This window comes from Bradyrhizobium sp. Cp5.3 (assembly GCF_000426265.1).
In the GTDB taxonomy this organism is placed as follows: domain Bacteria; phylum Pseudomonadota; class Alphaproteobacteria; order Rhizobiales; family Xanthobacteraceae; genus Bradyrhizobium; species Bradyrhizobium neotropicale.
On the sequence record NZ_AUFA01000023.1, the window covers coordinates 55,251 to 107,927 of the forward strand.

General features: G+C 63.3%; 52 protein-coding genes and 1 pseudogene (1 of these 53 cut by a window edge). 29 read left to right on the forward strand and 24 right to left on the reverse strand.

What is annotated here, in order from left to right; genetic code table 11:
• Positions 1 to 12, reverse strand: partial view of a hypothetical protein gene (locus K289_RS51720; protein ID WP_198024772.1) — the beginning only. It extends 156 nt beyond the left edge of the window; 12 of the gene's 168 nt are visible here — the first part of the coding sequence; the start codon lies at positions 10 to 12; the stop codon falls past the left edge of the window.
• A complete protein-coding gene (locus K289_RS0126630) occupies positions 9 to 212 on the reverse strand; it encodes a hypothetical protein (RefSeq protein WP_027554328.1) in 204 nt (67 codons plus the stop codon). Before K289_RS0126630 ends, K289_RS51720 begins: the two co-directional genes overlap by 4 nt.
• Positions 213 to 377: 165 nt before the next feature.
• On the opposite strand from K289_RS0126630, the gene K289_RS0126635 reads away from it, so the two are divergent.
• From K289_RS0126635 to K289_RS45155, 3 genes are read left to right on the forward strand one after another with little or no spacing between them, the layout of a single operon-like run.
• Entirely contained in the window at positions 378 to 632 is a 255-nt protein-coding gene (locus K289_RS0126635) for a hypothetical protein (RefSeq protein WP_027554329.1), read from the forward strand.
• Positions 633 to 650: 18 nt separating this feature from the next.
• Positions 651 to 1,088: a hypothetical protein gene (locus K289_RS0126640; protein WP_027554330.1), complete on the forward strand. Its 438-nt coding sequence runs from the start codon at positions 651 to 653 to the stop codon at positions 1,086 to 1,088.
• An 11-nt stretch (positions 1,089 to 1,099) separates the two neighbouring features.
• Positions 1,100 to 1,750, forward strand: a complete 651-nt coding sequence (locus tag K289_RS45155) for a TetR/AcrR family transcriptional regulator (RefSeq protein WP_035685853.1) — start codon at positions 1,100 to 1,102, stop codon at positions 1,748 to 1,750.
• Positions 1,751 to 1,791: 41 nt separating this feature from the next.
• Here K289_RS45155 and K289_RS0126650 read toward each other — a convergent pair whose 3' ends face one another.
• The gene (locus K289_RS0126650; RefSeq protein WP_027554331.1) at positions 1,792 to 2,454 is read right to left on the reverse strand and encodes a TetR/AcrR family transcriptional regulator; all 663 of its coding nucleotides are present in this window, start codon (positions 2,452 to 2,454) and stop codon (positions 1,792 to 1,794) included.
• Positions 2,455 to 2,498: 44 nt separating this feature from the next.
• Between K289_RS0126650 and K289_RS45160 the strand changes: the two genes are divergently transcribed.
• From K289_RS45160 to K289_RS0126675, 5 genes are all read left to right on the forward strand, one after another.
• The gene (locus K289_RS45160; protein ID WP_245284004.1) at positions 2,499 to 3,503 is read left to right on the forward strand and encodes a sensor histidine kinase; all 1,005 of its coding nucleotides are present in this window, start codon (positions 2,499 to 2,501) and stop codon (positions 3,501 to 3,503) included.
• Positions 3,500 to 4,618, forward strand: coding sequence for an efflux RND transporter periplasmic adaptor subunit (locus K289_RS0126660; protein ID WP_051310830.1), 1,119 nt, complete (start codon positions 3,500 to 3,502; stop codon positions 4,616 to 4,618). The genes K289_RS45160 and K289_RS0126660 overlap by 4 nt, the downstream gene beginning before the upstream one ends.
• Complete coding sequence (locus tag K289_RS0126665; protein WP_027554333.1) at positions 4,615 to 5,691, forward strand: efflux RND transporter periplasmic adaptor subunit; 1,077 nt, start codon at positions 4,615 to 4,617, stop codon at positions 5,689 to 5,691. Before K289_RS0126660 ends, K289_RS0126665 begins: the two co-directional genes overlap by 4 nt.
• A complete protein-coding gene (locus tag K289_RS45165; RefSeq protein WP_035685856.1) occupies positions 5,688 to 8,837 on the forward strand; it encodes an efflux RND transporter permease subunit in 3,150 nt (1,049 codons plus the stop codon). Before K289_RS0126665 ends, K289_RS45165 begins: the two co-directional genes overlap by 4 nt.
• Before the next feature lie 382 nt (positions 8,838 to 9,219).
• Entirely contained in the window at positions 9,220 to 9,504 is a 285-nt protein-coding gene (locus K289_RS0126675; protein ID WP_027554334.1) for a hypothetical protein, read from the forward strand.
• On the opposite strand, the gene K289_RS53115 is transcribed toward K289_RS0126675, so the two are convergent.
• Entirely contained in the window at positions 9,488 to 11,035 is a 1,548-nt protein-coding gene (locus tag K289_RS53115) for a DNA-3-methyladenine glycosylase 2 family protein (protein WP_084788722.1), read from the reverse strand. The two genes, K289_RS0126675 and K289_RS53115, sit on opposite strands and share 17 nt — an antisense overlap.
• 307 nt (positions 11,036 to 11,342) lie before the next feature.
• On the opposite strand from K289_RS53115, the gene K289_RS45175 reads away from it, so the two are divergent.
• The 7 genes from K289_RS45175 to K289_RS0126710 all read left to right on the forward strand — a co-directional run bounded on the left by K289_RS45175 (position 11,343) and on the right by K289_RS0126710 (position 16,663).
• Positions 11,343 to 11,831, forward strand: a complete 489-nt coding sequence (locus K289_RS45175) for a methylated-DNA--[protein]-cysteine S-methyltransferase (protein WP_051310847.1) — start codon at positions 11,343 to 11,345, stop codon at positions 11,829 to 11,831.
• 149 nt (positions 11,832 to 11,980) lie between these two features.
• A complete protein-coding gene (locus tag K289_RS45180) occupies positions 11,981 to 12,817 on the forward strand; it encodes an alpha/beta fold hydrolase (RefSeq protein WP_051310832.1) in 837 nt (278 codons plus the stop codon).
• Positions 12,817 to 13,128 carry an Ada metal-binding domain-containing protein gene (locus K289_RS48935; protein WP_084788718.1) on the forward strand — a complete coding sequence of 104 codons (312 nt, stop codon included), beginning with the start codon at positions 12,817 to 12,819 and terminating at the stop codon, positions 13,126 to 13,128. The genes K289_RS45180 and K289_RS48935 overlap by 1 nt, the downstream gene beginning before the upstream one ends.
• A 30-nt stretch (positions 13,129 to 13,158) precedes the next feature.
• Complete coding sequence (locus K289_RS0126695) at positions 13,159 to 14,073, forward strand: alpha/beta fold hydrolase (RefSeq protein ID WP_027554336.1); 915 nt, start codon at positions 13,159 to 13,161, stop codon at positions 14,071 to 14,073.
• 670 nt (positions 14,074 to 14,743) lie between these two features.
• Positions 14,744 to 15,397: a hypothetical protein gene (locus tag K289_RS52095; protein ID WP_210164549.1), complete on the forward strand. Its 654-nt coding sequence runs from the start codon at positions 14,744 to 14,746 to the stop codon at positions 15,395 to 15,397.
• Positions 15,334 to 15,636, forward strand: coding sequence for a RidA family protein (locus K289_RS48945; RefSeq protein WP_198024774.1), 303 nt, complete (start codon positions 15,334 to 15,336; stop codon positions 15,634 to 15,636). The genes K289_RS52095 and K289_RS48945 overlap by 64 nt, the downstream gene beginning before the upstream one ends.
• A 97-nt stretch (positions 15,637 to 15,733) precedes the next feature.
• On the forward strand, positions 15,734 to 16,663 hold the full coding sequence (locus K289_RS0126710) for a tripartite tricarboxylate transporter substrate binding protein (RefSeq protein WP_156918195.1): 930 nt from the start codon (positions 15,734 to 15,736) through the stop codon (positions 16,661 to 16,663).
• Positions 16,664 to 16,862: 199 nt separating this feature from the next.
• Here K289_RS0126710 and K289_RS0126715 read toward each other — a convergent pair whose 3' ends face one another.
• The 7 genes from K289_RS0126715 to mdcA are packed head-to-tail and all read right to left on the reverse strand — an operon-like array spanning position 16,863 to position 22,874.
• Positions 16,863 to 17,783 carry an acyltransferase domain-containing protein gene (locus tag K289_RS0126715; RefSeq protein ID WP_051310838.1) on the reverse strand — a complete coding sequence of 307 codons (921 nt, stop codon included), beginning with the start codon at positions 17,781 to 17,783 and terminating at the stop codon, positions 16,863 to 16,865.
• Complete coding sequence (mdcB, locus tag K289_RS0126720; RefSeq protein ID WP_027554340.1) at positions 17,783 to 18,631, reverse strand: triphosphoribosyl-dephospho-CoA synthase MdcB; 849 nt, start codon at positions 18,629 to 18,631, stop codon at positions 17,783 to 17,785. Before mdcB ends, K289_RS0126715 begins: the two co-directional genes overlap by 1 nt.
• On the reverse strand, positions 18,628 to 19,275 hold the full coding sequence (gene mdcG / locus K289_RS0126725; RefSeq protein ID WP_027554341.1) for a malonate decarboxylase holo-[acyl-carrier-protein] synthase: 648 nt from the start codon (positions 19,273 to 19,275) through the stop codon (positions 18,628 to 18,630). Before mdcG ends, mdcB begins: the two co-directional genes overlap by 4 nt.
• Complete coding sequence (mdcE, locus tag K289_RS0126730; RefSeq protein ID WP_027554342.1) at positions 19,268 to 20,005, reverse strand: biotin-independent malonate decarboxylase subunit gamma; 738 nt, start codon at positions 20,003 to 20,005, stop codon at positions 19,268 to 19,270. The genes mdcG and mdcE overlap by 8 nt, the downstream gene beginning before the upstream one ends.
• Positions 19,992 to 20,906, reverse strand: a complete 915-nt coding sequence (locus tag K289_RS0126735) for a biotin-independent malonate decarboxylase subunit beta (protein WP_027554343.1) — start codon at positions 20,904 to 20,906, stop codon at positions 19,992 to 19,994. The genes mdcE and K289_RS0126735 overlap by 14 nt, the downstream gene beginning before the upstream one ends.
• The gene (mdcC, locus tag K289_RS0126740) at positions 20,903 to 21,220 is read right to left on the reverse strand and encodes a malonate decarboxylase acyl carrier protein (RefSeq protein ID WP_027554344.1); all 318 of its coding nucleotides are present in this window, start codon (positions 21,218 to 21,220) and stop codon (positions 20,903 to 20,905) included. The genes K289_RS0126735 and mdcC overlap by 4 nt, the downstream gene beginning before the upstream one ends.
• Before the next feature lie 7 nt (positions 21,221 to 21,227).
• Positions 21,228 to 22,874, reverse strand: a complete 1,647-nt coding sequence (mdcA, locus tag K289_RS0126745) for a malonate decarboxylase subunit alpha (protein WP_027554345.1) — start codon at positions 22,872 to 22,874, stop codon at positions 21,228 to 21,230.
• Between the two features lie 193 nt (positions 22,875 to 23,067).
• Here mdcA and madL point away from each other — a divergent pair, with 193 nt between their 5' ends.
• From madL to K289_RS0126775, 6 genes and pseudogenes are all read left to right on the forward strand, one after another.
• The gene (madL, locus tag K289_RS0126750) at positions 23,068 to 23,502 is read left to right on the forward strand and encodes a malonate transporter subunit MadL (protein WP_027554346.1); all 435 of its coding nucleotides are present in this window, start codon (positions 23,068 to 23,070) and stop codon (positions 23,500 to 23,502) included.
• Positions 23,499 to 24,263 carry a malonate transporter subunit MadM gene (gene madM, locus K289_RS0126755; RefSeq protein ID WP_027554347.1) on the forward strand — a complete coding sequence of 255 codons (765 nt, stop codon included), beginning with the start codon at positions 23,499 to 23,501 and terminating at the stop codon, positions 24,261 to 24,263. Before madL ends, madM begins: the two co-directional genes overlap by 4 nt.
• Positions 24,264 to 24,980 carry a GntR family transcriptional regulator gene (locus K289_RS0126760; RefSeq protein ID WP_027554348.1) on the forward strand — a complete coding sequence of 239 codons (717 nt, stop codon included), beginning with the start codon at positions 24,264 to 24,266 and terminating at the stop codon, positions 24,978 to 24,980. It abuts the gene before it with no gap.
• A gap of 90 nt (positions 24,981 to 25,070) precedes the next feature.
• Positions 25,071 to 25,460, forward strand: a pseudogene (locus K289_RS0126765) (acetyl-coenzyme A synthetase N-terminal domain-containing protein); the annotation flags it as partial.
• Between the two features lie 177 nt (positions 25,461 to 25,637).
• Positions 25,638 to 27,602, forward strand: a complete 1,965-nt coding sequence (goxA, locus tag K289_RS0126770; protein WP_027554350.1) for a CTQ-dependent glycine oxidase GoxA — start codon at positions 25,638 to 25,640, stop codon at positions 27,600 to 27,602.
• A 6-nt stretch (positions 27,603 to 27,608) separates the two neighbouring features.
• The gene (locus tag K289_RS0126775; protein ID WP_027554351.1) at positions 27,609 to 28,691 is read left to right on the forward strand and encodes an NAD(P)/FAD-dependent oxidoreductase; all 1,083 of its coding nucleotides are present in this window, start codon (positions 27,609 to 27,611) and stop codon (positions 28,689 to 28,691) included.
• A gap of 34 nt (positions 28,692 to 28,725) precedes the next feature.
• On the opposite strand, the gene K289_RS0126780 is transcribed toward K289_RS0126775, so the two are convergent.
• Complete coding sequence (locus K289_RS0126780; RefSeq protein WP_027554352.1) at positions 28,726 to 29,622, reverse strand: LysR substrate-binding domain-containing protein; 897 nt, start codon at positions 29,620 to 29,622, stop codon at positions 28,726 to 28,728.
• A gap of 229 nt (positions 29,623 to 29,851) precedes the next feature.
• Between K289_RS0126780 and K289_RS0126785 the strand changes: the two genes are divergently transcribed.
• The 3 genes from K289_RS0126785 (at position 29,852) to K289_RS0126795 (ending at position 32,619) form a co-directional block, all read left to right on the forward strand.
• Positions 29,852 to 31,186 (forward strand): C4-dicarboxylate transporter DctA, encoded by a 1,335-nt coding sequence (locus K289_RS0126785; RefSeq protein WP_027554353.1) that lies wholly within the window; start codon positions 29,852 to 29,854, stop codon positions 31,184 to 31,186.
• A 27-nt stretch (positions 31,187 to 31,213) separates the two neighbouring features.
• Positions 31,214 to 31,717, forward strand: coding sequence for an ureidoglycolate lyase (locus K289_RS0126790; RefSeq protein ID WP_027554354.1), 504 nt, complete (start codon positions 31,214 to 31,216; stop codon positions 31,715 to 31,717).
• Between the two features lie 65 nt (positions 31,718 to 31,782).
• Positions 31,783 to 32,619: a bifunctional allantoicase/(S)-ureidoglycine aminohydrolase gene (locus tag K289_RS0126795; protein ID WP_027554355.1), complete on the forward strand. Its 837-nt coding sequence runs from the start codon at positions 31,783 to 31,785 to the stop codon at positions 32,617 to 32,619.
• A 17-nt stretch (positions 32,620 to 32,636) separates the two neighbouring features.
• Here the strand turns inward: K289_RS0126795 and K289_RS0126800 are convergent, their stop codons facing one another.
• Positions 32,637 to 33,524 carry a VOC family protein gene (locus tag K289_RS0126800; protein ID WP_027554356.1) on the reverse strand — a complete coding sequence of 296 codons (888 nt, stop codon included), beginning with the start codon at positions 33,522 to 33,524 and terminating at the stop codon, positions 32,637 to 32,639.
• Between the two features lie 161 nt (positions 33,525 to 33,685).
• Between K289_RS0126800 and K289_RS0126810 the strand changes: the two genes are divergently transcribed.
• Positions 33,686 to 34,873 carry a CaiB/BaiF CoA-transferase family protein gene (locus K289_RS0126810; RefSeq protein ID WP_027554357.1) on the forward strand — a complete coding sequence of 396 codons (1,188 nt, stop codon included), beginning with the start codon at positions 33,686 to 33,688 and terminating at the stop codon, positions 34,871 to 34,873.
• Between the two features lie 23 nt (positions 34,874 to 34,896).
• On the opposite strand, the gene K289_RS47835 is transcribed toward K289_RS0126810, so the two are convergent.
• Positions 34,897 to 36,048, reverse strand: coding sequence for a caspase family protein (locus K289_RS47835; RefSeq protein WP_198024775.1), 1,152 nt, complete (start codon positions 36,046 to 36,048; stop codon positions 34,897 to 34,899).
• Between the two features lie 309 nt (positions 36,049 to 36,357).
• Here K289_RS47835 and K289_RS0126820 point away from each other — a divergent pair, with 309 nt between their 5' ends.
• A complete protein-coding gene (locus K289_RS0126820; protein WP_027554358.1) occupies positions 36,358 to 37,812 on the forward strand; it encodes a serine protease in 1,455 nt (484 codons plus the stop codon).
• 107 nt (positions 37,813 to 37,919) lie between these two features.
• On the opposite strand, the gene K289_RS0126825 is transcribed toward K289_RS0126820, so the two are convergent.
• From K289_RS0126825 to K289_RS0126870, 9 genes are all read right to left on the reverse strand, one after another.
• The gene (locus K289_RS0126825; protein ID WP_027554359.1) at positions 37,920 to 38,600 is read right to left on the reverse strand and encodes an SDR family NAD(P)-dependent oxidoreductase; all 681 of its coding nucleotides are present in this window, start codon (positions 38,598 to 38,600) and stop codon (positions 37,920 to 37,922) included.
• A gap of 3 nt (positions 38,601 to 38,603) precedes the next feature.
• Positions 38,604 to 39,791 (reverse strand): exo-alpha-sialidase, encoded by a 1,188-nt coding sequence (locus tag K289_RS0126830; RefSeq protein ID WP_027554360.1) that lies wholly within the window; start codon positions 39,789 to 39,791, stop codon positions 38,604 to 38,606.
• A complete protein-coding gene (locus K289_RS0126835; protein ID WP_027554361.1) occupies positions 39,788 to 41,224 on the reverse strand; it encodes a sodium:solute symporter family protein in 1,437 nt (478 codons plus the stop codon). Before K289_RS0126835 ends, K289_RS0126830 begins: the two co-directional genes overlap by 4 nt.
• 358 nt (positions 41,225 to 41,582) lie before the next feature.
• Positions 41,583 to 42,731 carry an amidohydrolase gene (locus K289_RS0126840; RefSeq protein WP_027554362.1) on the reverse strand — a complete coding sequence of 383 codons (1,149 nt, stop codon included), beginning with the start codon at positions 42,729 to 42,731 and terminating at the stop codon, positions 41,583 to 41,585.
• Between the two features lie 104 nt (positions 42,732 to 42,835).
• Positions 42,836 to 43,924, reverse strand: a complete 1,089-nt coding sequence (locus tag K289_RS0126845; protein WP_027554363.1) for a mandelate racemase/muconate lactonizing enzyme family protein — start codon at positions 43,922 to 43,924, stop codon at positions 42,836 to 42,838.
• A 74-nt stretch (positions 43,925 to 43,998) separates the two neighbouring features.
• Positions 43,999 to 45,192, reverse strand: coding sequence for a M20/M25/M40 family metallo-hydrolase (locus tag K289_RS0126850; protein ID WP_027554364.1), 1,194 nt, complete (start codon positions 45,190 to 45,192; stop codon positions 43,999 to 44,001).
• A gap of 66 nt (positions 45,193 to 45,258) precedes the next feature.
• Positions 45,259 to 46,500 carry an MFS transporter gene (locus tag K289_RS0126855; protein ID WP_027554365.1) on the reverse strand — a complete coding sequence of 414 codons (1,242 nt, stop codon included), beginning with the start codon at positions 46,498 to 46,500 and terminating at the stop codon, positions 45,259 to 45,261.
• A 231-nt stretch (positions 46,501 to 46,731) separates the two neighbouring features.
• Positions 46,732 to 47,268: a hypothetical protein gene (locus tag K289_RS0126865; RefSeq protein ID WP_027554366.1), complete on the reverse strand. Its 537-nt coding sequence runs from the start codon at positions 47,266 to 47,268 to the stop codon at positions 46,732 to 46,734.
• Positions 47,269 to 47,523: 255 nt separating this feature from the next.
• A complete protein-coding gene (locus K289_RS0126870) occupies positions 47,524 to 47,751 on the reverse strand; it encodes a hypothetical protein (RefSeq protein ID WP_245284006.1) in 228 nt (75 codons plus the stop codon).
• A 223-nt stretch (positions 47,752 to 47,974) separates the two neighbouring features.
• Between K289_RS0126870 and K289_RS0126875 the strand changes: the two genes are divergently transcribed.
• From K289_RS0126875 to K289_RS0126895, 3 genes are all read left to right on the forward strand, one after another.
• Positions 47,975 to 49,540 (forward strand): winged helix-turn-helix domain-containing protein, encoded by a 1,566-nt coding sequence (locus tag K289_RS0126875; RefSeq protein WP_027554368.1) that lies wholly within the window; start codon positions 47,975 to 47,977, stop codon positions 49,538 to 49,540.
• A 1,201-nt stretch (positions 49,541 to 50,741) separates the two neighbouring features.
• Entirely contained in the window at positions 50,742 to 51,176 is a 435-nt protein-coding gene (locus K289_RS52430) for a hypothetical protein (protein WP_084788720.1), read from the forward strand.
• A gap of 336 nt (positions 51,177 to 51,512) precedes the next feature.
• Positions 51,513 to 52,070 (forward strand): cytochrome P460 family protein, encoded by a 558-nt coding sequence (locus K289_RS0126895; RefSeq protein ID WP_027554371.1) that lies wholly within the window; start codon positions 51,513 to 51,515, stop codon positions 52,068 to 52,070.
• Between the two features lie 296 nt (positions 52,071 to 52,366).
• Here the strand turns inward: K289_RS0126895 and K289_RS48960 are convergent.
• Positions 52,367 to 52,677 (reverse strand): transposase (locus K289_RS48960; protein ID WP_156918197.1); only part of this gene is annotated, 311 nt, incomplete at its 5' end.

A 52,677-nucleotide genomic window follows, 5' to 3' on the forward strand; every position in this document is an offset into this window, starting at 1 on the left:
CAGGGGCGTCACGCGAGCCTCCTCTGCGCGACGTGGCTCCGCGCCGGCTCCTCGCGTGCGGCAAACGTGTGCGCCCAGGCCAGCAGCGAAACCGCGATGCCGAGGGACAGGCTCAAGCTCACCAACACCAGGGCCACAATCAGGTTGAGCGAAGCGAGCGCGAGTCCCGGCAAGGGGTTCTCGCGGATCAGCGACATCAACAAGCTTGACAAGCCTACTCTCCTTAATAAACTACACCGTATAGTTCATATACAACACGGGCAGCCGGAGGAGTCAAGGCGAAGGCCTCACAACAGCGTGTTCGTGACGTTCGGCAGGCGCGAGCGAGGCTCCGCGCCGTCTCAGGCAGACGCCTCAACCGGAGAAAGGATCCGACAATGACCAGGTATGGACTGGCGCTCGCCGCCGCACTGTTTGCATCGCTCGGCAGTTCGACGACTTTCGCGCAGGAGGACCGCGGCACACCGGAGCAGAGGGCAGCCTGCACGCCCGACGCTTTCCGTCTGTGCAGCGCGTACATTCCCGATCCCGCGAGCGTCGAGGCGTGCCTGCGCTTCAAGAAGGCGGACCTGAGCGAAGCCTGCCGGGCCGTATTCGACCGCGCAACGACCGGGTCGGCTAGGCCCAGGTAGCAACGGCGGAGTGATGCCATGAGTACGGTGTATATCCCGGCCCTTGCCGCGTTCGGAGGCTCCGCTTTCGGCGCGGTCTCGACCATCGTGAGCGGCTGGTTCAGCCGCCGCCGCAGGCTGCGCGAGCGCCATCACGCCCGCTCCTTCACCAAGCGTGAACGGCTGTACCGGAGCTTCATCGAGGAGGCATCGCGCCTCTACGCCGACGCGCTCGTGAGCGACAAGGCCGAGATCCCGCAACTCGTCAATCTCTATACCCTCGTCGGACGCATGCGGATCCTGTCGAGCGACGAGGTGGTTCAGGCAGCGGAGCTAACCGGCCGCCTGATCATCGAAACCTACTTGTCGCCGAACCGCAGCTTCGTCGACCTGCCGCAGTTCATGGAGGAGATGGACCCGTTGCGCGAGTTCGGCGAGATCTGCCGGTGCGAGCTGTTGAACCTTCCGATCCGCTGAGCGAGCAAGCGATGCCAGAATTGATTGAAAGCTCGAGCACAAGGACCCGACGACTGATCGTCGAGGCCGCGATCGAATTGTATCGCCAGATCGGGCACAGGAAGACCACGGTCCTCGACATCGCGCGGCGGGTGTCGATGTCGCCGGCAAATGTCTATCGGTTCTTCCCGACCAAGCATGCCATCGAGGAAGCCGCCGTAGCGGAGCTGCTCGCCGGGTTCTTCAAGAGCGCGGCGGATGCGGTGCGCGGTGGCGGCTCGGCCGTGCAACGCTTGTCCGTTACCCTCAACGCCATCGCATGGTCCAATGAAGAGATCCTGGCGAAGGACGCTCAGCTGCACGGCCTGCTCGCCTTGGCGGCACACGAGAACTGGCCGGTGACGCTGAGCTTTGTCGACCGGATCCGCGGCCTGTTGCGGCCGATCATCGCGGCCGGTCAGGCGAGCGGTGAATTGCGCGGCGGCAGTCCGATGGCAATGATCTGCTGCCTGCTGGAGGCGACGCATTCCTATCTTGATCCCTCGCGGATCGGCACGCCCAAGCTTCGGCCGAGCTTGATTGAAATGATGAACTTTTGCGCGGACGCTTTGCGGCAGGCGCCCGCCTCTTGCGCGCCCGCTGAAGCTCCGGACGCACGGCTGAGAGCGGCGGGCGGCAGGTGAAGCTGCCAGCCGCCCCGTCCGAAGGGCGGGCCGGCTTCTCGCTAGTGCGACCAATCCGTCTCGCAAGCCGCGAGGAAGAAGCCGACCCGCTCCCGCACGAAGCCGGACAGTTCCTTCTTCAGGTCCTTGGGCGTCTCACCGAGAAGGGAGCGAAACAGCATCGGGAGCAGAATCAAGTCCAGGAAGATCTGCGCGGTGGCGCGGCTTCGCTTGGCGCTGAAGGGGCCCTTCGGCGTGCGCGCCAGCTTCTGGGTCGCATCGTTCAGGAGCTGGGATACGGCGGTCAAGGAGCGATCCCGCGCAGCATCGTGGACATTGCGGCTCAGCTCGGGAAAACGCTGCGCCTCGGCGATTGTGGCGCGCACCATGCCGAGCGAATCCTCGATGACCTTTTCAACGATGGCCGTGCCGAGGCTCATCAGCTTGTCCTCGATGGTGCGGCCCTCCGGAGCGAAGCCTTCGAAATCCGTCAGCCCCTTGATAGTGCGAGCCACAACCGCGGCGAATAGCGCCTCCTTGCCGGGAAAGTGGGCATAGATCGTCGGCTTGCTGGCGGGCGCCATCTCGGAGATGTCGTCGATGCTCGCGCTGCGATAGCCCTTCTCCAGAAACAGCTGCTGGGCTGCATCGAGGATCCGGGTCTGCGCGTCGCCTGCAAGGTCCTTCGTTGGTCGTCCCCGTTTCGGGCTGCTGGTCTTCTTCACGTCATGAACTCCCAATCACGAGTCTGTGCGCGTCTTCTTCCGACTTGACACGGGTCGTCGAAAAAGGCAACAAAAAGAAAATATACGGTATAGTTTATTTAGTCGCCGATGCTGTTTCCCTGGCGGCCTCGGCGGAGCGGATGATCGGGGGGGCCGCAAACATGTGTGCCTTCGGCCCCCGATCATCCAAACCGATTGAGGAGATTGTCGTGACTGTGCTCCCGGATTCGTCCGCCTTGCAGGAGGGTATCCTGCTGCGTGAGCTGCATCACAGGGTTACCAGCGGCGTCGCTTCGGCGATTGATCTGGTCTCGGCCGCTGCCGTCAGGGCCGATGGCCCGGAAGCCAAGGCGGCACTCGGTGACGTGGTCGAGCTGCTTCATGGATATGCCGAAGTCCACCGCGCGCTGGCCATGCCCGCGGGCGAGACGCTTATCCATGCTGCGACATCCATCCGTAAGTTGGGCTGCGCGATGCGCCGGGCCGTGCTTGACCGGATGGGGATAGAGCTCGCATTCGCCACCCAGTCCCTCGTGCTACAGCCGGAGCGTTGCTGGCGGCTAGGATTGATTGTCCACGAGCTCGTGATGGGTGCGGCCCGGCAGGCCTGCTTCGATGCGCGCACCGCAGAGATCAAGATCAAGCTGACGCGTATAGGGGCGCTGGTGAACTGCGTCATCGCCGACAACGGCTCGCGCTCTGCCCGCGGCGTTTCGGAGCGAGAATTTCGCAACAGCAAGGAGCTTGCGCGAGCCCTTGGTGGCCGGATCGAGCAGGGCTTTGGCGCCGAGTTCACCTCGGTCGTTTTGTCGTTCCCGCTGACCGAGCGCGAGCGGGGCGTGAACTGGACCGTCGCGACGCGCCAGATGAAGCGGCCGCGCCGAGCGCGCGCGTCCGACGGGGCCGATGCTACGCCCTGTGTGAACGTGGATAGCGGCGGCCACGCCTCAACAAGCCACAATTCTGAATTGCCCGTTCGGCAGGGGGCCCGCGCTGCTGACGCGTTGGGCGAGCTGCTGTCACCCCGCCAACACATGGCTGCGTCATGACAATCGATTTCTCCCACTGCTTCAAGCCGATATGCGCGCCAAAGGCGCTCGCCGGGCTGGCGATCGCGCTTCTCGCCACCGCACTGGGCGGCTGCAACGACCACGGCGCTGCGCCGACTGCGCGCGCGATGCTGGTGCGCACCGAGATCGTGCAAGCCAAAGACCGGCAAGCTTCGATCACCCTGACCGGCGAGGTCCAGGCGCGCTTTCGCAGCGATCTGTCGTTCCGCGTCAGCGGCCGCGTGGTCGCCCGCATGGTGGATGTCGGTGCGCACGTCCATGCGGGCGACGTGCTGGCGCTGCTCGACCCAGCCGAACAGCAAGCCGACGTCGACGCCGCCACTGCGGCCTTAGCCTCTGCCGAAGCCCAGCTCCGCGTCGCGAAGGCCACCTTCGAGCGGCAGAAGACGCTGATCGCAAGCGGCTTCACCACCCGCACGGTCTACGACCAGGCGCAGGAGGGACTGAGAACCGCGGAGGGTGTGCTGGAGGCCGCAAAAGCGCAGCTCGGCACCGCGAGCGACGCGCTCGGCTATACCAGGCTGCGCGGCCAGGCCGATGGGGTCATCACCGCGCGCAATCTCGAGGTCGGCCAAGTCGTGCCGGCGGCGCAACCGGTGTTCTCGCTGGCGCAGGACGGCGAGCGCGACGCCGTATTCGACGTCTACGAATCCGTCTTCCTCGGCCAGACCGAGTTCCCCAGCGTCGCGCTGGCGCTGGTCTCCGATCCGACCATGACGGCGAACGGCCACGTCCGCGAGGTCTCGCCGGCGATCGATGCGAAGAGCTCCACGATCCGCGTCAAGGTGACCATCGAGAACCCGCCGGCGGCGATGACGCTCGGTAGCGTCGTGGCAGGAACCGTCAAGGCGAACGCGCAGAATCAGATTGCCTTGCCATGGAGCGCATTGATGGCGGCGGGCGACAAGCCTGCGGTCTGGACCGTTGACCCGGCGACGCGGACGGCGTCGCTGAAGCCCGTGACGGTCGGTGGCTACGAGGCCGGCGCGGTCTTGATCAAGGCGGGGCTCGTGCCCGGCGAGCGGGTCGTAATCGACGGCGGCAAGCTGTTGAGTGCGGGCCAGCCTGTGACTTTCGAGGGAGACCGGTCATGAAGATCCAGCTCACGATGATGGCCGGCACGCTCGCATCGGCATTGCTGCTCGCCGGTTGTCAGCAGGAGACGAAGGCGCCCGAGCCCGTGCGGCCCGTGCTCTCGATGCGGCTCGAGCCGATCAGGGCCGACGGCACCGTCGCCGTCGGGGTCGTTGAGCCCCGCTATCAGACCAATCTCGGCTTCCGTGTGCTGGGGCGCTTGACCTCGCGTCCGGTCTATGTCGGCGATCTCGTCAGCGCAGGCCAAGTCCTCGGCACGATCGACCCGACCGCGCTCGACCTCGCCGTCCGCGCGGCGAGGGCGCAGTTCGCCAAAGCCGAGGCGCAGCTTGCAACGGCCAAGGCCACGGAGGAGCGGCAACGCACGCTGATCACCAGCGATGCGACCACCAGGCAGACGCTCGACAATGCCGAGCAGGCCCGCGCCGGTGCGGAAGCAACCGTCGCGCATGAGCAGGCGAGCCTGACCAAGGCAATCGAGCAGCTCGGCTATGCCCAGATCAAGGCCGATTTCGGCGGAGTCGTCACCGCCATCGGCGCAGAGGTCGGCCAGGTGGTCTCGCCCGGTCAAAGCGTCGTCAACGTGGCGCGGCCTGACGTCCGCGAAGCGGTGGTCGATGTCGGAGAGGACTTTCCGGCCCCGCTGGAGATCGGCGTTCCCTTCTCGGTCAGCCTGCAGCTCCTTCCTGCGGTGCAGGTGCAAGGCCGGATCCGCGAGGTCGCGCCGCAAGCCGATGCGGTGACGCGTCTACGTCGTGTTCGGATTGCGCTCGACGATCCTCCCGAAAGCTTCCGTCTCGGCGCGACGATCACGGCCAAGCTCGATCAGGCGCAAAGCCCCATCCCGCGCTTGCCATTGTCCGCCGTGCTCACCAAGGACGGCGCGAACTTCGTCTGGGTGGTGGATCAGGCCGCCAGCACGGTGTCGCTGCAGAAGATCGTTGTCGTTGCCGACCAAATCGGAATGCGCGTCACGGCTGGGCTTGCTCCCGGTGCCCGCGTCGTCACCGCCGGAATTCACACCCTCACGCCGGGACAGCACGTCCGCATCGAACAGGATCAACAGCCATGAAGTCGTTCAATCTCTCCGACTGGGCGCTCGGCCATCGCTCGCTTGTCTGGTATTTCATGATCGCCTTCATGGCGGCGGGCCTCTTTGCCTTTCTGCAGCTTGGGCGTCAGGAAGATCCCGACTTCACTATCAAGACCATGGTGATCCAGGCGCAGTGGCCCGGCGCCTCGCCGGAGGAGATGACGCGCCAAGTCACCGACCGCATCGAGAAGAAGCTCGAGGAGCTGGAATCGCTCGACTACACCAAGAGCGTGACGGTCGCTGGCCAGACCACCGTCTTCGTCTACCTGCGCGATTCGACCAAGGCGGCCGATGTGAAGCCGACCTGGGTCCGCGTGCGAAATATGATCGCCGACATCAAGGGCGACTTTCCGCAAGGTGTGATCGGGCCAGGCTTCAACGACCGCTTCGGCGACGTGTTCGGCAACATCTACGCCTTCACCAGCGACGGCTTGAGCCAGCGCCAGCTCCGCGACGAGGTCGAGGACATTCGTGCAAAAGTACTGACCGTGCCCGACGTGGGCAAGGTCGATATTCTCGGCGCGCAGGACGAGGTGATTTTCCTCGAGTTCTCCACCCGCAAGGTCGCGGCCCTCGGGCTCGACGTTCACGCGATCATGACCTCGCTGCAGGGCCAGAACGCGGTCGCGCGGTCCGGCGTGTTTCAGGAGGGGCCCGAGCGGATCAGCGTCCGGGTGAACGGCCAGTTTACTTCCGAGGCGAGCCTGAAGGCCGTCAATCTGCGCATCAACGATCGCTTCTTTCCGCTGACGGACGTTGCGACCATCACCCGCGGCTATGCCGATCCGCCACAGACCCTGTTCAGGTACAACGGGCAGCCCGCGATCGCGCTTGCGATCGGCATGAAGTCCGGTGCCAACCTCTTGCACTTCGGCGAGGCACTGAAGGAGGAGATGACAAAGATCATTGCCGACCTGCCAATTGGGGTCGGCGTGCATCTGGTGGCCGACCAGCCCGTGGTGGTCGAACACGCGGTCTCCGGCTTCACGGAGGCGTTGTTCGAGGCCGTGATCATCGTGCTCGGCATCAGCTTCCTCAGCCTTGGCATGCGCGCCGGGCTCGTGGTCGCCATCGCCATTCCGCTGGTGCTCGCCATCACCTTCGTGGTGATGGCCTATTGCGGCATCTCGCTCCAGCGCATTTCGCTGGGCGCGCTGATCATCGCGCTCGGGCTTCTGGTCGACGACGCCATGATCGCGGTCGAAATGATGGTGGCGCGGCTCGAGATCGGAGATCCACTCGAGAAGGCGGCCACCCACGTCTACACGTCGACAGCATTCCCGATGCTGACCGGCACGCTCGTCACCGTGGCCGGCTTCATCCCGATCGGGCTCAACAGCAGCAATGCCGGCGAGTTCACCTTCACCCTTTTCGTGGTGATTGCGGTCTCGCTGATCGTGTCCTGGATCGTCGCGGTTCTGTTCACGCCGCTGCTCGGCGTCACCATCCTGCCTGCCCGGATGAAGGGACATCACGAGCAGAAGGGACGCGTCGCGCAGATGTTTGCGCGCCTGCTGCTGTTCTGCATGCGGCACCGTTGGAGCACCATTGCAGTGACGGTAGCGGCCTTCCTGCTCGCCCTGGTCGGCTTGCAGTTCGTGCAGCAGCAGTTCTTCCCCTCGTCGGACCGGGCCGAGCTCGTGATCGACTGGAACCTGCCGCAGAACGCCTCGATCACCAATACCAATGCGCAGATGGCGCGTTTCGAGCGCGAGCAATTGCAGGGCAACGATGCGGTCGATCACTGGTCGACTTATGTCGGCACCGGCGCGCCGCGCTTCGTGCTGTCCTTCGATCTTCAAACCGCCAACGCCTGGTTCGGCCAGATGGTGGTCGTGACCAAGGGCGGCATCAAGGCGCGCGACAACGTCAAAGCCCGGTTCGAAGACTATCTTCGGAAGACATTCCCGGGGACCGACACCTACGTCAAGCTGCTCGAAGTCGGACCGCCTGTGGGGCGTCCCGTGCAGTATCGCGTCAGCGGCCCGGACATCGCCAAGGTCCGCGATCTTTCGCAGAAGCTTGCCGGCATCCTCCGCAGCAATCCGGATCTCGGCAACGCGGTGTTCGACTGGATGGAGCCTTCGCGCGTCGTCAAGGTCGACGTCCTCCAGGACAAGGCGCGCCAGCTCGGCGTGACCTCGCAAGACATCGCCACCACCCTGAACTCCGTGCTCGATGGCTCGCCGATCACGCAGGTGCGTGACAGCATCTATCTCGTCAACGTCACGGGGCGCGCGACCGCCCAGGAACGCGCTTCTATCGACACGCTGCGCGATCTGCAGCTGACCGGGCTGGGTGGGCAGGCCGTGCCGCTCGGTGCTGTTGCCAACCTCCGCTATGAGCTCGAGCAGCCGACGATCTGGCGGCGGGCGCGAATTCCCACCGTCACCTTGAAGGCTGCTGTCGTCGGCAACGTCCAGCCGAAGACGACCGTGGATCAGCTCGCGCCGAAGGTGGCCGAGTTCACCAAGGAGCTGCCGGCGGGATATTCGGTGAAGATCGGCGGCTCGGTCGAGGAGAGCGCCAAGAGCCAGGCCCCGATCATCGCTGTCGTTCCCTTGATGCTGTTCGTCATGGCCACCGTGCTGATGGTGCAGCTCCAGAGCTTTTCGCGCCTGTTCCTGGTGTTCGCGGTCGCGCCGCTCGCGCTGATCGGCGTCGTCATGGCCATGCTGCCGAGCGGCGCGCCGCTCGGTTTCGTCGCTATTCTCGGCGTGCTCGCGCTGATCGGCATCCTGGTTCGCAACTCCGTGATCCTTATCGTGCAGATCGAGGACTTGAAGAAGGAGGGGCGACCGGCCTGGCAGGCGGTGGTCGAAGCAACCGAGCACCGCATGCGGCCGATCCTGCTGACGGCGGCCGCCGCAAGTCTCGCGCTCATTCCGATCGCGCGCGAGATCTTCTGGGGACCGATGGCCTATGCCATGATGGGCGGCATCATCGTGGGCACGCTGCTGACGCTGTTGTTCTTGCCGGCGCTGTATGTGGCGTGGTTCAGGATCCACCCGGACCACGCCGATGAATCGCTGACGCACGAACTTGATGCGTTTGCACATGAAAAGCCGACCGTGCAGACGGCCGCTCATGACGAGCCAGCACTTGTGCTCGAGACGCAAACCTAGCGGTCGACGCTGCTCGCGCTTCGGGATTTTGTGAATCGCAGGGTCTCCAATCTCGGCCATCCACGCAGTGTCCCGATGGCTTGCGAGGTGACGCACAAAGCTGCTACACACCCCACGTGTCGCTCCGATTTCTGGAGTGATTTCAGGCGCCTACAAGTCGCGACGATCTGGCTGAGTACCCTCCCGCCCCAGCCAGCGCTCAAGCGTTCGATCGGCTCCACGAGAGATAGGCAGGGGGTCGGAAATTCGCGCTTTTCGCGCACGCGATTTTGTCTCCCCATGTGTGGTCTGCAGATAGGTGGAAAGTGGCGAAGGCATCCGGGCTGCAATATTCCCGTTTCGCGATTACCACTGTTGACGGCAAACCGTCGAGCTGTGGGAGTTGAAGCATGCCGGCGACGCGGCGATTTTGGCGGCATGGGCGAAGCGTTTCCGCGAGCATTACTGCGACGACGCCATGCTACCGGACCTCGCGATCGCGATGGGCCTAACCCACAGTGAGTACTTAACGCAGATAAAATTCCCGGATGCCGCGGCGGCGCCCGGGCCGAGTGTTCGCTCGGGTGATTTCGCGGAAATCATCGTCGCCGACTACATCGAATACAAACTTGGATATTGGTGCCCGCGGCAGCTCCGCGACGGCCGGCGTTTCAGATACTTGGCTTGAGCTCGCCTACAGCTTCCTTTGAATGCATATTCCTTGAGCCTTCCTTGGGCTTGCGTTCCCGGGTGGCTCGATCGACCCAAGACGACCACAGATGCTGGGCGGCATAGGCGCGCCACGGACGCCACGCTTCCGCGCGGACTAACAATTCTGCTGGAGTGGGGCGACGCTTCGTCGAATCCTCCATCGCGCGCATCAAGCCGATATCTGCGGCCGGGAACGCATCTGGCTCGCGGAGCTCGCGCATCGCAATGTACTGAGCCGTCCATTCGCCGACGCCAGCAAGCGATCGGAGCTGCATGATCGCTTCGTCGAGACTTCGGCGCGCGCCAAAGATCTTTGGGTCGGCCACCACAGCAGCGGCAAGGGCTGCCAACGCGGCAATCCGCCTCCTTGTCATTCCAAGATGCGAAAGGTCAGATTCCGCCACTCGCTTCGGACGCGGAAACACGTGCGTCAGCTCCGGGAAATCGGCATGCCGTGTCTTCAGCGGCCTGCCATGGGCCGCCACGAGCTTTCCTGCAAGCGTAATCCCGGCGGTCACTGTTACCTGTTGGCCAAGCAGGGCCCGCACGGCGAGTTCAAAGCCATCCCAAGCGCCTGGCACACGTAACCCCGGCCGCGCCTCTATCATCGCCGCAAGCACAGGGTCTCTCGCGAGATGCGACTCGATAGCCGTGGGATCAGCGGCCAAATCAAACACGCGCCGCAAGCGCGCGATGATAGCGGGAAGCGCCGACAGTTTCGGGAACCTGACTGTCGCCTCAAGCGCATCCTGACCGATGGGCCGAACCACGATTATGCCCTGCACTCCATCAAGCTCGATCGCGCGGGCATATGCGTCTCCCTTGACCGTCTCGATCCCGGGAATGCTCCGGAGCCGCAGGAACCCCAGCATTGCTGGCCAATCGTACGGCGGACGATAGCGCAGACGAATCGTCACGCTGCCGGCGGCATCCGAAGATACATCGGCCGCCTTGCTTCGACGCAACGCGCGCGGCGCGCGGCCATACAATTGCTGGAACGTTTGATTAAACCGGCGCACGCTGCCGAACCCCGACGCAAGCGCCACTTCCGTCATCGGCAGGCTGGTTTCGTGGATCAATTGCTTCGCCAGTAACACACGGCGCGTTTGGGCTACAGTTATCGGAGAGGCTCCCAAGTGCCGGTGAAACAGGCGTCGGAGCTGACGCTCACCGACCCCGAGACGATCGGCAAGGCCGACGACGTCCCCGTTATCCATAGCCCCTTCCTCGATAAGCGAAAGGGCGCGCGACACCGTGCTGGATGTTCCCTGCCACGCGGCGAGATCCGGAGCTGCCTCGGGCCGACACCGAAGGCATGGGCGAAAACCCGCCTCATGCGCGGAAGCGGCCGTTGAATAGAATGTCACGTTTTCCTTCTTGGGAACACGTGCCGGACAGATCGGCCGACAATAGATGCCGGTCGTCTTAACGCCGATGAAGAGCCGGCCATCAAACCGAACGTCCCTGGTCGAGATCGCCCGGTAGCAGGCGTCATGGTTAAGATCCATGAGACCCCCTCTCATATCGCGCCAGCAAAGTCTGGAAGTTTCCGGACTCTATCACCTCTCCCGGATCTTTCGACGACCAGGTCCGATTCCTGCGAGAAATGCAGCGAGGCTGCGTCCTATGTTTCTGGCCATCCGTTTGTCACCGACGGCGCCTTTGTCGGCCAATAGACAGAGCCGTCCAAACTCGAGACAGGAAATGCCGGCACCACTGGAAAGGCGCGAGGGGAGTCCGTTGGCTAGGAAGACAAAAAACGGTTCGACCGTCCTCGTCCTTCGCCTTGAGGGGGTGCCGACCGTCCTGGGTGACATGCTCGTTGTGACCGACGAGCATGGCGTGTTGCGCGCCCTTGATTGGCTCAATTTCGAGGACCGCATGCACCGTCTTCTGCGATTGCATTACGGCGCCGGTGGTTTTCGTCTTGTCAAAACCAGTGACCAATCCGCCGCCCGCCAGACCTTGGAAAGGTATTTCGCCGGCGATGTCGGAGCTATCGACGGGATTCCCGTTGAGACCCGCGGAACGCCGTTTCAGCGAGACGTGTGGTCGGCTCTTCGCAAGATTCCTGCCGGGAAAACGACAAGCTATGGATTGCTTGCCACGACGATCGATCGCCCGAAGGCCATTCGCGCCGTCGGCATGGCAAATGGTTCAAACCCTATTGGCATCGTCGTTCCCTGCCATCGGGTGATCGGTAAAGACTCATCGCTGACCGGATACGGCGGCGGGCTCGAGCGCAAGCGCTGGCTGCTTGAGCATGAAGGCGTGCTGTTGCCTACCCAACCGGCCGCGCTTTGATCCTGCTGCATATTACGGCGATGTGCGCGCGATTGAGGCAGATACGTCAATGAAATTCGACGAGCACGCGACCGCTTCTATGGCTTGCCGAGGCGGAAGCGCTTTTTCCCGCGGGCCGATACCCTTCAAACTTTTCCAAGGAAACTGCAATGGCAACATTCAAGCACAACGACTTAACCTTCTGGTACACGGAGGAGGGCGCCGGCGAACCGCTGGTTCTGATTCCCGGCGTGACAGGCGACGAGCGGCTCTGGAGGCGCGTTCTGCCAAAGCTCTCCGCCACACGCAGGGTCATCTCGTTCGACAATCGGGATGCCGGCAAGAGCAGCGTTTGTGAGGCGTCCGGCTACGGACCCGCCGACATGGCCGGCGACGTCCTGGCATTGCTTGATCATCTCGGCCTCAAGATGGCCCATGTGATGGGACACTCGCTGGGAGGACAGATCGCACAAGAGCTGGCGCTGAGCGCGCCGGACCGCGTCAATGGCCTGATCCTTGCGAACACATGGTCCAAGGGCGATGGTGAGCTCGACGCTCTACTGACTGTGCGCGAAGCCTTCAGCCGAGAGCTTTCGGATGAAGCGTTTGCCACCCAGAGCATCTACTTCAATTTCGGCCCCTCCTTCTTTCGCAAGACGCCGATCGCCAAGATCGTCGAAGTCTTTATCGCCTCCGGCCCGCGGCCGCCACGGGAGGCGGTCCGGCGCCAAATTGCAGCCGCCAGGAAGGCCGACACGCTCGGGCGCCTCGGCGCGATCCGGTCTCCCACGCTCGTCATCTGGGGCGATGAAGACCGCGATTTCCCGAAGCTTCACGCTGAACAGCTAACCGCCGGAATACCCGGGGCAACGCAAACATGCCTATTCGGAAGCGGCCATTGCCCGATGATCGACAAAGCAGATGATTTCGCCGACGCAGTTTTGGCGTTTCTCGACGAAATTGGGGCGGTCTCGCGGACACCAGCGGGAGCGGTAACGCGGAGATAATGGCCGTGCCATACAAGCTGATTGGCGCCGACGGCCGCACTTACCTTAGCGCCACGCCCCGGCCTGCTCGAGGACATCGGTGGCTCAAAGGCTGCGGGAGGCTCGATTGCCGAAGCGCGCTTCGATGGATCGCACGTGGGCTCTGCACGCGCTATCGCGTGTTCTTCGCCGATGAAGCGACCGCCATTGCTGCCGGCTACCGGCCTTGTGCGAGATGCCTGCCGCAACGCTACGCGCCATGGCGCAACGACCGCGCTGAATGGGCGAGGACCGATTCCGCAGCCCGCAAAGCCCGAGAATCCAGCAAGTGACCGATTTTCATTTCCGAAAGGGAGCTTCATATGAGCACCACCGCAGCAACCGAGCTTCGACACCAGTTTGTGGAAGTGGAGGGGGCACGCCTGCACTACGTCATCGCCGGTTCCGGCCCGCTTATGCTGTTTGTTCATGGCTTTCCCCAGCATTGGTACGCCTTCCGCCACCAGCTCGCCGAGTTCGCCAAGGATTACACGGTTGTGGCTGTTGATCTGCGCGGCGTGAACCTATCATCGCGACCCAAAAATCTCAGGGACAACGGGGTTTGGGTTGCGGCGGATGACATGAAATGCCTCGTTCAGCATTTGGGCTTCTCCACCTGCATCCTGGTTGGTCATGATTGGGGTGCTGCCGTCGGGTATTCGTTCGCCCTGCATCATCGAGAAATGCTCGACCGCCTGGTGGTCATGTCAGGTTCGCACCCTGCAACATTCGATCGCGAACTTCACTACAATGAAAGCCAGATTGCCGGTGGCAAGCACTGGCTAAGGCTGCGCCGGCCGGATAGCGCGACAAAACTTGCGGTAAACGATTTCGAAGCGTTGAAGCAAACCTTTGCCGAGCATCGCTTCTTTACGAAGGAGGACCTTGAAACTTACCTAGCTGCGTGGCGTCAGCCGGGCGCCATCGAGGGGATGGTTGCCTGGTATCACGCGGAAGGGTGGGGGCCCGCCGAAGGACTGTCACCGGCCCACGGCAACTATGTTCACGAAGTATCTCCGCAAACCATAACCGTGCCGACCCTCGTCATCTACGGCGACCGGGACAAGTTCCTTGCGAACCAGAATTATGATGGGCTCGACAAGTACGTACCCGATCTAACGATCCGTCGGATCGAAGGTGGAAGTCACTGGATCCTCGATGAGCATCCGGCTCTCACCAATCGCTATATTCGCGAGTTCATGGACCGCACGCAATCGCAAGACCAGGCCGCCCAATAGCTGTTGGCCTTAAAGGATAACGGCGCCCTTCATGGTGAATGGTCCGAGAAAGGCAAGGAGGCGTATTGAGCCCCAGCGATGCTTTCGGAGGTCCAGAACTCCTGGACACACTTCGCTCGCACGGCTTCGCTCATGACCTTGGGATCACGAGCGGAGGAGCTTTTCAGGCGAAGCCATGAACGTAGAAGTTCTTAAGGCGTTAGGTGCGATAGACGTGGAGATCGCTTGTGCATCACGGTAAGACGCCCGAAAGCGGGGCCGAAAAGTTCTGCCAACTGATCTGGTCTTGGCATACACAGAGCCCGTTGGCATGCTTGGGCGATTGCTCGGAAAAATCAACGGAAGCTCGCGAACTTCGGCACGAAGATGAACCCGGATGTGACCAGTTGGGACCAATCCGCGTCTCTTAATCAAACTGATTTTGATTCCGCCATTCGGAGGTTCGATCCCTCCCGCCCCAGCACCCCAACCGGTTCGGGCGCCCGAGCCTGCCAGCCACGTCCGACACAGCGATCCACCGAAAACCGAGGATCGTCCCGCGCGGTCCGCGCTTATGGCGGGATTCTCGGAGTTTGCAGAGGATCTCATCCTGCACAATGCCAGAGACGGCCACTGGGACGACAAGACACAGCGGCAGGCGAGAAGCATTTCAAACTTGTTCGTCAAGTTCATGCTGCAGGACCAGCACGTCGAGAACATCGAGGCCCTGCGCCAACATCACGTCGGGAAGTTTGTCGATTTCCTCCGGTCGGACATCTACAAGAATTACGGCAAGTCCGCCAAGGATGAAGGCCGGAGCATCTCCGAGCTGCGCGCTATAACTCGGGAACGCCACGTGAGCGAACGCGGGATCGCGGGCGATACGCTCAATCGTCACCTCACATTCCTTGCTCAGATCTTCCGGCACGCGGTTGCGCGCGGGGTTGACGCGCTCGCCCAGATCAAACTCGTGGACCTTCGATCCAAGGGTAAGAAGAAGCGTGCGCGCGACGAGAGGGCCAAGTTGCCGTTCGAGCAGGCTGCCTCCATCTTCCGGACGCCACCCTTCAACAATTGCGCCGCTTGGGATCGGTTGGACGAGCCGGGACCCGATGGCCTCCATCAGCTCTTCAATTGCGCTCTCTATTTCGTGCCGATCCTCATCTACTATACCGGCTGCCGCCGCGAAGAATTGTGCGGGTTGACGGTGGATGACGTCATCCTGGACAACGGCCCAATCCCCTATCTCCACATTGCCCGGAGCATACCTGCATTCGAAGCGTGTGGGGAACATGCTCTGAAGACGCAATCGTCGCAGCTAAGTTCGCTTGCGTTCGACAAGTAAATCGCATCAAGCTTGCGGTAGGAGACCTGTCAAAGGTCAAGCAGATCGTCAATTTGCGAGGCTTGGTGCTTGCAAAAGAGGGGCTCTCCGACCTTACAAGAATTACCGATGGCTGCTCGAAGTTTATGATCGAAGTGTTCGGTGATTCCGGTGCCCATACGCGCGGCACAGAGGGAATGGCGGCGATGCCGCTTGATGTCACTTTCGAGGCGGACATTCTGGTCGAACTTCAGCCCTGAACTGCCGGCGGCTCGCGTCCTAAACTGAAGTCGTTCTGAACTGATTGCAGGCGAGCCTTCCTGGACTGGCCTGCAAGAAGAACGCTTTGGCGAATATTTGAAGGGAAATCTGGTGGCTAAATCCGCGATATTCCGAGGTGCGTGCCTAGCGCTGGGCCTGCTGTGCGGCAGTACGCTCGCCCTCGCAGCCGATTACCCGAACAGGCAAGTCACGATCACAGTTCCGTATGCAGCGGGAGGGACTGCAGATATTCTTGCTCGGTTGATGGCGGACGAGTTGCGCGCCCGATTCGGGCAGGCTTTCATTGTAGAGAATAAGAGCGGGGCGGGCGGAATGATAGGCGCAGCCGCTGTCGCTCGCGCTGCGAACGATGGTTACAATCTTCTGTTCACGGCCGGAGGCCCGCTCACGATTGCTCCCAATCTCGGCAAGAAGTTGGTCGTTAATTCGAGCAGCCCGATTAGGAGCGTTGGAGATCTGGTCGCTGCAGCAAAATCCAAGCCTGGGTCGTTCAAGTTCGGATCGCCTGGAATTGGTACCTCAGTGCACCTCTTGGCAGAATTGTTTCGTCTGCAGGCTAATCTTGACGTCATTCACATCCCTTATCGCGGAGGGGTTCTCACGATGAACGATCTACTCGGGGGACAGGTTGATTATATGTTCGAGAACCTGCCGCAACTGTTACCGCAGGTGAGCGGCGGCACGCTGCGCGCGCTGGCCGTAACTTCTGCTGCCCGACAGCCAACCGTTCCGGCGGTTCCCACTCTTACCGAGGCCGGAATCACAGGTGTCGAAGTGGGAACGTGGTATGGCCTGCTTGGACCACGCGATCTTCCGCCGCCTGTGGCCGCGGGGCTGACGAGAGCTTTCACCGATACTCTGAGGAGTGAACGGTTTCGGAATCGCCTGACGGAGCTTGGAGGCGAGGTTGACGGCAGGACAGGCGCCGAATTCGCCAGGTTCATTGCCGATGATGATGCGCGGTGGCGCGAGACAATCTCTCGCGCGAAGATCGAACCAGAATAGCCGAACTCCAGTTGGCTGTCTCGTTCGCCGTGGAGACGACCGCACATCCTGCAGTTTGAAGCGGCCCGGTTCTTGGTGTCGGATGTTAGCGATCCGCTACGTTGTTGAGAGCAGAGCGGCTCGCCTCATTGTTCAGCGTTGGCAAAGCAGTATGTCGGGCCAGAAGCCTTCCGTCGAACTGGATGAAATCGCCCAAGCGTTATTTATTGAAGACAACCCAGTTTCGCAGGCCATCGATTGTGCGAAATCCGTCGGCGGCGTAGCAGCGCATGGACGGTTGGGAGGCGCGCATCATCTCCGCCAGCGCATGGCCGGGGCCGAGGTCTAGCACTTCGGTGACGCCCAGTTCCGCGAGGGCCTCCAGCGTTGCCGCCCAGTCGATGGGATGGGCGACCTGGTTTGCCAGTTTCGCCGTGGCATCTTCGGCCGTGAAGATGCGTTCGCCGTCGCCGCCGGCAAGCAGCACGCGTTGGCGGGCGACGGCTGCTTGGTTGCTTGCATCGAGCGCCTGCTGCAGAGGTTTGCAGGCCTGCGCGAGCCCTGTCGTGTGCGAGGCGATCTTGACGGCGAGCAGGCCGGCGCGCGCGCCTTCTTTGGCGGCTTCCTCGCAAAGCGCGATGACATGCCGCTCCGCGCCTCCGATGACGAAAAGCAGGTCGGGATTTTTGATCGCGATCTCGCAGCGGTGCCTTGCAAGCAGCGGTTCGAGCGCTGCCCGGTCGAGCCCGCGGACGTAGCCGAGGCGGCCATCGGGGCCCGCCGCATCTTGCATCAGGCGGGCGCGAATATCCGTGAGCCGCAGCGCTTCGTCGGCGGTCCAGACGCCAGCGATGCTCCAGGCCGCCATCTCGCCGACGCTGTAGCCGGTGACGGCGGTCTGCTCAGTCAACAGGTCGGCGATGCAGGCGTGGATCGCGAGCGTCGATGTCACGGTCAGGATCTGGCTGGTGTGATTGACGGAGAGTTCATCCGCGCTGCGCGTCCTGATGAACTCCCGCGGGTCCGCGCCGAGAACAGCGGCCGCAGCGGCGAAGATCGGCTCGGCAGCGGGCTGGTCCGCGACAAGATCAAAGATCGTGTCCGAGAGCGTACCTTGTCCGCCGCAGAGCAGGGCCAGCATCAGACTTCCAGCCGGTCGACGAACAGCGTCATCGCGAGCAGGTCCGCGGAGCCGCCGGGGCTGAGATTGCGGGCGACGAACGCCTCGTGAATGCCGGCAGCACGCGCGCGCCATTCCGGCGACCCGACGCCGCCGGCGGCGAGAAAGCTTGAGGCGCTCTCTTGCGCGAAGCGCAATCCGTCGGCTCCGCCCCGATGCAGCAGGTTGGTGTCGGTGACGTCGGCGATCAACCGCATGCACGTTTCAACGCGCACGGCTTCCTCGTCATGGGGCGCAAGGTTGCGCGCCGCATGCAGCGCGGGCAGGGCGATGTAGTAGACCGAGGGAAAGCCTTCGGCGGCCTCCGCCCTGGCGCCGCCCGCGCCGTAGCGCCGCGAAGCGACGGCGCCGTGACTGCGCAGCGAGACCGGGCCCGACAGGATGTCGTCGCCCCAGCGTTCCGAGACCAGACGGCCGAGCGATTTGCGGATGCCGACGGCGTTCCGGTATCCAGCCGCGGCGCAGAGCAGGCCCAGCCCGAAGATCGCGCCGCGATGCGTGTTGATGCTCTGCGTTGCGGCCAGCATCGCGCGCTCGGCGGCAACGCCGATGGCGCGCAGCCGGTTCATACCGGAACCCTCGGCGCCCGCGGCGGCGAGCTCGCCGAAGAACGGCATCAGGGTTTCGGCGCTCAGGCACAACAACGCGGCGTCCATGTCGCGGTGCGCGCCGTTGTCGACATGGCTGACGAGGCCCGGCTTCGGATGGGTTTCGACTTCGAGCTTCAGGCAAAGCGAAGCGAGATGACCGAGCTGCGCCGCATCGAGCGCGCGGTTCGGCCGTGATTGCCATCTGAGCGCCGGGGTCATGACACGAGACCCGCGAGGAAGGCCGCACGCGTCGTCGTGGTGACGCCTTGCTCACCCTTCACAAGGACTTCGTCTTCGTCAGTGCCGGTCAGCTCACGCCATTGAACTCCGCCGGCGGGACCTGTGATCTCGCCGTCCAGCCGCATCGGTGCCTGCTTGGCGATCCCCGCGATGCCGGACAACAACGTGCCGGCTTGTTCGGCCGACGACAGCGGCCAGAGCAGATCGAGATCCGAACTGGGAGAAAGATAGGGCAGGCCGGTCAGGTGCTGCCAGGCCAGGCTGCCATAAGTGCGGGTCTCCGGCAGCAGCTGGAGCAGCTTGTCGATCGTCTCGCGCCAGGCCGCGGGCGCGGCACTGGCGGCGTCGGCCAGCAATGGCGGCGGCGCGGACGCGACGATATCGGTAGTAGCGAGCGAGACCGCAATGCGCCGTTTGCCATGGCTCGGCGGCAGCGGCAGACCGAGCGGAACGAGGCCTGCCGTATCGCTGCAGGCCGGCCGGCGAACGACGAGCGGCCGTCCCGCATGGGCCCAGCCCGCGACGATCGGCTCGCTGGCGAGCTCCGGATAGCGGTTCATCACCGCGGCCCATCCCGCCGCCGAGGCCTTCACCATGCTGTGGCGCGCGAGAGGCTCAAGCATGTCGCGCCTCCCGATGCGAGCCTGCAGTGCGCGCAACGCGCTCGGCGAGCTCAGCTGCCTTTTGCCGTCCGCCGCGCTCGGCGCCGAGCCGGCCGCGATCATCCTGTCCGTGCGGCCGCTTCAGCACCGCCGCAAGCTGCGGCGCCAGCGGCGCGGCTTCGTCCCAGACGACGTGGACGCCGCCGGTCCGCACCATGTTGTCGAGCCCGGGCGCGAACACCGGCGTGGCCTCCGCCTTGGCTTTGAGGACGTCGATCGGAAGCTTGGTCACTCGCGCCATCGACGGCAGGTCCATCACCGCGGGATGGGCGCCGGGCAACGCCACCAGCGTGCCGGTCGCGAGCGCCGTTGCGATGAACGCGCCGGCCGCGCTGCCGCCATAGAGCAGGCCGATGGTGCGGTGTCCTTCGGTCTCTGCCAGCAGCAGCGCTTTGGCGAGATGCGATAGATACTCGCTGAGGCCGAGCAACTCGTCGCGCTTGCTCATGCGCTGACTGGCGGAATCCACCAGGACCAGGATCGGCGCGCGATCGCCTGACTTGACGATCTTGATGACGCGCCTCGCGAGCACGATGGCTTCGTCCACGCCGAGCGGTTTGCCCTCGATGATGCCGAGCACGTGGATCGGTCCGCCGCCGGACAGCACCGCTTGTCCCGAGATCATCGCGCCGTTGACTTCGATCTTGCGGCCGTTCGGGAACAGGCCGGCCAGGATGTCATCGAGCGTCATCGGCGTTCTCCCTGTCATCGGCGGCGCGAAGGAACGCGCCGGTTGGAAGTGCGGGAACCTCGGTCGGATGGCCGATGCCGAGTGCCTCCCAGATATCGACGGCGTCTTCGCTCTCGCCAAAGCGCTGCAACCGTCGCTCAAGACGCGCCTGTTCGGCTTCGAGAACAGTGACGTCGCATCGTGTGTCGAGGTCGAGTGCATCGATCGCGGCTTGCCGAAAAGCCGGTGCGTCGTCGTCAACGAATGTATCGGCGCCGCCGATGAGGTAGCGATGCTTGCCGCCCATGGTGCGCCAGACCAGCGCGCGGTCGCGCGAGTCGAATTCCTCGATGCCCTTGTTGGTCTCGATAACTTCGGGGCCGCTGACGCTGAGCCGGCCCTGCTCGGAGATGATCAGGCGCGAGCAAGTGCCGGCGATCAGGCTGCCGCCGCCATAGCAGCCGGCGCGCCCGCCGATCAGGCCGACGATTTTGACACCGGCACGGCGCGCCTCGATAACGGCGCGCATGATCTCGGCGATCGCCAGCTCGCCGGCATTGGCTTCCTGAAGCCGCACGCCGCCGGTGTCGAACAGGATCAGCACGTCCTGCTTGAGCGCGCGTGCCGCGCGCAACAGGCCAGTGAGCTTGGCGCCATGGACCTCGCCGAAGGCGCCGCCCATGAAGCGTCCCTCCTGCGCGGCGACGAGCACCGGCGCGCCGTCCAACCGGCCGCGTCCGATGACCATGCCGTCATCGAACTGCTCCGGCAGGTCGAAGATCGCCAGATGCGGGCTGATCTCGCGCAGCTCGGGGCCGATGAATTCGGCAAAGCTGCCGGCATCGACCAGCGCGTCGATGCGCTGCCGGGCGCTTGCCTCGTACCAGCTCAGCGAGACATCATTGGCGGTGGCGGCTGTCATCGTTCCGGCTCCTCGATCTTGCGGACGCCCTGGGCAAGTCGCAGCGCGACCGTGTCCGGCCGGGCGCCGCCGTCGTTGATGGAGATGCATAGACCGCCGGCGGAGCGGCGGGCGACGAAATCGCGGACCACGGCGTCCCACACCGCGCCGAAGCCGTGGGCTGCGGTTGCGATCTCGATCGTGCAGGTATCGGCGGGGAGGCTGCGTTCCAGCAGCACTTCGAGATTGCCGGAGGCGACGACGCCGACGATCGCCTGTGCGCGGGTGCCGCCGGCGCGGTTCGGTGCAGTCAGTCTGAAGCTGAGCTTTTCCATGCAAAACTCACCAGTTGCGGAAGCGGCTGGGCGGGCGGTACAGACCGCCGGAGGCCAGCATGAGGTCCTTGATCGAGCGGGCGGCGAGCAGGTTGCGGTCGGCATCGAGCGGGTCGATGCCGAGATCCTCGGGACGCTGGATCACGCCGCGCTGCCGGAGCTGCTCGACCAGCCTGGCATCGCGGGCGCGGCCGATCTCAGTGTAGCCGGCAACGCCGCGGATGGCCTGCTCGCGCTCGTCCTTGCTGCGGCACATCAGGAGGTTGGCGATGCCTTCCTCGGTGACGATGTGGGTGACGTCGTCGGAGTAGACCATCACCGGCGCCAGATCGAGATCGAGCTTGCGCGCGAGGTCCAGCGCATCCAGCTGCTCGACGAAGAGCGGGACGTTGCTGTCGCCGAAGGTCTCGCCGATCTGCACCACCAGCTTGCGGCCCCGGCGCAGCGCGGCGTTGGTATCAGGATCGGCCTCGGCGCCCGCCTTGAGCCAGGGCTCGCTCGGATGGCGTCGGCCGCGCGGATCGGAGCCCATGTTGGGCGCGCCGCCGAAGCCGGCGATGCGGCTGGTCGTCACCGTCGAGCTGTGGCCCTCGAGGTCGATCTGCAGCGTCGATCCGATGAACATGTCGCAAGCATAGAGGCCTGCCGTCTGGCAGAAGGCGCGGTTGGAGCGCAGCGAGCCGTCGGGGCCCGTGAAGAAGATATCCGAGCGCGCGGCGACGTAATCCTCCATGCCGACCTCCGATCCGAAGCAATGGATCTGCTCGACCCAGCCGGATTCGATTGCCGGGATGATGGTCGGATGCGGGTTGAGCGCGAAATGGGTGCAGACCTTGCCCTTGAGGCCGAGCTTCTCGCCATAGGTCGGCAGCAGCAGCTCGATCGCGGCGGTGTTGAAGCCGATGCCGTGGTTGAGCCGTCGCACGCCGTAGGGCGCGTAGATGCCCTTGATGGCGAGCATCGCCGTCAGGATCTGGGTCTCGGTGATGGCGGCGGGGTCGCGGGTGAAGAGCGGCTCGACATAGAAGGGCCGGCCGGCCTCGACCACGAAATGCACGAGGTCGCCCGGGATATCGACGCGCGGCACCTTGTCGACGATCTCGGTGACCTGCGCGACGACGAGACCGTTCTTGTAGCTGGTCGCCTCGACGACGGTCGGCGTGTCCTCGGTGTTCGGTCCCGTATAGAGATTGCCGTCCCTGTCGGCACTGACGGCGGCGATCAGCGCGACGTTCGGCGTGAGGTCGATGAAGTAGCGCGCGAACAGCTCGAGATAGGTATGGACGGCCCCGAGCTCGATCTTGCGGCCGAACAGCATGCGCGCGATGCGCGCCGCCTGCGGGCCCGAATAGGAGAAGTCGAGCCGCCGCGCGATGCCCTTCTCGAAGATGTCGAGATGCGCCGGCAGCACCACGCCCGACTGCACCATGTGCAGATCATGGACGTCCTGGGGATCGAGGCTGGCGAGCGCCGAGGCGAGGATGTCGGCCTGCTTCTGGTTGTCGCCTTCCAGGCACACCCGGTCGCCTGACCGGATCACCGCCTTCAGAAACGCGCCCAGGTTCGGGATCGGGACGACCCTTCCCTTGGCGTGCTGGCGGCCGGCTGCGAGGCGCTCGCTGAGGGCGGCCTTTTGCATACCCCAATCGCTCATTTCGGCTCCTTGGCATGCGGGAACTGGCTTCGATGACCCTAATGTATGCGTATTGCCTTCCGATGTCAATTAGTGCATACGTAAATCCATAAGCGATGAATATTCGCATACACAGGAGGGAATTTATGACGCGAATGCATACAAAGAGCCCCTGCCCGGGGCGCCGCACTCCGCTCACAGAGGGGAGGCGCCCGTGACCATTTCCGGCGTCGCGCTCCTTGCGATCTGCACGCTGCTGGGGAGCCTGCTCGGCGACCTGCTCGGCGTCGCCCTCGGTGTGAAGGCCAATGTCGGCGGTGTCGGCATTGCGATGATGTTCTTGATCACGGCCCGGCTCTGGCTGGTGCGGCACGGCCTGCTCAGCCACGGTCTCAAGACCGGCGTCGAGTTCTGGGGCAGCTTCTACATTCCGATCGTGGTCGCCATGGCCGCGCAGCAGAACGTCGTCGCCGCGGCAAAGGGCGGTCCGGTCGTCGTCATCGCGGGCGCCGGCGCAGTCGCGGTGTGTTTCGCGATGGTGGCCCTGATCGGAAGGCTTAGTGGCCGCGTCGAGACCATGGACGAGATCGAGACCCGCGAGGCGCTCGAGGCGAGCGTGCCGCACTTCAAGTCCGGGAGGATCGGATGACCATGATATCTCACATGCTCGCTGCCAATTCGCTGATCACCGCCTTCGCCGCTGTCGGAATCCTGATGTGGATCTCCGGGGCAATCTCGAAATATCTCACCTTCGGACGCATCCACGGCTCGGCGATCGCGATCATGCTGGGTCTCGTGCTGGCCTTCTTCGGCGGCATCGCCACTGGCGGCGAGAAGGGCGTAGCCGACCTGCCGGCGCTGACCGGAATCGGCCTGATGGGTGGCGCGATGCTGCGGGACTTCGCCATCGTTGCCACCGCCTTCGAGGTCGATGTCGTCCATGCGCGCAGGGCCGGACTGATCGGCGCGGCCGCGCTCGGACTGGGAACGGTCGTTCCGTTCATTCTGGGCGTTCTCGTCGCCGCAGCCTTTGGCTACACTGATGCCGAATCGCTCACGACGATCGGAGCCGGTGCGGTCACCTACATCGTCGGTCCGGTCACGGGGGCAGCGATCGGCGCGTCGTCGCCGGTCATTGCGCTCTCGATCGCGACCGGTGTATTCAAGGCGGTGATCGTGATGATCGGCACGCCCTTCGTCGCGAAGATGATCGGCCTCAACAATCCGCGCAGCGCAATGGTGTTCGGCGGCTTGATGGGAACGGTCAGCGGCGTCTCCGGAGGCCTTGCGGCGACCGATCGTCGCCTCGTGCCTTACGGCGCATTGACCGCGACGTTTCACACCGGTCTCGGATGTCTGGTCGCACCATCCATCCTCTACTTCACGGTGCGCGCAATCATAGGAAGCTGAATGGCAGGTCTGTTCAAAGTCGCAGCCGAAGCAGAAGAAGATGGCGGCCTCCTCTCCGATCGCATCCGCAATGCGCTCACGGACGAGATCGCGTCCGGTGCGCTCGTTGCCGGCTCGGCTTTGGAAGAGCAGCAGCTTGCCGATCGCTTCGGGGCTTCCCGCACGCCGGTGCGGGAAGCTCTCCGGCAGCTCGTCGTCAGTGGACTGGTCGAGGTGCGTGGGCGTCGCGGGGTCGTCGTGGCGAGGATGACACCCGAACGGATCATGGACATGTTCGAGACCAGCGCCGAGGTGGAGGCCATGTGCGTTCGCCTCGCGACCTATCGCATGACTCCGCTGGAGCGCAGCCGTCTGATCGAGCTGCACGAAGGCTCGCTCGCGATGGTCGAGGCCAACGACGTCGACGCCTATGATGCCTTCAACCGGGGGTTCCACGAATGCATCTACAGCGCGACGCACAACTCGTTCATGGCCGAGCAGGCCCAGGACGTCCGTGCTCGGCTGAGTGCGTTCCGCCGCACGCAATTGCGGCAGGGCGATCGCATTCGAAAATCGCGCGACGAGCACGACGCCATCATGCAGGCGATCGCGGAGGGCGACGGCGATACGGCCTCGCGCAGGATGCGGGCCCATATGCTGAATGCCGCCGCGGCGCTGCGCCGCTACATCGACGACCGCGTCAGGCCCGTCGACGGGCCTGAGCCCGACAATTCCTGACAATGGCGGTCATGAACCGCGCTTGAAGCAACCAGGGCAGGTGCGCGCCAAGGCGTGTTTGTCCGATAATACAATTTTAAGGAGAGCGAAATGGCCGATGGCAATTCCGTGGTGTCTGTCTATGACGTGCCTGCCGAGTGGTCGAAACGCGCCTGGATCGACGATGCCAAATACCGCGAGATGTATGCGCGCTCGCTGTCCGATCCCGACGGCTTCTGGGCCGAGCAGGGCAAGCGTATCGATTGGATGAAGCCGTTCTCCAAGGTCAGCAATTGCTCGTTCGAGCCCCGCAACATTTCGATCAAATGGTTCGAGGATGGCACGACCAATGTTGCCTGGAACTGCATCGACCGCCACCTCCCGAAGCGCGCCAATCAGGTCGCGATCGTCTGGGAGGGCGACGATCCGAACGAATCCAAGGAAATCACCTACGCGGAGTTGGCGCGGGAAGTCGCCACATTCGCCAATGTGCTGAAATCTTCACCGGCATCCGGGAGGCGAGGTCGCGGCGCAGCGATGCTTGCACCTTCTCCGCGGTCATGCGCGCGAAGCGATGATAATCGCCCGTTAAAGAATTTTACCTAGTGCTTGTCCGGTTTCTGCAACCGCTGCGCGAATCCGCCGGCAATGGCAGATCAAAGCCGGAGATTCTCATTCATGAAGCGCCGCGATTTTCTGATCAACGCATCCGCGCTCGGTTTTGCTGCGCCTGCGCTTTTCAAGGCGGCGGTGCTGCCGGTGCAGGCGCAGGAGCCAGCGCCGGCCGGCGCGCGCATCGTGCGTGCGGCGATTTTCCCGGCGATCGGCTTTTCCCGCGTCGGCAATGGCGATGAATGGTTTATCGCACCCGAGGTTCCCGGGCTGATGACGGAGCCGCCGGGCGGTTTCAAGCAGGGACCGAGCCGTCTCAAGAAGCAAGTCCAGCGTTTTCGCGTGTACGGCTATGACGATCAGGGGCGCGTGGTGCGCGAGCTGGGTGCATCCGATGGTCTGCGCTGGACCGTGCACGTGGCCAACAGCAAGGCGGCCTGGTACGGCTACTCAAACGCGATGGATGGTGGCGACAGCGCGCCCGGCATTCCCGGCGCGCTGCGTAACGCCCAAATCGAGCACGCTCGCCGCGAAGAGATGCTGGTCATCGACGCCGGCCCGGTTCGGATCGATGGCGCTTCGACGAATGCGGACGGGCGCGACACGACCTACCGCATGGCTGGTCGGTTCTGGAAGAACATGCCGGTGACGCTCGGTCATCTGCGCACCGACGACGCCGGTCGTCTTCTGGTGTTTCCTGCCGATGGCGTCTCGAATTCCGCTCTGCCGCAGAATCCGGTGCGCGATTTCACCAACAATGACGGATGGCATGATGACTGGTGTGATGGCTGGGTGAAGGGCACGGTCCGGATCGGCGGTGCGGACGTGGATTGCGAGTCGGCCTGGGTGGTCTGCTGCGGTCCGAAATTCGCGCCCCAGATCGAACCGATCGTCAGTCTCTACGACGCTGCACGTGAAGCGATGATCGCGTCTGGGCATATGAAAATGCCGGCCGCACCGGTGTCGTTCCGCCGAGATGTCCTCCCGATCCTGCGGCGTTCCGGCATGATGCAGTGGATTGTGCAGGCGTCCTACCTCAGCAAGGCTTGGAAGGATCTTGACGACCTTTCGGATCCGGTCGTGATCAAAACGCTTGCTGACCCCACGGAAAAGGCCCGTCCCGCACGCGAAAAGGTTCTCGCTGCATTCCGCAAGCCCGGCGGCGAAGACCGTCGCGCCGACGCGCTGCCGCCAATGCTGGGTGATGGCGTCAACTTCCCGGCAAGCCCGAATAGCTGGCTCACGCTGACGTCCACCCAATACCAGATCCTGAGCCTCTGGGCCAAAGGTGCGTTCACCAACGACTTCAACGATTCGGCAGCCGACGCCGTCGCGCAGCTCGACGACATGCCGTTGTCGCTGCGGCCGGAAGCGCTCACCCGCGCGGCGCTGGATGCGTGTTCGGGTGGTGCGTTCCATCCAGGCGTGGAAATTACATGGCCGATCCGTCACGCCGAGCTTTATCGTTCGACGAAGGAAACGCCGCTGCCCTTCCGCATCGCCATCTCCAAAAGGAAGAGCCTCGTTCAGGACGTGGGCTTGCAGCTCAATCCACAAAACGTCTTCTCCGGTCATCCCGGCCGGAGCGACGACGGTGCACCCGTCGGGCCACAGGCACCGGGTGATCTCACGCGATGGATGGGCGTCCCCTGGCAGGGCGATGCGTTCAGTTGCCAGTCCGTGCTCACCGGAGAGGGTTTCCCGACACCCGTATGGTGGCCCGCACTCCTTCCTGTCGATGTGCTGCCGGAAGGCTTCTACAAGCAGATGATGCGGGCGGATCTTTCGGCCGAAGAGCGACTTCGCTTCTATCACTCGCGAGTTGCATGGTCGCGCGGGGCGGCTGGAATCGGTCTACATGTCGAGGCCAGCTACACCGACGGACTACGGCGAATGATCGCGCTGTGGACGCAAATGGGCGTCGTCGTGCGCCGCACGGGACCGAAGGATCTCCTCGGCATTCCCCAGGATGTCTTTGTCGAAGTGCAGCGCGGTACGCTCGATCTCTCGGCGATCAAAGACCCCACCTAGACGGGAATGCACGAGGTCGTAATTCTGGGCGCGGGATTGGCAGGGATGGCCTGCGCCCGCACTCTGTTGCGGCGCGGATGCCGTCCCCTTCTCATTGCGCCTGGACACGACGTCGCCAATCGCGGCGAAACGCTCTCGTTTCGGGCGTCTCCCTATCTGGAAAGCCTCGACTGGACAGGCTTGCTCGACGCGGAGACCGCGATCGCGTGTCAGGGACGCTATTCCGTGTGGGGTCGCGCCGCGCTCCGGCGCGACACGTTTCACCGGGAATCGGGCTGGCATATCGATCGGCAACGGCTCGAACAGCGCATGGCGGACTCGCTTGACGCCGACGGCGTCGAGCGGCTCTCCACCGAGGCTCGTCAGCTATCGAGATCGCCGACACGCGTCGTTGTCGATCTTGCCAACGGCTCCTCGATCGAAGCGGAGTTCGTCGTCGATTGCACGGGCCGCTCTGCCGTGACGGCCGGATCCGAAGCGCCGCTTCGCCGTCTCGACAAATTGGTGGCCTGTTACGGCATCTTCGACCTCGAGGATGGTGCTGAAGCCGTGCCGGCTACTCTTGTCGAGGCCGTGGCGACGGGGTGGTGGTACATGTCGGTGATGCCCCGCGACCGGATCCTGCTCGGCTTCTTTACGGATTCGGACTTGCTGCCAGCGGGACTGCGCAAAGACATGCATCTGTGGGCACACATGGCTTCGCAGACCAGCGCGGTCTCGGCGCGCCTGGCGAGCCTGGGCATCGACGTGGCGACGTGCGCACAACTGCAATTCGCGCCGGCGAGCACCGTAACAACGTCAAAGCTGATCGACCATCGCATCGTCCGGGCTGGTGATGCCGCGAGTGCCCTTGATCCGTTGGGCGCGAATGGTCTTGCCACCGCGCTCTGGAGCGGCATCCAGGCTGCCGAGAGTGCAATGGGCCTCTTGGCTCGGAATGACACTGCTCTCCGGCAATATGAACGACAGTTCCTGGAAGGGATCGCGTCCTATCTCGCCACGCAGAGCGCAATCTACGCATCCGAACATCGCTTTCCCGACGCGTCATTCTGGCGGCAGCGCAACGGCACTTCGCCCGAAGGGATCTGATCCGCAACCGCATCGGCTCGAAGCGGCGGGGGAACTAGCTCAGGCTCTTGCGGTGGCTCAGGTGTCGGAGGGCCAGCCTGATGAAGTTGTGCACCACCATCGACGTCTCGTCCTCTCTGGACACCAGAAAAACGTCGGCCGCGGGCGGTGAGGGCCTGATCGGAAGGAATACGATGTCGGCCGTCGTGAAGCGCGCAATCGACGCGGGCACGAGTGCCACGCCGAAACCCGCGGCAATCAGACTGGGCATCGACTGGGCGTCGACGACCTGTTGGGACACCCGCGGCAGGAAGCCCGCATCGACACAGCATTTCTGGACATAGCGCGCATAATCGGAGCTATCCGGATCCAGGATGACGTGATCCTCCGACGCCAGTTCGCCGAGGGCGATGCGCTTGCGTTGCGCCAGTCGATGGGTGCGGGGCACTGCGAGAACAACCTGCTCCCGCCATGCGAGCTCGCTGGTCAGACCGCGTTCGGCGGGAACGCCGCGAATGAGACAGATGTTCGTCGTGCGGTTGAGGAGTGCCGCGATCTGCAGCGCCGGTGCCTGCTCATGCACTGTCATCTTCACCGATGGAGCGACCTTGCGGTAGGCCGCGAGCATCTCGGCGAGACGACCGCGCAGGATGGAGCCGGTTGCTCCGACATCCAGCGTGCCGACCAGGCCCGCGCCGATCGACCGAACTTCAGTTTCCGTGGCTTTGACCTGTTGCAGGATCGCGCGCCCCCGCACCAGCATGGCTTCGCCGGCCTGCGTCAACTCGACCCTGCGGCTGGTCCTGTAGAGGAGTTGAGTCCCGAGCTCGGCCTCGAGCGTCTGAATGTGCTGGCTGAGCGGCGGCTGCGAGAGGTTCAACCGTCGAGCGGCGAGGGTGAAGCTGCGCTCTTCGGCAACTGCAACGAAGTATCGGAGCTGGCGGAGATCCATAGCAAAAACCTATTGATCGTGTCGTTCTATATATTGGACTTGCCATCGAGCATCGTCAACGAATGACCGATAGAGCCGTCTCGATGTCGCGTCGCACGTTCCGCATCGAGAGCTAGTCCGTCGACGGACGGCTCGGTACGCAGCGACCCCGTCGTCGCCAAAGACAAGAGTGGCAGAGGCTCAGGCCGACCAAGCCAGACCGATGGAAGCCCAGCGAGCGAGGAAAGCCGTGCCCAAGATCTTCAAGTCACTCTTCTTCCAGGTGGTCGTTGCACTCGCAGCCGGTATCGCGCTCGGCGTTGCCTATCCGGACATTGCGTTGCAGATGAAGCCTCTCGGCGACGGCTTCATCAAGCTCATAAAGATGCTGGTGCCCGTCATCGTGTTCTGCGTCGTGGTGCAGGGAATTTCAGCGGCCGGCGATCTCTCGAAAGTCGGAAGGGTCGGCATCCGTTCGCTTCTCTATTTCGAGATCGTGACCACCATCGCTTTGGTGTTCGGCATCGCGCTGGCCTATTACTTCCAGCCCGGCGCCGGCATGAACATCGACCCGAGAACGCTGGACGCTAAGGCGCTCAGCGGGTTCAGTCAGACCGCGGCTCAGGTCGCCGGCGGCGGCGTCTCCGAATTCCTGATGAAGCTCATCCCCTCGACGATGGTGGGTGCTTTCAGTTCAGGCGATGTCCTGCAAGTGCTGATCGTCTCGATCATGTTTGGTTGCGCCGCGTCACTGTGCGGCGAGCGCGCCAAGCCGGTCGTCGAGTTCATCGAGCGCGCGAACGAGATCATCTTCAAGATGATGAATTTCGTCGTCCGGCTTGCCCCGATCGGTGTCTTCGGCGCGATCGCCTTCACCGTCGGCAAGTACGGAATTGGTTCGCTCAAGCAACTCGGGGGACTGGTTGCCCTGTTCTACCTGTCGGTGATCCTCTTCGTGGTTGTCGTGCTCGGAGCGATCATGCGGCTGTCGGGCTTCAGCCTGTTCAAGCTACTCGCCTACCTGCGCGAGGAGCTGATGATTGTTCTCGGCACCGCTGCTGGCGACAGCGTGCTTCCGCAGACCATGCGAAAGCTCGAGCTGTTGGGTATCAAGCGTTCAACGGTCGGCCTGGTGATCCCGACCGGGTACTCGTTCAATCTGGACGCGTTCTCGATCTACCTGACGCTGGCAGCGGTGTTCATCGCGCAGGCGACCAATACGCCGCTTGCTACGGGTGATCTGCTGGCGATCCTTGGCATTGCGCTACTGACCTCCAAGGGTGCTCACGGTGTTCCGGGATCGGCCATCGTCGTTCTCGCGGCGACACTGGCGGCAATTCCAGCGATTCCGGCGATCGGACTGGTCCTCATTCTGTCCGTGGACTGGTTCATCGGCATCGCCCGCGCGCTCGGCAACTATGTTGGAAATTGCGTTGCGACCGTCGTCGTCGCCTCATGGGAAGGCGATCTCGATCGGGCGAAGGCGCATCGCATCCTGAACGGCGAGGTAGATCCCGCAAGTGAGACTCCAGGTGTCGATACACTCGACCCAGATGCTCCGGTCGCAGGTCTGCAGACGTCTTGAAAACGAGAATGCGGATAAGGTCCGGCGATGCTGACGCTTTCGATTGAGCGCTTGACGAAGCAGGCGTTCGCGCCGTTCGGTGAAGTGGTCGAAACCGTCGGGTTGACGCCGCTGTCGATCAACCAGGGCTATGCGCGGCGCTTCAACGACCTCGCCAGGATCGATATCGCTGCGGAAGGTGGACAGATCAACATCAGCTGGTTTGTCGCCTCCGTGCGGCCTGCGCCGATCGCGATTCGCCTGATGGAGCGACACCCGCTTGGGAGCCAAATGTTCATGCCCTTGAACGGAGCGGACTGGCTGGTCGTGGTCTGCACGGATCCCCTCGCACCTTCCAGCTATCGGGCGTTCGCGGCAACGGGGCACCAGGGTGTGAACTATGCCCGGAATTGCTGGCACCATCCGCTCCTTGCTCTCAAGGACGCAAGCCCGTTCCTTGTTGTCGACCGAATGGCCGATGACGGGAATCTCGAAGAGCATTGGTTGGACGAGACGATGCAGCTCGATCTTAACCGGATTCCCCTTTCGTAATTTGGTCCGCGGGCAGGGCAGCTCACGTTGAGACGTCGTACCGGCAACTTTCACGAGGCTTGAGAATGTCATCGCGAACCTATCACGTGCCGCAGGGTGGCCATCCGCGCCAGACGGATCTCTTGAGCGGCCGCGCAGTGTTTACGAACGCATATGCCGTCATACCCAACGGAGTGCAGCGCGATATCGTGGTCAGTCATCTGCCGCACTGGGACAACACGCGCCTCTGGGTGCTGGCGCGACCGCTCTCCGGTTTCGCCGAGACGTTTGCCCATTATCTGATGGACGTGGCGCCGGCTGGAGGAAGTGACATGCCGGAGCCGGACAAGGACGTCGAAGCTGCGCTCTTTGTCGTCGGCGGCAAGTTGAGTCTCGAACTCGCAGATGGAGAACGGGAGCTGCGGCCGGGTAGCTTTGCCTATATCCCGCCCGGCTACGCCTGGCGCATTCGCAACCGCAGCTCGAGCCCGGCACAGTTTCATTGGATTCGCAAACTATACCAGCGGGTGCCCGGGCTCGCTGCGCCCGATCTCATCGTGACAGATGAAGACTCGGTTGCGCCGACGCCCATGCCCGACACGGACGGACGGTGGGCGACCACACGCTTCATCGATCCGGCCGATATGCGATATGACATGCACCTCAATATCGTCACGTTCGAGCCGGGCGCGTCGATCCCCTTCGCAGAGACGCACGTCATGGAACATGGCCTTTATGTCCTGGAGGGCAAAGCCGTTTACCGTCTCAATCAGGATTGGGTGGAGGTCGAGGCCGGAGACTATATGTGGCTACGCGCGTTCTGCCCGCAGGCGTGCTACGCAGGTGGCCCCGGTCGGTTTCGCTATCTTCTCTACAAGGACGTCAACCGGCATATGAACCTGAGGGTCCTGGGGGCGGCGTAGGCTCTCCGTGCCGCGCCCTATCCCTCGTACTGATCCAGCCCCATCGCCCAGAGCGATTGATCGTGGCCGAACGCGTAGTTGCGGTTGGTCAGCGCCGGATTGCGATTGACCATCGGCCGCATGAACATCGGGTGGGTTGCGCTGCGCACCTCGTGCTCGACCGTGAAGAGATGCTTGCCGTTGCTGGGATCGACGATGTCGCAAAACCGGTACTGGTATTGATTGTCCTCTCGGGAGATCAGCTTGCGCGTCGATAACCTTCGGTAGGGACCGGAGAAATCGGTGATGTACATCTGCACATGATGGCCGTCATAGTCCGGCTGGGGCCGGTCGGTCTCGCGGAACAACAGATGCTGGCCGCGGCCCGTCTTCACGGCGGCAACCTGGCCGTCGCCGTTCCAGAGCTCGGCGGGCATTCCCATGATCTCGGGATAGAAGGCGCAAATTCCATTTGCGGTATCTGCCGGTACGTCGAATTCCACATAGGGGATGCCGAGCGCGATGCGCCCGAAGCGCGCCGCATCCGGCTCATAGCAGCGCACGCGATTGCCCCATGGACAGATCGCCTCGACATGGTCGTTGTGCTCGGCGAACGCGAACGCCGTGCCCTCGAGCTTCTTGGCGATCGATGCCAATCGCGCCAGCAGCGCCTCGCGGCCCGCGATGACCAGTCCGACGTGACCGCGCAGCACCTGGGGTTTGCCGCTCGGCAAGTGAAACTGGCTCTGGCCGGCATTGATCCACATGTTGGTGTCGGACACCATCAGATAGGGATCGCGGGTGAGCCCGAGCCCCGCGACGTAAAACAAGCTGGCGAGGCGCTGATCCGGGACCTGGATGTTGACGTGCTCGAGATGGATCGCGTTGCCGAGATCCTCGGTGGATCGATCGAATTGCTGCGGCATGGATGCGGCCCTGGGTACGGATGACGGACGAGGCATACTAGAGCAGAACAGCGACCAATCGAACCACAAGGTGATCACTTCTGCCGGCATAGACTAGCGGTTGCCAACTTGCCGTGGAAGCTGTTCCCTGTAATCTGGCCGAAACATAAGGGAAGAGATCGATGGGGGGAGTTCTGGAGGGCGTGCGCGTCCTCGATTTCGGGCGCTATATCGCGGGGCCGTATTGCGCGACATTGCTGGCCGAATTCGGCGCCGAGGTCATTCGCGTGGAGAAGCGCGGCGGCAGCGAGGATCGCTTCGTAGCGCCGGTCGGCGAGGGCGGCGAAGGCGCGCTGTTTCTGCAGGTCAACCGCAACAAGAAGTGCGTCACGCTCGATCCGATGAAGCCGGCGGGACAGGAGGTGATGCGCCGCCTGGTCGCGACCGCGGACGTCGTCGTCGCCAACCTGCCGCCGCAGACCCTGCGCGCAATGAAGCTCGATTACTGCTCATTGAAGGCGATCAAGCCCGACATCATCCTGACGACGGCGACGGCGTTCGGCGGGCCGGGGCCCTGGTCCGACCGCGTCGGCTTCGACGGTGTCGGGCAGGTCATGTCGGGTTCGGTGTACATGACAGGCGAAGGCGATCCGCCTTACCGGGCCGCGGTGAACTGGGTCGATTTCGGAACTGCGCTGCATTGCGCGTTCGGGACACTTGCCGCGCTGATCGAGCGCGGAAAATCCGGGCGCGGGCAGATCGTCGAGGGCGCGCTGCTTGCCACCGCGCTGTCCTTCACCAATGCCACGCTGATCGAGCAGGCGGTAATCAACGTCAATCGCGTTCCGACCGGAAATCTCGGCCAGACCGCCGCGCCGGCCGACATCTACCGCACCAGGGACGGCTGGGTGCTGTGCCAGGTCACGGGTCATCCGCTATTCAAGCGCTGGGCGAAGCTGATGGGTGAGGAGGAGCAATGGCTCGGCGATCCGCGTTTTGCCGACGACATCAAGCGCGGCGACAACGGTCCCATCATCAGCGCGCGGATGGCGCGCTGGTGCGCCGAGCGCACCACGCAGGAGGCTGTCGATACGCTGGGACGTGCGATGATTCCGGCCGGGCCTGTCCTGAGCCCGCAACAGGCGCTGGATCATCCGCACATTCGCGCCGCCGGCTTCATGCAGGACGTCGATTATCCGGGCTTGCCGAAACGCGCGCCGGTCGCACGCGCCGCCGTCCGGCTGTCGGAAACGCCGGGTGAGATCGCGACGCGTCCGCCGACGCTCGGCGAGCATACCGACCTTGTCCTGGCCGAACTCGGCTACGACGCGGCAGCGATTGCAGCGCTTCGGCAAGACGGCATCATTTAGCGGATATGTATCGGGCCACGCCGTCACTCCGCGCTGCGCTTCCAGGCGCCGGTGCCCAGCTTGCCCGTGATCACCGCCAGCGTGTCGCGGATCTCGTATGCGCCAGCATCGCTATAGCCCGAGAGGCCTCTGAGGGCATGCAGGGTCCAGCGGCCATTCGCGGCCGTCATCATGCCTTCGTGCGGACGAGCCGAGCGCTGTGGCTCGGCGTGGAATTTGTAGGTGCCGTCACCCATGATCTGCCAGATCCATCGCGACTGTCCTCGGCCGCTCGGCACCATGATCTCCCAGGTGCCGACCAACGCAGGATCGATCATCGATGATGTCGGCGCGGGTGCAGGGGTGACCACGGCCGGACGCGCGGTGACAGGCTCGGCTCCCTCGGCGCCGCCCGATGGCCGGCCGGCGAGATAAATCGCCTTGCGCGACAGCGAGCCGTAGACGAAGGGCTGCTGCTCGTTGCGGGTCGCTTCCATCACGTCGTCGCGCACGTTACGGAACATGAATGTAACCTCGACGCCAGGCGTCTCGATGTTGTGCAGGAGCGCAGCCGCAAACGGGCTGTTGCGCGCGTCACCGTCAAGCGCCGTGGTGCCGTCCCGTGCGGCATAAGCGACGAGTACGTTACCGACGGGCTCGATGCGGCCGAGCCCGCCGCTCGGGGCCGCCCGCGTGGCGAGCGAGCGGTTCATCTTGACGGCAAATGGATTGTTGCGACAGGCGTCGAGGATGACGAGGCCAAGGCTCGCGGTGTTGGAAACCTGCAACATCACGCTCTGCAGGCTGATGGCTTCGTTTGCCGCATCCGTGTCCCGCTTCAGTTCAGTGTCGATCGGGATCAACCAGTTTTCGCCATTGATCTCCATGCCATGGCCTGCGAAGTACACAGTCGCCATGTCGGCACCAGCGGCCTCGCGACCGAATGCGATCAGGCCGCGACGCATCTCATCGAAGCTGGCGTTGGTGATCAGGGAGACCGAGAAGCCGAGCCGCTTCAGCGCCGCAGCGATGTCGCCGGCGTCGTTTGGCGGATTGAGCAGCGTGGGCACGTTCCTGTAGGCACCGTTGCCTATCACCAGCGCGACCCGCTTGCCCTCCGCCGCGGCGCCGGTCGGCAGCAGACCTGCAAACGCGGTTGCAAGGGTCAATCCCGAAACAAACTCGCGCCGGTTCATCTGGATCTCGCTTGCTTGAACGAGATGCATCGTACAGCAACCGATCCGGAGCAGCCACGGGTCGATTCCCGCCAGAATTCGGGATGCCCGTTGATTCTATTCAGGTTCATGCCGGATTTTGATTCCGCCATCTGGAGGTTCGATCCCTCCCGCCCCAGCCGGCCGATCCGTCCACTCCGAGCTCGCTGACGAAACCCAGGGTGGAGTGCTGCTGCGCAGCTCTGCGACCCAATGCTGCTCATCCGAGAAGTTACTTGGCTCTTTGCGAGAATTGTGACCAAGATCGCGCTTCGGTAGCGGGTCTTCAACATGACCGACCACAATACCCACTCTGCCCTTGTCACGACAGAAAACCCGGCGCTGTCTGAATTGAAATTGTCCTGGAGGACAGTTGAATTCACCGCCGAAGATGGTGTTGGACCATTGGCGTCGCTGCACGAGGCCGGGGATGCGCTAGTGGCCGTCGCAAGGATGGAGGAGGAAGGGCTCACCATCCTGGGCAGCGGTGTGATGGTCGGGCCAGGGTTGCTTTTGACTGCGACCCACGTTCTTGACGAGTTTTCGCAGGAGAAGGCTGGTCCTGTCTTTCTCACGTTTCTACCTGGCGCAAGTCGCGCATGGCTTCCGCAGGACGCAGCAACAATCTCAGCCGAAAGCGAATTCGACGAGACGCGAAAAGTTGTCTCAGACCTGTCATTGGTGAGCTGCACATTGAATTCTGCCGCGCATGAGGAGTTCCCACTGATGCTCGCTCCCATGCAGGTCGCGCTGCCACTAATTGGCGAGCGGCTCTGGGCTATTGGATTTAGGCATCAAGATATTAAAGATTGCGCGGCGCGTGTAACGCCGATGATATCATCAGGCTTGGTAACCGCGGCTTTTCCGCACGGCCGCGGTGAACGCATGGCTTCGCCTTGCTTCGAGGTGAACATGGATACTGTCGGAGGGATGAGTGGTGGTGCCGTGGTCAATTCCGATGGGTATCTTGTCGGGATAGTGTCCTCCTCTTTCGAAGGCGGGCCTTCGTACGTGACCTTGATTTGGGAGGCCATCCGCCTCGGCGTCAAAGGTACAGTACCGAAGTTGGCGACCCAAGAGAGCGTAAGCCTCCTGAGTGCCAAGGCGTTGGGGCTAGTGAAACTCAAAGGGAAAGTTGACAGCCGCCCGTTTGCAGTCACCTTCACATTCTCTGATGAAGAGTCAAAGCTCTTCGCCGATTCCATCCCGCCCCCGGTAGCTGGGGCCGATCGAAAGCCCGGGTTGAGCGCTGAGCAACTAGAGGCATTCATCGACGAGTGGGGCGGCTTCATGGAGGAAATGGCCGGCGATGCCGCCATCGACGCCCTCGAGGCTCTTTCGCTTTCCAAAATGAGGGAATTCTTGGAGATATCGAGAATACCCGCGAATTGTCTCGAGGCCATCCACGGCTTTTCCGTTGAAGACTTCGAGGGCGTCGAGGATTTCAGCATAACCTCAACCGCGGTCACAGGCGATGTGCAGCTGAGCATCGCGTACTACTTCGAACTCCCAACGCTGATTTGGACAGTCGAGGTCGACGATGATTTGTATCAGGTGAATAAAGATGATTTCCTAAAGCACTTCTTCAATGCCGAGACCGAAGACGGCGTCGTGACGATGGAGGTCGCTCAACGCGGCTACTTTGAAGGCACCATGATGTTTGATCGGGACCAAGAGCAGTTTATCGATGTCTCGATTATCTCAAGTGCAATTAGGCGTCCTCCGTTAGTCGTTCCCGATCGCTAGCTGCTTCGCGAGGGCTTTCATCTGGAAAGCGGCTGCCGGGTACGCAAGCGTTAACATCAAGGCCGCCTTCTTATCGAGATGGACGCCGCCATTCCGGAACCGCCCATTCAGAGCGAGCTGCCGCCGCAGATCACGAGCTGCTGGCCGGTGATGGCGGCGGCTTCCGCCGAGAGCAGGAATGCGACTGCGCCCGCGACTTCCTCCGGACGAATGAAGCGGCCGATCGGCGGCAGTTTTGGCGCGACATCGGCGCGCGTCGGGTCCTTCAGCATCGGCGTCTCGGTGGCGGCCGGCGCGACGACATTGACGGTGATGCCTTTCGGCGCGAGCTCCATTGCCCAGGATCGGGCGAGGGCGACCAGCGCCGCTTTCGTCGCGGCATATTGCCCGCGGCCGGCCGCGCCCGATGCGGTGCGGCTGCCGATCAGCACGATGCGCCCGCCTTCGGGCAGGCGAGGCGCGAGCGCGTTGGCGAGGCGCTCGGCGACATCGACATGCAGCCGCCACATCGCGGCGCCGTCGTCGTGGTTGAGCGCTCCGAGCGGACCGACCTTGAGCAGGCCGGCTGCATGAACAAGCGCGGTCGGCTCCAAGGCCGCTACGGCGCCCGCAATGGTGTCGACGTCGCTCAAGTCGAGCGACAGGTGATCAAAGGCGGGATGGTCGAACGGCGCAGGACGGCGGCTGACGCCGGTCACGCGCCAGCCGTCGCGCAGGAGGCGCGTGGCGACCGCCGCGCCGATCCCAGAACTGGCGCCCGTGACGAGCGCGTGGGGCTTCCTTTCCATGATCTAGCCTCCGCGCGTCACCCATGTCTCGGTCACGCGCACATACTTGATCGCGCGGCGATGGAAGGTAAAGGCGAGGTGAAGCGCGCCATCCGCGCTCTGCTTGACGGAGGGGTAGGACAATTCGCGGTTGGTCTGGTCGCGGGAATTGTTGGTCATGCAATAGCCGTCGCCGGTCTCGACATCGCGCTTCGTCCAGCTTCGTCCGCTGTCGGTGGAGACGGCGAGCGTCATCGGCGCCCGTGGCGCGCCCCAGAACGCGGTACGTCCGTCCGCCGCGTTGCCGTCGCCGGCGATCACCGGCGGAAGGTCGTCCTCGATCTCGTCATAGAGTGACAGGCGGCGCTCGGTCGCGGCAGCCGCGCTGCTGTCGTTGAAGACCAGCGCGAGATGACCGTTGGCAAGGCGCGTGAACTGGATTGAGGAATTGTTGTTCGGAAGCGCCGTCGCAACCGGCGCCGACCAGGTGCGGCCGTGATCGGTGGAGCGGCTCTCGTAGATGTTGTCAGCCCAGCGGCTGCGAAACAGCGCGAGCAGCGAGCCGTCGTCGAGGCGCGCAATGCACATATGGACGCAGCCGCGGCTTCCCGGGACGTCCACATCGCGCCAGGTCGCGCCGGCATCGGAGGAAATCTTCACCGCGCTGGTGTCCTCGTCGCCGTTCCATTTCCGTCCCGGCGTGCTGTGGCAATAGAAGACCGGCAGCAGCCAGTCGCCATTGTCGAGCACGACGATCGGCTGCCGGATGAAGGTGCCGCGGCCGCGCTGCTCGGGAAACAGCGTCTCGATCGGGCCCCAGCTACGGCCGTGATCGCGGGAGATGCGGCGGCGGATCAGGGCGGTGTCCTGGTTGCCCGCAAGCTGCGCCGTCCATATCAGCCAGAGCGTGCCGTCCGGGGCAGGGAACAGCACCGGGTTCTGCTCGGATCGGGCGGAATCGTCGGACAGCTTTTCGGCCGGCGACCATTGCGTCGCGCCGCGGGCAAGGCGCGAGAAATAGACCGAGATGTCCGACATGCCCTCCTGCGTGCCGCCGAACCAGACGCAGGCGAGATCGCCGTCGGCGAGCGGCATCAAATTGGCCGCGTGATTCTGTACGCAGGGCGAGGGAATGAAGGCGTCGAACCGGTCGGGATCGCCGGCGGCCTGGCGAACGATGCCGTCGGCCGCAGTCTCGCGTTCCATGATCATGTTGAGGTCCTTTCCATCAATGCATCGTGTTGCGCCGTCTGGGCCGAGGCGAGGCTGGCGGGTGGGCGGCCCAGCACGAGGCGCTCGACCGCCATCACGACCAGCGGCGTCATGGCCGCGACATACATGTTGTCGATGCCGAAGGGATTTCCGAGCACGTACCAGGCCGTCGTCGAGATCGCGGCGCCGATCAGGCCGGCCGTGGCGCCGCGATTGCTCGCGAACAGCGGCAGATAGAAGCCCATCATCGCGACGATGGTGATCGACAGGCGCAGCGCGCGCGTGAAGAACGACAGCTTGAGGATCTCGGGAACGAAGAAGACGAAGACCAGCGGCACGATGCCGATCACGACCGAGAACACGCGGGTCATCTTCAATTCGCGCTCCGGGGTCGGCTTCCAATAGGGGACGTAGAAATCGCGGACCACCAGCGAGGCAATCGCCAGCGCAACCGTGCAGACGCTGACGAAGATCGAGGCGACCAGCGAGGTCGTCACGAAGGCGGAGGCCAGCGGCGGCATCTTCTCCAGGAACACCGGCAGCGCGTAGAGGCTGTTCATGTCGGGATAGAGGAATTTTGCTGCGACGCCGATCAGGGCGAGGAGGAAGCCGAGCGGGAGGCAGAACGCCGCGGCATAGAGGGTCGCCTTGCGGGCATCATCCGCGCTCGGCGTCGAGGAGATCGCCTGCACGATGAACTGCGTCGAGAAGATCGCGCCGACGGTGCCGAAGGTCCAGGCGAAGATGGTCGCAAAGCCGATCTTGCCGTCCCAGCTGAAGTAATAGGCGGGCAGCTTGGCCTGGATCGGTGCCACGCCGCCAGTCAGCGACATCGCGACCGAGAAGATGATGACGATGCCGACGACCTTGAAGGCGCTGTGCAGGATCGTCACCCAGGCGACGCCCTTCAGTCCGCCGAAGACGTAATAGAAGGTGCTGACCACGGCGATGATGCACATCGCGACCGGCAGGCTGACATGCAGCGCTGTGGCGATCGCAGCCGCGCCGCTGACATAATTGCCGACATTCACGAGCAAGAGCGCGTAGATCATGATCACCGACACCGTGAGCATGGTCGACTTGCCGTATTTCTGCGCGATCGCGGCCGAGATGGTGTATTCGCCGGAATTGTAGAGCTTCTTCACCATCAGGAGGCCGAACAGCAGAAAGCCGATCGAGGCGCCGAGCACGGCCCACCCTGCAGCCATGCCGGACTGGAACGCCTCCTGCGCCGTGCCGACGGTCGACTTGGCGCCGACGAATTCGGACATCATCAGCACGCCGACGACGATCGCCGGCATGGCGCGCGCGCCGGTCATGAACTGGTCGCTGGTCGTGCTGCGCAGCTTGAGCGTGAGCCAGGACGTGAAGGCGATGTAGGCCACGATCATCGTGACGATGAGCGTGCTCTCTCCATTGAGGATGGCTTGCATCGGCGGTGTTTCCTCTGGTGACGCGGACGCGGTGTTGTGAGGCCCGCTTTGCCCGGTTGTCGCTCGATCATGTTTGATCGGAATGCGAACAATTGTTGTCAAATGGCATTGGACGCCTATGGACGCCCTGCGTCAAGCGCACGCGCCGAGGCGGCGGCAAGGCGCGCCCCGTCGGGCGATCATTGCCGCAGCAGGTTCAACGGGTTGCAGGCTTTACGGTCGTTTTGGCTGATTTGTCTGCTGCGCGTCGCGCGGCGGCGCAGACATTATCCGGAACGGCGGCTCGGAACCCATCTCCGCGCAAACGGGTTCCGAGTTTGTCGCAACGAAAACCGCTGCACACTTTTCCGGACATGCTCTAATTCGCCGACAGCGCGGTCTTGGCGACCTCGGCCATCCAGCCGGATGCGACCGGCAAAATCGCGTCGTTGAAGTCGTAGCGCGGGCCGTGCAGCTCCGCGCCGTCGCGTAAAGGCCCGTTGCCGATCCAGACGAAGGCGCCGGGCCGGTGCTGGAGGTAGAAGGCAAAGTCCTCGCCGGCCATGCTGGGCGGAAGGCCGGTCCTGAGCTGCGCCTGCACCTTGTCCGCGGCGATGCACGCAAGGCCCGCTTCCGCCGGTGTGTTGATCACGGTGCCGACGCCCATGACGATCTCGGGCGTCACCCTGACGCCAAAGCTCGTCGCGATGCCGGCGCAGATCTCGTCGATCCGCGCGACGATGGTGTTTTTCACCGCCTCGCGATGAAACCGCAGCGTGCCGCCGATCACGACGCGCCCGGCGATCTGGTTGCGCGCCGTGCCGCCTTCGAGCGTGCACAGCGAGAGCACGGCGGTGTCGAGCGGATCGACGCTGCGCGAAACGATCGACTGCATCGCCACGATCAGGTGGCCCGCGGCCATCACCGGATCGCGTGTCAGATGCGGCATGCCCGCGTGCCCCGCATGGCCTTCGATCGTGATGCTGACGCGTCCGCCGGAGGCCATGACGACGCCGTCATGGACTGCGATCGTGCCCGCTTCGAGGCCCGGCCAGTTGTGAAAGCCGAACACCTGCGTCATCGGGAATCGGTCGAACAGGCCGGCCCCGACCATCGCGCGCGCGCCGCCGAAGCCTTCCTCGGCCGGCTGGAAGATGAAATCGACGGTGCCGCTCCAGTCGGTGTCCGCCGCCAGCAGCGCCGCCGCGCCGAGCAGAGAGGCCGTGTGCCCGTCATGGCCGCAGGCATGCATCACGCCGCGATTGCGCGAGGCGTAAGGCAGCCCGGTATCCTCGGTGATCGGCAGCGCGTCCATGTCGGCGCGCAGACCGACGCGGCCCTCAGCCGACCCGCGCGTCAGCGTCGCAACGATTCCGAGGCCGCCAATGCCGGCCTCGAAGGGAATGCCGAGCTCGGTGAGTTTCTCCTGCACGAAAGCAGCAGTCGCCTTCTCCTGCAGGGACAGCTCCGGGTTGGCATGCAGGTGCTGGCGCCACGCGGTCAGTTTCTGGTGAAGCTCGGGTGTCAAGGCTTTTGGTCTTTCGGATGGTGTCGGCGTTCGACACCATAGCGGATTATCCGGCCGCTGCATCCTGCGCCGGCGTATGCCTCGCGTGCAGCAGAAAGCGTTGCCTACGCCGAAAGCTTCGCCAGCCCCTTCCAGTCGAAGCTGATGCCGTGGCCCGCCCGCCTGGGTGCCACCGCCTTGCCGTCCTCGAGCACCAGCGGATGCTCGATATATTTGTCGAGCCCGAAGCCGTGCGCCTCCAGATACGAGCGGTTCGGGCAGGCCGCGAGCAGGTGCACGGTGATGTCGTGCGCGCCGTGGCTGGTGACGGGAAGATTGAAGGCCTCCGCGAGCCGCGCGATCTTCATGAAGGCGGAGACGCCGCCGCAATTGGTCACATCGGGCTCGGGATAGGACACCGCGCCGGCCGCGATGTAGTTCTTGAACTCCCAGAGCGAGCGCAAATTCTCGCCGGCGGCGATCGGAACGCCGCCGGTCTGCATGATGCGGACATGGCCGGCGATATCGTCCGGCATGATCGGCTCCTCGAGCCAGGTGAGGTCGAAGGGTTGAAGCGCGCGGGCGGCGCGGATGGCTTCCTCGACCGTCCACTTCATGTTGGCGTCCGCCATCAGCGGAAAGCCGTCGCCGAGATGCTCGCGCATCGCAGAGACCCGCGCGACGTCGGATTTGAGATCGGGCCGGCCGACCTTCATCTTGATGGCGCGAAAACCCTTGGCGAGATTGCCGTCGGTCTGCTTGAGCAGATCATCGACGGAAAGATCGAGGTCGATGCCGCCGGCGTAACAGGGCACGTGGTCATCGAAGCCGCCGAGCAGCCGGAACAGCGGCAGCTCCGCGCGCCGCGCCTTCAGGTCCCACAGTGCGATATCGAATGCCGACAGCGCCAGCACGGTCGGCCCGCCGCGCCCGCCATAATGCAGGCCCCACCAGACGTCATGCCAGAGCGCCTCGGTGTCGTCGGCCTCGCGGCGCTCGATCAGTTCGGAGATCTCGCGGCTGAGGATGTCGGCGACGGCCCCGCCGTTCCGGCCAACGGTGTAGGTGTAGCCGACGCCTTCGGCGCCATCGGCATCGCGGATGCGGCAGGTGATCAGCTCGAACGCCGCGATCCTGCCATGCGTGCTGTCGGAGAGGGTGACGGGGAGGGGGATCCGGTAGAGTCCGGTCTCGATCGTTGCCATGCGCATAATGCGTCCTCCCAAGCTTTTCTTGGCAGGCTAGGCCGGTGTGCGCTGACCGGCAACTGCGAGCAGCGCAAGGCAGCTCACCGCATCGTCGCAAGCTGCAGTGCCAGCGCGCAGGCGCGGTCGTATTCGCCAAGGTTGATCCATTCGTCGATGGTGTGCGCCTCGTTCTGCCCGGCGCCGAAGGTCACGGTCGGAACGCCGTGGCGGACCATCCAGTTCGCATCCAGGCCGCCATTGGCGGCGCGGATGTTCGGCGCCCCGCCGACGGCGGAGACGGCCGCGACCGCGCGTTTGACCACGGGAAGGCTCTCCTTCATCCGGAACGGATGATATTCGGTCTCGGCCTTGAACTTGACGCGGCCGGACTTTCCTTCGCTGTTCTTGACGCGCTTTGCCGCCTTCTCGAACGCCGCCTTGTAGGCCTTGGTGATCTCCTTGAAGAACTTTGCATCGTGGCTGCGGCTTTCGCCGCGCACATGCACATAGTCCGTGACGACGTTGGTGGCATCGCCCGCGGGGCGGCCCTCGCCGCCGGTGACGGGGCCGACATTGCTGGTGCCCTGGCGCTTGCCCTTCACCACCTTGCCGAACCAGCCGCCGGCCTTGAGGTCGGCGAGCGCCAGCGCAAGGATCATGGTCGAAGAGATGCCGCGCTCAGGCGCGACGCCGGCATGCGAGGCGCGCCCGAAGATCTCGACATGCCAGCGATCCGCGCCGACCGCGCCGATGGTGACGTTGGAGGCCGAGCCGCCGTCATAGTTGAAGGCCATCACCGGCGAGCCGAGCTCTTCCAGCTTGACGTGGCGCGCGCCATGCAGCCCGCTCTCCTCGCGCACGCAGAACAGCAGCGTGATCGGCGGATGATCGAGCTTCTGCTTTTCAAGCTCGGCGGCGAGCGTCACCAGCACGCCGCAGCCGCAGCGGTTGTCGCCGCCGAGCGCTGTCTTGACCGTGTTGACGATCTTGCGCCCCGAAACCTTCGGCTTGGCGCCGGCGCACAGCGGCACGGTGTCCATGTGGGTCATGAACATGATGCGCGGCTGGTTGTGCAGCGCGCCGCGGCCGGGCAGATCGACGATGAGGTTGCCGGTCTCGGTCGGCAGCGGAATGCGCGTATTGGCGTCGTCGAGGCGGATCGCACCCGCCGGCACGCCGGCCTCTCTCAGCGCCGCGGTAAGCTCGCGCCCGATCGCGGCTTCCTGTCCAGTCACGCCCTCCACAGACAGGAAGCGCATGAGGCGGTCGGTGGCAGCTTGCGTCTCGACAGGCATGATTTATTTCCTTGAATGCTTGGTACGCGTCAGCATCTCCCGCGGCGCCTGATTTCGCAAGACGCCTCAGACTGACCGCGTATAGGCCAGGAAGATCAGCGAGCCCAACAGCAGCGCCGCGGCCATGAACAGCAGCACCGCCGGCAGCCCCGCGAGCGCCGCCACTGCGCCGGTGGTCGACTGCATCAGGGCGACACCGAGGAAGAAGGCCAGGTTGATCGCGGCGAGCGCCTTGCCGGCGACCTGCGCGTCGACCAGTTGCCGCGACATGCCGAACAGCAGCGGCTGGGCGGAAGTCGCAAGGCCAATCAGCACGAACAGCACCAGGTCGTATTGCGGCGGCATCACGGGCACCCCCAGTAGCAACGAGACCGCGTAGTTCGGCGCGCCGAGCGCCATCAGCGCCAGCAGCAGCGCCCCGGTCAGATGCGCGCCGGCCACGAGTTCGCGGCGGCCGACCTTGCGATCGATCATGCCGATGAGAAGCGGGCCGATGATCATCGCGATCGTGAACGCGCCGAGCTGGTTGCCGGCCTCGACCCGCGTCAATCCCTTGACCTGCATCAGCCACGGTCCGCCCCACAGGCCGCGCAGCACCAGCGAGGTCGCAAGCGACACCAGCGCCAGCGCGATCAATCCGCGTAGCGGACGCGAGAAGCCGAGCCGAAGCACCTCGATCATCTGCGACAGCGGCGAGGAATCGTCCTTGTGCTCGGCCGGCTGGTTCGGCACCAGCGCGAATACCGCGAACGCCACCGCGACGCCGGCGACCGCCGAAATCCAGAACCCGGCGCGCCAGCCGTAATGGTCGACCACGAAGGCGAGCGGGCTCGACGACAGCAGCATGCCGATATTGCCGATCGAGAGGATCGCGCCCGACCACAGACCGAACCGCGCCGCCGACAATTGCTTGGCAGCGAGCGTCATCGGGCACATCAGCATGCCGGAGGTGGCGACGCCGAGCAGCACTTGCCCGGCCGCAAAGCTCTCGGGCCCCGTCGCGAAGCCGGAGACGATGGCGCCGACCACGGTTCCCGCGAGCAGGCTGAGCGACACCGGCCGCACGCCAAAGCGATCCATCGCCGCGCCGACCGGGATCTGCGCCGCGGCAAAGGCGAACGGATAGACCGAGGTGAGGCTCGCCAGCGCCTGCGGCTCGATGCGGAAATCCGCCGCCATCAGGTCGAGGCTGACCGCCGGAATGGTGCGCAGCAATGTCGAGAGCATGTGCCCGCAGGCGAGCGCAAGCAGCGCAAAAATCAGCGCGCGGGTGCCATCTCCCGCTTCATCCGTGGCAACCGCAGTCATGAGCGTTTCGTCCCCGGCAAGGGTTTTGGCTGGGGTTACACGATTGCGGGGAGGGTGCCAACGGCGGGAGGGGCAGGTCTCTTATTCCGGATTGTCGTTTTCCAGACTTTCGGTGCGGCCCGGATCTGCAATGCCGTCACCGCGTGATGCCTGCTCTTTGGTCCGAACGCCAGGCATTGGTCTGCCGGCGACAGATCGCACGGCAATCACGACGGCGCTTTTGCCCCAAGATCATTGAGCCTGCTTCAGGTAAGCTTCGACCGCCGACAAGTCCTGCAGCGCAGGGAACGACATGAGCGCCTGAGCCGGACTGCACCACGGGTAGGGCAGGGAAGATAGCCAACGCATCACGCCATCAAGTTCGGCGCCCGACAAGATTTTCATCACCTCTATGGTGATGACAAGCCTCACCACTTTTCCGTCGTCATTGAAGTGCCAGTCGTAACGTCCGCATCCAACTCGCAACGGCCGACCGGTGACCCTGGCGGACATCCCTACCAGCCAATGGCACTGAAAGCGCGCCCGGTCGGTCTCGGAGGGTTGGGATAGGCAGAACGTATAGATGTTCTCGTATTCGACACTGAAGCGACGCACCAAGATGTCTTCCACGGCGTTCAAGCCGATAGCCGTGTCGGGAAATGAAATGGCGTCGGTCTTGACCACCATCTCCAGTGCGATGTCTTCAGAGAACACCCGCCTCATCAAGAACGGGCGGTTGCCGTCCTTGGCGAAAATATAAGTACTTACCGCTTCGGCGGGCAGGGGCATGGTGCCTCAGCTTTGTACACTCTGAAAATTTCCGCAGTGAGCGCAAATAATGCTTGCGTGCACGCACTTCCCAATCACTCGTTCGGATGTCGCAACGCTGTTGATCTGCGTCAACAGCGCTCCCCTCGCGGGACACCCTGATCTTTCAAATCAGACCGTGTGGGAAAACTAGGCAAACAGTGCCCAAAGCCGCGTGCCATATTGGCAACACTCCAGAACAACAATCGACTGGCGCCCTCTCATTTTACCGCTCTTCTATTTGTCGTCAGGGCACGCGTCGGCGGTGCGCTCGTCATGATCCCGCGCATCGGCCACCCAGTCAGCGATACCCTGGGAATGGATCAGCTTCCTTGGCAGGTGCGGATTGAGGGTGCCGGCAAAGACGACCAGCCCTTCCTCCAATCTCGCGCGTGCGAATGCCTTGGCTTCGGTCTCGGTCTCAAATGCTCTGGTTGAGCGCGGGCTGCTCTCCTTCTTCCGCAAGAGACCTCGTTTGCGCACCTCGAACGTAACGTACCAAGTCAACGGCAAAGCAGCATCAAGCGTTGAAGACCGCGACCATGCGAGCTTCGGCGGGCGGCAACACCTTTGACCTGCATCAACGAAAGAGCGCTGATCCCGCGTTCAACACTGCGGCATATTTCCCCGAGCCGAGCGCGAGTATTGGCTCCGTGGCTTGAGGGAGGTCGCCTGCGGGGATTGGCAATTGCGCTATCTCTTCGAGGAGTACGTGTTCGACACAGATCGGCGCGAGCTGCATCGCGGGGCTGATCTCGTTTCCGTTGCGCCGCAGGTCTTCGACATTCTCGATTACTTGATCCGCAACAGGGAGCGCGTCGTCACCAAAGACGACCTCATGAACGCCATTTGGAAGGGACGCATCGTGTCTGAGGCCGCGCTTACGACGCGCCTGAATGCCGCCCGAACCGCGATCGGCGACCGTGGTGAAGCGCAGCGCCTGATCAAAACACTCCCGCGCAAGGGCTTTCGTTTCGTCGGAGCAGTCCGGGAAGCGCAGAAGCCGGATCCCTCGGCGGCCGTCCACGGCCAGCCAGACGCGAGGATCGCCGCCCTCCCATTACCTGACAAGCCCTCGATTGCCGTACTCCCATTCGCCAATCTGAGCTCTGATCCTGAGCAGGACTATTTCGCAGACGGCGTCGTGGAGGATATCACGATGGCGCTGTCGCTCTTTCGCTGGCTGTTTGTGGTCGCACGCAATTCCAGCTTCACTTACAAGGGGCGGCCAGTGGACGTGAAACAGGTAGGCCGCGAGCTCGGCGTGCGGTATGCGCTCGAAGGTAGCGTGCGCAGGGCCGGAAATCGCGTTCGCATTGCGGCTCAGCTGATCGACGCCGAAACGGGAGCGCATCTCTGGGCGGACCGTTTTGAGGGGCCGATCGAGGACATGTTCGATCTGCAGGATCATCTGACGTCAAGCGTGGTGGGTGCAATTGCTCCGAAGCTGCAGCATGAAGAGATCAAGCGGGCGAGGCGCAAACCAACCGAGAATCTGGATGCATACGACTATTACCTGCGTGGGCTGGCAAAGGCTCGCTGGTCCAAGCACGCGAACAACGAAGCGCTGCATCTCTTTTGCAAGGCAATCGAGCTCGACCCTCGTCTCGCCTGTGCCTATGGCATGGCCGCGTGGTGCCATGTTCGACGCAAGGCGCTCGGTGAGACGTACGACCAGCAAAGCGCAGAGGCCATACGATTGGCTCGCAAGGCGGTGGAATTGGGAGCGGACGATCCATTTGCCCTGTCGATGGGAGCTTACGCGCTCGCCTTTTTAGCCCGCGAGTTCGACGATGCCGCGGATTTCGTCGATCGGGCACTGGCTGTCAATCCGAACCTGGCACGCGCCTGGATGCTCAGCGCCTGGTTGAGAATCTGGAGAGGCGAGCCGGACCTCGCACTCGAGCACGCGGCGCATGCCATGCGGCTAAGTCCGCTTGACCCGTCCATGTCCTACACCACGCACGGCGCCATGGCGTATGCCCATTTCCTGGCGGGCCGTTACGATGCCGCGCTGTCATGCGCCGAAAAGGCAATACGCGACAATCCGGCTTTCCTGCTGTCAATCTGCATCCATGCCGCCAGCAATGTACGCGCAGGGCGGATGGAGCCGGCACGCAGAGCCATCGCACAGGCGCTCGAAAACAATCCCGACTTGAATGCTTCCAGCTTGAGAGATTTGACGCCGTTTCGCCGGCCGGAGGACTTCGCGATGTTTGCGCAAGCGCTCCGCGATGCGGGTCTGCGGGACTGAGGTGAGGTCGCTTTTCGCAGCAGCTTTTAGGATGGGTGGAGCAACTTGTCCGCCGAAGCCCAACGGGCGAAGGCGGAAGCGAACCTCATGAATTTGTCCGCGATGATGATGGGTTTGTCGAAGAGCTTAACCCATCCCATGAGCTGCCTCGTCACGGGGCAGGGGCGAGCTATGAATCTGGCCTTTCCGTTCTGTCGAACCGCTTCGGTCGCCGCAAGGGGCCCGGAAGTTTCCTGTTCAGCAGCGAGCCGCATGATGGCTACGGACCCGGAGAAGCAGTCCCCGGAGGTACGGGCTGTTCCGCCAGCTCCCACCGCGCCGCAAGCTCCTTGATCTGCTCGAAATCGAGGATCGACTGCGACAGTTGACCCTTTCGGACGATTATCGCCACATCGCGATCTTGGGGCAGCAACGCCATCGCTCTCGCGACCGCAGAGCGCAGTCTCATCGCTCCGTGGTTGGCCAAGACCACAATCTCCTCCGGGTCTAAGACTGCGGGCATTGTCCGTCCCCATGCTGGCCGCAAGCCAGCAACCAGCCGTTGATGATTTCCCACTTGTCTCGCCCCCTCGCTTGGAATTTCAGGAGCGGCGAGCGCTTGTCCTCTAGTTCGCAAAAAAAGCTCAACGTATCGCGGGCGGTAGCTGCCCCACGATCGATCGACTGAGCCTGAAGCCAGCGCCGCCATTCGCGAATAATCAGCAGCTTGCGTTGGGTTTGATAAGTCGACGCGCGTCTCCGCCCCATGAGGCAGGCCCCCCGAAGGTCTTCAGTTGGTCGCGCTGGCTTTGCTAGAAGGCTCTATTCGAGAGCGTTAGATAGGCATCCAGACGGTACCGGGCATCCGCCGCGCCGATGGCACCATCGAACCCGCGATATGAACGAGAGACCTTAAGGCTTTCTAAATCGGGATATGGCGGCTTCGGTCTTCGCCGTTCGCGCTTCATCCAGCAACGCCGGCATCTGCCTTCGATCTCGTCGCTCTTGGACAGGCCGTGCTTGCGGCATTCCCATACCACTGTGCCGCCCTCGTTGCTCGTCCGCGCAGATGCCCCACGGGCTGTCGATGTCCTCTCCGCAGACAGACGAGCCAGGTTTTGAGCAGTCCGCATCTTCATTGATCTGGATCAAGGTCGAGTGCGCGTCGATCCAAAGGATCGAGCGCGGCTGGCCGGGGCCGTTCCATCCTTAGGGGGAACACATGAAGCGCTCGATGGCGCTCGCTGCCGCGGCTCTTCTGGTCATCGGAACGCGCGCGAGCAATGCCGCCGTGTGGATCACGGACGATCGCGGCGGACAAATCGGGAAGTACATATACAGGTATGAGAAGCTGCGTGCTTCAGGCCAGCGCGTAATCATCGGCGGCTTCTGCGCCTCGGCTTGCACGATTGTTCTGGGGACCATCCCGTCGAGCAGGATTTGCGTGACTCCCAACGCGGAGCTTGCCTTTCACGCGGCATGGGATTTTGGACGCCGCGGCAGGGCCGTTACGAATTTCGGAGCGACCCGAATGGTCTATTCAATGTATCCGGCGCCCATTCGACGCTGGATCGCTCACCGTGGAGGGTTAACACCACGAACACTCTTCCTGCGCGGAAGGCGACTGCAAGCAATGTATCGCTCATGTTCGTCGTGACCACGCGGAGATTTTCGCGCATTCCGTCGACTGGCTCGCGGCCGTGCCTCGAAGCAGAGCAATGCCGCTGCCGGCAGGCTGCTACCGGCTCGTAGGATGGATGGAGCGACGGGAAACCAATCAATTTGTTCGCGACGATGATGGGGTCGCGAAGAGCTCAACCCATCCTGCGATCCACCTTAACGTGGCATCGGCCCCATTTTCGCAACGCGAAATCCACGCTGTATGATATTCTTCGTGAGCAATAGTCGGCGCGGTCCTGAACCTGCGGAGAAGGCAATGCGTCGAGCTAATCGATCGTCATTTGCCGCTAGACCGGATGAGGGAGATGCGACAATGAAAAGAAACACGCTGATCGGTTTAAGTGGTTCGGTGTCGATCGCGGCCCTGGCGGCTGGTGTCGCGATTTCCGCGCAGGACAAGTACACTGTGCAAGTCCCGAACGGGCTCGCGTTCTCCGAGTTCAGGGGATACGAGGACTGGCCGGTGATCGCGCTCAGCGAGAACGAGGGCCTGATCGCTGTAATCGTGGGGAATGCGGCAATGATCGACGCCTACAAGGAAGGCGTGCCCGCAAATGGCAAGCCCTTCCCGGACGGCGCCAGGATGGCGAAGATTCATTGGAGCCCGAAAAAACAGGAGACGTACCCCGGTCAGCCGACCGTGCCGGGCGTCCAGCATGACGTTGATTTCATGGTGAAGGACAGCAAGAGGTTCGCGGACAGCGGCGGATGGGGATGGGCTGCCTTCGCATACGACGCGGCGTCCGATACGTTCAGGCCCTTCACTACTGCAGACAATCCGCCGCAGGAGAACGACGCGAAGTGCGGGTTCGCGTGCCACACGGTGGTGCAAAACCGCGACTACGTTTTCACGGAATACGGAAAGAGGTGAGTATCGGATACCGCGAGCCTTGCGCGGAAGAGCATGCAATCGCGGTTGGGAGTCACATTCGAAAGTCTGGTGGAGTTCCGCATGAAGAAGAGCGATGTAACGTGTTCTCAATGCGGCGCTGGGTTTCGACGGCTCGAACTATCATCGCAGCCCGAGGAGAAAGGCGGGTATCACTGCCCAGCCTGCAATACCTCGCTAGAAGTTTTTGACGGTAGCAAGCTGATCGCCTATCGGCTCACAATCGAGCCTTGCACTACTAGCACTACTTTGGCAGAATCTGTTTGTGCGGCGACTTTTCAAGGAGTTGTTTTCTGCAGTACGGACACCACTGAGCCGGCGGCCGCAGGATGCGATCGACGATGGCGTGTCGTACTGCGGGCATGGTTGGCTGAGGCGGAGGCCCGTTGATTCTTTTTTTTCCGCCCCGCGTGTGCGAGGCGACGGTGTTGCAAGAAGGCGTAGGCAATCATAGTCATCAGGGCGTGACGATGAAGACCTTGCCATGATCGCCCTTCGAAGTGATCAAGTCCAAGCTCCTCTTTCAACTGCTGATGCGCCTGCTCGCAAATCCATCGTGCCTTGATGGTGGCGGCCAGTGTGCGCAGAT

Coding starts and splice junctions, on each gene's coding strand:
- K289_RS0126635 (WP_027554329.1), top strand. CDS start 378: ATGACCAGGTATGGACTGGCGCTCGCCGCCGCACTGTTTGCATCGCTC.
- K289_RS0126640 (WP_027554330.1), top strand. CDS start 651: ATGAGTACGGTGTATATCCCGGCCCTTGCCGCGTTCGGAGGCTCCGCT.
- K289_RS45155 (WP_035685853.1), top strand. CDS start 1,100: ATGCCAGAATTGATTGAAAGCTCGAGCACAAGGACCCGACGACTGATC.
- K289_RS0126660 (WP_051310830.1), top strand. CDS start 3,500: ATGACAATCGATTTCTCCCACTGCTTCAAGCCGATATGCGCGCCAAAG.
- K289_RS0126665 (WP_027554333.1), top strand. CDS start 4,615: ATGAAGATCCAGCTCACGATGATGGCCGGCACGCTCGCATCGGCATTG.
- K289_RS45165 (WP_035685856.1), top strand. CDS start 5,688: ATGAAGTCGTTCAATCTCTCCGACTGGGCGCTCGGCCATCGCTCGCTT.
- K289_RS53115 (WP_084788722.1), bottom strand. CDS start 11,035: ATGGATCTTAACCATGACGCCTGCTACCGGGCGATCTCGACCAGGGAC.
- K289_RS45175 (WP_051310847.1), top strand. CDS start 11,343: ATGCTCGTTGTGACCGACGAGCATGGCGTGTTGCGCGCCCTTGATTGG.
- K289_RS45180 (WP_051310832.1), top strand. CDS start 11,981: ATGGCAACATTCAAGCACAACGACTTAACCTTCTGGTACACGGAGGAG.
- K289_RS48935 (WP_084788718.1), top strand. CDS start 12,817: ATGGCCGTGCCATACAAGCTGATTGGCGCCGACGGCCGCACTTACCTT.
- K289_RS0126695 (WP_027554336.1), top strand. CDS start 13,159: ATGAGCACCACCGCAGCAACCGAGCTTCGACACCAGTTTGTGGAAGTG.
- K289_RS52095 (WP_210164549.1), top strand. CDS start 14,744: ATGCTGCAGGACCAGCACGTCGAGAACATCGAGGCCCTGCGCCAACAT.
- K289_RS0126715 (WP_051310838.1), bottom strand. CDS start 17,783: ATGCTGGCCCTGCTCTGCGGCGGACAAGGTACGCTCTCGGACACGATC.
- mdcB (WP_027554340.1), bottom strand. CDS start 18,631: ATGACCCCGGCGCTCAGATGGCAATCACGGCCGAACCGCGCGCTCGAT.
- mdcG (WP_027554341.1), bottom strand. CDS start 19,275: ATGCTTGAGCCTCTCGCGCGCCACAGCATGGTGAAGGCCTCGGCGGCG.
- mdcE (WP_027554342.1), bottom strand. CDS start 20,005: ATGACGCTCGATGACATCCTGGCCGGCCTGTTCCCGAACGGCCGCAAG.
- K289_RS0126735 (WP_027554343.1), bottom strand. CDS start 20,906: ATGACAGCCGCCACCGCCAATGATGTCTCGCTGAGCTGGTACGAGGCA.
- mdcC (WP_027554344.1), bottom strand. CDS start 21,220: ATGGAAAAGCTCAGCTTCAGACTGACTGCACCGAACCGCGCCGGCGGC.
- mdcA (WP_027554345.1), bottom strand. CDS start 22,874: ATGAGCGATTGGGGTATGCAAAAGGCCGCCCTCAGCGAGCGCCTCGCA.
- madM (WP_027554347.1), top strand. CDS start 23,499: ATGACCATGATATCTCACATGCTCGCTGCCAATTCGCTGATCACCGCC.
- K289_RS0126760 (WP_027554348.1), top strand. CDS start 24,264: ATGGCAGGTCTGTTCAAAGTCGCAGCCGAAGCAGAAGAAGATGGCGGC.
- goxA (WP_027554350.1), top strand. CDS start 25,638: ATGAAGCGCCGCGATTTTCTGATCAACGCATCCGCGCTCGGTTTTGCT.
- K289_RS0126775 (WP_027554351.1), top strand. CDS start 27,609: ATGCACGAGGTCGTAATTCTGGGCGCGGGATTGGCAGGGATGGCCTGC.
- K289_RS0126780 (WP_027554352.1), bottom strand. CDS start 29,622: ATGGATCTCCGCCAGCTCCGATACTTCGTTGCAGTTGCCGAAGAGCGC.
- K289_RS0126790 (WP_027554354.1), top strand. CDS start 31,214: ATGCTGACGCTTTCGATTGAGCGCTTGACGAAGCAGGCGTTCGCGCCG.
- K289_RS0126795 (WP_027554355.1), top strand. CDS start 31,783: ATGTCATCGCGAACCTATCACGTGCCGCAGGGTGGCCATCCGCGCCAG.
- K289_RS0126800 (WP_027554356.1), bottom strand. CDS start 33,524: ATGCCGCAGCAATTCGATCGATCCACCGAGGATCTCGGCAACGCGATC.
- K289_RS0126810 (WP_027554357.1), top strand. CDS start 33,686: ATGGGGGGAGTTCTGGAGGGCGTGCGCGTCCTCGATTTCGGGCGCTAT.
- K289_RS47835 (WP_198024775.1), bottom strand. CDS start 36,048: ATGAACCGGCGCGAGTTTGTTTCGGGATTGACCCTTGCAACCGCGTTT.
- K289_RS0126820 (WP_027554358.1), top strand. CDS start 36,358: ATGACCGACCACAATACCCACTCTGCCCTTGTCACGACAGAAAACCCG.
- K289_RS0126825 (WP_027554359.1), bottom strand. CDS start 38,600: ATGGAAAGGAAGCCCCACGCGCTCGTCACGGGCGCCAGTTCTGGGATC.
- K289_RS0126830 (WP_027554360.1), bottom strand. CDS start 39,791: ATGATCATGGAACGCGAGACTGCGGCCGACGGCATCGTTCGCCAGGCC.
- K289_RS0126835 (WP_027554361.1), bottom strand. CDS start 41,224: ATGCAAGCCATCCTCAATGGAGAGAGCACGCTCATCGTCACGATGATC.
- K289_RS0126850 (WP_027554364.1), bottom strand. CDS start 45,192: ATGCCTGTCGAGACGCAAGCTGCCACCGACCGCCTCATGCGCTTCCTG.
- K289_RS0126855 (WP_027554365.1), bottom strand. CDS start 46,500: ATGACTGCGGTTGCCACGGATGAAGCGGGAGATGGCACCCGCGCGCTG.
- K289_RS0126865 (WP_027554366.1), bottom strand. CDS start 47,268: ATGCCCCTGCCCGCCGAAGCGGTAAGTACTTATATTTTCGCCAAGGAC.
- K289_RS52430 (WP_084788720.1), top strand. CDS start 50,742: ATGAAGCGCTCGATGGCGCTCGCTGCCGCGGCTCTTCTGGTCATCGGA.
- K289_RS0126895 (WP_027554371.1), top strand. CDS start 51,513: ATGAAAAGAAACACGCTGATCGGTTTAAGTGGTTCGGTGTCGATCGCG.